Raw genomic sequence first — 57,671 nt, 5'->3', positions numbered from 1 at the left:
CTTGAAAGGCAATTTTCGCTTTCATTTCTTCAGCTTGAGCGCGGGTTCTGAACGACGCGCACTGCATAAGGTAACGTTTGTCTGATTTTTCCTGTTCGGCAACGTCTACTTCCACTTCATACCCTGGCAGAGTACGAATATACTCCCACTCTTCTTTAGGCAATTCGGGCAAAGCTTCTTGGGTAGGCGCTACAGGGCGTACAACTTCGGTATCTACCTCAGAGCTGGCGTTATCTTTAATAGACCATAAGAAAACCGCAAAGCCGATAAGCAATATCACCACAATAACAAGGCGAACAATAGGGAATGAGGCAGTGGGGCCACTCTTCACCTGTGATTTACCGCGCTTTTTATTTTCGGGCTTCTTTTTTTGTGGTGCTTTACCACGAGATACATAATCGCGTTGAGCCATATTCGGCAGTTTTCCTACTACTTATCGTTATTTTAGATGGGTGATGCCATGAGACGAAGACATAGTGCACAACCCTGAAACACTTGTATACATCAGTGTTAAGATTTTACCGTAATAGGAACCTGTGTGCTAACTGAAATCGGTGGGGTCGATATCTACCGACCAACGTACTTTTGCCGCCTGCGGTAACCCTTGTAAATACGGCAGAGCTAGCCGCAATGCGTTATGTAACGGCGCACGTTTTTCATGACTGCACACCAGCATAAAGCGAAAACGCCCTTGTCGTTTTTCAATTAAACAGGGAAATGGTCCACTCATTTGCGGTACTAAGCCCTTAGAATTTGCGTTTGCAGTATTTGAGTTTGAAAGCACGCCCCTAGCCTGCTGCAGGAATGCATAGGCCGATGAGCTCTCGGTTGCCTCTGCCCGAATCACAAATTGACTAATATAGGGTGGCAATGCAGACGCTTTTCGTTCCATTAACGCATGGCGAGCAAAGTGGGCATAGCCGTTGTTCACTAAATCTTGTAATAAAGGGTGGTGAGGATTGTGGGTTTGCAGCCACATTTCTCCGGGTTTACTGGCTCGCCCTGCTCGCCCTGCAAGCTGCGTAACGAGCTGCGCTAGCTTTTCAGGAGCTCGAAAGTCAGCACTAAATAGCGCCCCATCGCAATCTAACACCACCACCAATGTAACGTGAGGAAAATGATGCCCTTTCGATAGAATTTGGGTACCTACCAGTATTTGGTGTTCTTGGCGGTTAATAGCGTCGAGGGTTTGATGTAGCTTGTCTTTTCCTCTTACCGTATCACTGTCTATGCGCACGTGTTTGGCATCGGGGAAGAGCTTCATTAAACCTTCTTCTACCTGCTCGGTGCCCGTCCCCGCCGTTACCATTTCATGGCTGTGGCAAGCTTCACACTCTTTGGGCATTGAACGGGTAGCACCACAGTGGTGGCATTGCAGCCTGTTTTGCCCTTTATGCACGGTATAAGGCCTATCACAACGCTTACACATTGCCGTGGTGCCACAGTGATGACATAAAAGCGCAGGGGCATAACCTCGTCTATTCACAAAAACCAGAATCTGGTTCCCTGCATTTACATGCTGGCGCATAATTGTCAGCAAGCCTTCTGAAATGCCGTAATGAATAGGTTGGTCTCGGGCATCTAGTAAATACTGCTTGGTACTTTGCGCCCCTGCGGCGCGCCGTGTTAGTTGCAAATGCGCAAAGCGGCCGTTTAACGCGTTATTAAGCGTTTCAAGCGCTGGGGTAGCGCTGCCGAGCAACAAAGGAATACTGTGCTCTTTGGCACGCATAGCCGCTAAATCACGGGCGTGATACCTAAGCCCGTCTTGTTGTTTAAATGACTCATCATGCTCTTCATCAACGATGATCATGCCGGGGTTTTTAAGGGGCGTAAAAATCGCTGAGCGAGTACCAATGATAATACCGAGTTCGCCTGCCCTTGCCCGCTGCCATACCGATAATCGCGCGGCGTCTGTTAATTGAGAGTGCAATACGCCTACAGGAATATTGAAGCGCTTTTCAAACCGCGAAACGGTTTGCGGCGTTAAACCAATTTCAGGCACTAAAATAAGCACTTGTTTACCGGCTTTAAGCAAAGGTTCAATAGATTGCAGATACACTTCGGTTTTACCGCTACCTGTCACCCCTTCAAGCAAGCTAATCGCAAAGGTGCCATGTTGCTGGTTTAATGCCGCTATCGCGACCCCTTGCTCTTTATCAGGTACGGGCTTTTCGCCAATTTCGAAGGTATCCAACCACGCTTGTGCAGTAAGTTCAGGCGTAATGTCTACGAGCTCAATAAGTGCTTTATCTAATAACGCTTTCACTACTGCGGGTGAAAAATGCTTACGCGCTTCGCTAGCAATAATTGATGTGGTTTGAACCGCTTTTAAGCAGCTCATTTGCTTTGGAGCTCGGCTTAAACTTTTAACATCGGTATCAGCACCTTCTGGTGTGACTTGAATATATTGCGCGGGGGATGGCGTGGCTGGCTCACCTTTACGAAGTGGTACGGGAAGCATGGCATGTATCACTTCCCCAGGCGCATGGTGGTAATACTGCCATAACCAATGCGCCATTTTTCTTAGCGATTCGTCGATAACAGGTGCGCTATCTACCACCTCAATAATGGCTTTTATCTTACTGGTATCATCTATGTCTACACCGGATTCAACCACAATGCCTACCAGTTGACGTGGCCCGAAAGGCACTTTTACCCGCACACCCGGTTGTAAAGTGTCGGTATGAGAATAGGTAAATAGCTGGCGAAGCGGCACAGGTACAGCCACCTGAATGAATACCATTAAAATTGATGCCCCAAAATTGATGAACGTAAAGTGAGTAAACGTAAATTCAGAACCGCTAATGATCTGGCATTTAAACATAATGTCAAATAAGGGAAGGGAATTTATTTTAGCCCGTGAACTTGATTAACGCCGCCCCTGTTTACTTCGCATACAAAAAGTGCTTGATCACTTTAGTTGCTTCCTTTATTATGCGCCGCTCTTTTGCGGCTGACTGCAATTACTGCGGTTGGTCATTGAATTTAAAGTTGCGTATGGTGTTTGGCTTCGGGCCAAATAGCGATACGGCCTCATATTGAAGGTAATCCAAAATGAAAGATGGTATCCACCCAGAATACGCTGAAATGACAGCAACATGTTCTTGCGGCAACGTAATGAAAATCCGTTCTACTCTAGGTAAAGATATTAACCTAGACGTATGTTCTGCATGTCACCCATTCTACACTGGTAAGCAACGTAACGTTGATACCGGTGGTCGTGTTGACCGCTTCAAGAAACGTTTCGGTGCTTTGGGCGCTAAATAAGCTCAGTACTCAGAAACACGATGTTTCTTTAAAAAAAGCGCCTATCGGCGCTTTTTTTGTGTCTGGAGTTTGTAAGTGGGTTTTGAATTTTTTCGTATCTGCGCTTTTCATTCTCGCTTCATTTGGGTTCAACCAATACCGTGCTCGCCCAGTAAAGAGCAGCGAAGTGGAATGCTCGGCTAATGCAATGCTTTGTTAGTGAAAAGCCCGGCGTTTTAGATGTCGTTCCCAGTTGCCGTTACTTTGCAAAGTGCATGCTTGCTCGCTGTCGTAGCGAACTCCTTTGATGTGCACTTTCAATTCGGGGCATACATTATCAAGTTCATGTTCGAATGCTTGGTTCCAGTTAGTTGAAAGTGCTTCGCTTTTTTGCTTTTCGGTTTTAAACACCGCAATAATTTCTGGCCTGCGCCAGTGACCCTCATGCGTAAGCCATTCAAAGCCAACCGACTCAGATTTTGCCCACTCACACACCGTAGTTAACGCTTCAATCAGTTTCTTTTCAGACATGGTAAGTTACGCCTTCTTCTTCATGTTTATTATTATACCTATTCCGCTCACCAGCGTCTTGAACAGTCGGCTTAGTGCCTGTTTGCAAAGACCTATTTGATAACTTTCTATACACACGGCTATTCACACGTCTATTCACACAGCTATAAAATAGAAATAATGTATTAATTCGCTAGGTGTCATAAATATGATGAATGGCAAATATTCGACGATGTCACTGGTCATACAAGCAAGTCTGCCCTAAATTGACAGATATAAAGGGCAGATCAGATATGTACTCAAATGACCCTGTGATAGAGTCGAAGACATTCTACTGCTAGAACGCAGATTGCCCTTACGGTAACGAAGATTGCCTAACCCCTACATCGAAGGATATGTTTACTAATGTCAGATTTCAGACAACGTGCACTAGATTATCATGCCAAACCCACGCCAGGTAAAATCAGCGTAGAGCTTTCAAAGCCAGCCGATAGTGTGGATGATCTTGCTCTGGCTTACAGTCCAGGGGTAGCTGAGCCGGTACGAGAAATTGCTGAAGATCCTGATAATGCTTATAAATATACTGCCAAAGGCAACATGGTAGCGGTCATCAGTAATGGAACTGCTATTTTAGGTTTGGGTAATTTAGGGCCGTTAGCTTCTAAACCAGTTATGGAAGGTAAAGCACTGCTGTTTAAACGCTTTGCAGGGCTTGATGCTATCGATATTGAAGTAAAGCATCGTACAACAGAAGAATTTATTAATACCGTTGCCAATATTGCAGATACCTTTGGCGGTATTAACCTTGAAGATATTAAAGCCCCTGAATGCTTTGAAATAGAACAAGAATTGATTAAGCGCTGCAGCATTCCAGTATTCCATGACGATCAACATGGTACTGCTATTGTTACCGCCGCAGGCATGTTGAACGCCATTGAAATTCAGGGTAAAAATATTGAGAGCGCTAAAATAGTTTGTATGGGTGCAGGGGCGGCAGCCGTTGCCTGTATGGAATTACTGATTAAATGTGGTGCGCAACGTGAACGCATTTACATGCTAGACAGAAAAGGGGTTATTCACACTCGCCGTGAAGACCTTACCGAGCACAAGCGCTTGTTCGCTAATAACACTGATAAACGTACCTTAGAAGATGTGATGGAAGGTGCGGATATTTTTGTAGGTGTATCTGGGCCTGATGTATTACCGCCAGAAACGCTAGCATTAATGAGCCCTAACCCGATTGTTTTTGCATGCTCAAACCCCGATCCTGAAATTAAGCCTGAATTGGCTCATGAAGTTCGAAATGATTTAATTATGGCTACGGGGCGTTCTGATTATCCTAATCAGGTAAACAATGTGCTGTGTTTCCCGTTCATTTTCCGTGGTGCGCTGGATGTACGCGCAACGGCCATTAACGACGAAATGAAAGTGGCCGCGGTAGAAGCACTTCGTGCTATTACCAAAGAGCCCGTACCAGAATCTGTGTTAGCGGCTAGCAACAGCAAAAGCTTAACCTTTGGCAAAGAATACATTATTCCTAAACCAATGGACCCTCGCCTCTGTGAACGCATAGCCTCTGCAGTGTCAAAAGCGGCGATTGAATCTGGCGTTGCACGACTTCCAGAAGTGCCTAACCGCGCCGAATGAAGGCAATATAAGGCATATACTGGCGTGTAATTCAGTGTAAAGATTATAAAAAAACGGCAATTTTCATTGCCGTTTTTTTAATCTTCTTGTTCGTTCTCAATAGAAACGTCTATACCCATATCTTCCATTATGCGCCTTGCCTCAGCAGGTACACGATTAGGGTTATCTTTTCTCAAATCTTCGTCATCCGGTAACGGCTGACCTGTAAATGCATGAAGAAACGCTTCACATAACAATTCTGAATTCGTCGCATGACGTAAATTGTTTATCTGCCTACGCGTACGTTCATCGGTTAATGCTTTTAGCACATTAATAGGAATAGAAACGGTGACTTTCTTTACCTGTTCACTCTTTTTACCGTGCTCTGCGTAGGGATGAATATACTTACCGTTCCACTCTGCCATAATGCTAACTCTGTCTGATCTTATTTATGTTATGAAGAGAAATTCTAAACAAGTTGACGAAAAGGTCAATTGAGCAGTGTAAACCTCTTGACGTCTAGACGTAAATTCTTTAATTTAGACGTCTAAACGTCTATAAAAGAGTAATTTTACCATGGTTTCTTACGCACAAGGTGTCGATGCACTCAATCAGTCCCTTTCGGAACTGCGTGACATCGATGTGTCATTTGAGTTTTTTCCGCCTAAATCAGAGAAAATGGAACAAACCTTGTGGAAGTCAGTTGAGCGCTTAGCACCGCTAAAACCGAGCTATATGTCGGTAACTTATGGCGCGAATAGTGGTGAGCGTGACCGTACTCATGACGTGGTAAAACGCATTCAGCAGCAAACTGGCGTTGCAGCCGTGCCTCACCTTACTTGTGTTGATGCGAGCAGAGACGAGCTTAGACAGATTGCCCAAGACTACTGGGATTCTGGCATTCGTCGTATTGTTGCTCTTCGTGGTGATTTACCGCCAGGCGTGAAAGATACCGAAATGTACGCCTCTGATTTAGTGGCGCTACTAAAAGATGTAGCCGATTTCGATATCTCAGTGGCCGCTTACCCTGAAAAACACCCTGAAGCGCCTAATGCCCAATTCGACTTACTAAACCTTAAACGCAAAGCAGAAGCCGGTGCGAGCGAAGCAATTTCACAGTTTTTCTTTGACACCAGTGTATTTTTACGTTTTCGTGACCGAGCAGCAGCTGCAGGTATCGACCTAGACTTGGTGCCAGGCATACTGCCGGTAACCAATTATCAGACCTTGGTAAAGTTCGCCGGTTTCACCAACGTACATGTACCTGGGTTCTTACACAAAATGTTCGATGGACTTGACGATGACGATCAAGCTACTCGGAACCTCATTGGTGCTAACATCGCGATGGATCAGGTTAAGGTACTTGCCAAAGAAGGCGTGAAGCATTTTCATTTTTACACCCTTAACCGTAGTGAGTTGAGCTACGCTATTTGCCACATGCTAGGTGTGCGAGCAGGTTAATTTCGATTAAACCTTTGCTCCTATATGGCAGACCAGTATACCATTTGCCTATTATCAGGTATTTGAACGACTCGTTTGCCTTGCTGTCACTTTCCTTCGCTGTAAAAAGGTCAAGGTAAGCGGCGAATGGCCAAGGCGAGTAATAACTAGGAGTAAAGTGTGAATTGGGATCGGGTAAAAGCCATCTATCATAAGCTCGCACCACAAGTTGTCGATCTTTTCACTATCTTCATCAAGCGTTGCCGTGAAGACAATATTACCATTTCCGCAGGCCACCTAGCCTACGTTACGCTACTTTCTCTTGTTCCTTTCATCATGGTGACTTTCACCATCATGTCGGCGTTTCCTGCGTTTGCTTCCGTAAGAGGTAAATTAGAATACTTTATCTTTAATAATTTTGTACCTACCGCTAGCGATACAGTTCATGAGTATATGTCTGACTTTGTTGGCAACGCTTCAGAAATGGGCGCTATTGGTATTCTATCGCTACTTGTTGTGGCGCTAATGCTGATATCCAACGTTGATAAAACCCTTAACCGTATTTGGCGTACACAAAGCGATCGTCCTATCGTGTATACCTTTGCCATTTACTGGATGGTGATTACCTTAGGGCCCTTGCTTATCGGCTCTAGCGTGATAATTAGTTCTTATTTAGCAGGTCTAGCTGCTTTCGCCGAAGAATATACCCCTGGGTTAGGCACGTTTTTACTTACTCTTGTACCTAGCTTTGCTGCCATGCTGGCTTTCTTTATTTTGTACATGATAGTTCCGAACCGACGTGTTTTTGCCCGTCACGCTATTTCAGGTGCCATATTGGCGACGGTTGCGTTCGAATTAACGAAGTCTGGCTTTGCCCTTTATATTACTAATTTCCCCTCCTATGAGTTGATATACGGTGCGCTAGCCGTAGTACCTATCTTATTTTTGTGGGTCTATATCTCATGGATTTTAGTGCTATTAGGCGCTGAGTTTACGTGTAGCCTGGGCCAAGCGTTTGAAAATAGAAAAGCGGAAGCCGAGCCAAGGCAAATTCCAGAGGAATAAAAAAAGGCGTTGTAGGAAACGAAACTACAACGCCTTTTTAGTATCGTATTAGCTTGTTAATAGTAGAAACAAGCTAACGACTGATAAGCGACACACTTATTAGTTGGGCACTCATTAATTAGACATGGCAGCAATGAAGGCATCAGATTCAGCTATAGCTGAATTCATTTGCTCAATGAGTTGATCAACATCATTTTGAATAGTTGAAAGCTCACCTTGCAACGCGCCAATCGCGCTAGCATTCAAGTTATGCTTTAAGTATAAAACATTGTCTTGAAACGCACTTAATACCGGTGCCATTCTGCTTTCTGCTTTACGCATGGTTTTAATAAGCGCGCTGTATCTGCGCTCTGTATCACGCAATTTCTCAGTGCTTTCGCGTTTTAACGACGCGTTTTGATACTTTTCTAGCTCATCTTCCCATTCGTCAAAAAGTGCTTCTGCAACACTTTCAACTTTATCGATACGATCAGTGACATCATTGGCAGCAGAAAGGCTGTTTTCATACTCGCTGTTAAGCTTGTTATAAACATCTTCTAACTCGCCACCTTCAAAGGCAACCACGGCACTAAAAGCTTCCAGCGCAGAACTAAACTCTTCCTGTGCGTCTTCTTGCGACTCTTTTGCGTTTTCAACACGGTCCACAAGGATATCCCGTTTCTCAACGCCTACTTTCTCCCACGCCGCGTAATACGCAGATTGGCAGCCAGTTAGTACCAACATAGCAATAATAGCGGTTGCTATTAGCCTCATAACATCTCTCTCCCTCGATAGCGGGCCGCGCTAATAATACAAATAATGTGCAAAATAACGCCAAGCGGCCAAAATACAATTGCTAATACTACGGTTGCGGCAAGCGCATAGCTCACTCCAACCACAATAAAATAAAAAAGTGCGCCAAGTATTCGCCCTTGTACTAAATGCCCTAACCCTGGAATAAAAAAGTTACAAATTGCAGCAATCACATTGCCGCCAGATCCTTGCCCTGACATATAAACTTCCTCGCAATTGTTATCAGAATATGATTATGTAGTATTTCATAAGAATAAACTAAACTAAAACAGGCACCCGCACAACGCGCGGAAATAAAATGAAACGACTTTACCCAGATGTTACCTGCTATCAGAATGGATTTATCGAGGTGGGATGTGGGCACTCTCTCTATTACGAGCAGAGCGGCAACCCTAAGGGTATTCCAGTACTCTTTATTCATGGTGGTCCAGGTGCTGGTTTACCGCCAAATTATAAATGTTTCTTCGACAGTAACCGATACCGCATTATCGGATTTGAACAAAGGGGATGTGGGCGTTCAACACCGCTAGCCAGTACAAAAGACAACGATACATGGCTAAATGTAGAAGATATTGAAATATTAAGGCGCCAGCTCAACGTATCGAGTTGGTTAGTGTTTGGGGGCTCATGGGGCTCAACCTTAGCGCTTCTTTATGCTTTTAGGTATGCTGCTCATGTCAGCGGCCTTATTCTTCGCGGCGTATTTTTAGCACGCCAGCAAGACCGAGACTGGTTTTTGTCGCCACAAGGGGGTGCCGCTCAGCTTTTTCCAGAATATTATCGCCAGTTCGTTAAAGGGATAGACGGTTCGCTAAGTACCGCTGCTATTTGTACGCATTATCTCAATACATTGAAAGCCGATAACGAGGTACAACGCCATGCGGCGTTAAAGCGCTGGTATCAATGGGAGGAGCGACTTTCTCGCGTATCCTTACCTCCAGGCACGGGCGATTCCACCAGTCAATATCCCCTATCGCTTGTCACCAGCTTAGCCACTCTCGAATGCCATTTCTTAACGAATAAATGCTTTATTGATGAAGACTACATTCTTGATAATATAGACAAAATACGCGATATTCCTGGCACTATTATTCATGGTCGCTATGACATGATATGTAAAACTGAAGCGGCGGAATCATTACATAAGTCGTGGCCAGGAAGCCAACTTCAAATCATTCCTGATGCTGGCCATAGCACGTCTGAGCCAGGCATTGCTTATGCGTTGTGCCGCGCCACCAGAGATATGGCAAGATTTTTAAAGGAGCAAAAGTAATGATTGGGTTGGTTCAACGAGTATCTGAAGCTAGCGTGTCAGTGAACAATGAAATTATCGGTGAAATTGAGCAAGGTATGCTAGTGCTACTTGGCGTTGAAAAAGACGATGGCCCGAAAGAAATTGAAAAGCTTGCTAACAAATTATGCCGCTACCGTATTTTTTCCGACAGTGAGGGAAAAATGAATTTAAACGTTGAGCAAATTGGGGGCAAAATTCTTGTCGTATCGCAATTTACGTTAGTTGCCGACACACAAAAAGGCAATCGCCCAGGTTTTTCTAGGGGGGCGACACCTGAACATGGCAACGCTATTTACCTGCAATTTATAGAATCCCTTAAACAAAAGGGCATTCCCGTGGAAACTGGGCAATTTGGTGCTGAAATGAAAGTTGCCTTAGTGAATGACGGACCCGCCACCTTCCAGTTTCAGGTATAATGAACATACCAGAATTAATCTTGTGCGGTTTACATGCGTAAGGTTAAATAGATTTTCACTCTTTCATACAAGGCCTCTCTATTGTGTATAAGGTTGTAACTCCTAAAAGCGATACTGAATTCGAAGCCTATTTTCATTTTCGCTGGGCTCACCTTCGCCAGCCATGGAACTTTCCTCCTGGTTCAGAGAAAGATGAATATGAACAAGTGGCAGAGCACCGCACCATAGTGAACGGTAAAGGCGACATTGTTGCCTGTGGCCGTGTGCATTTAAATACCGCTGAAGAAGCACAAATTCGTCATATCGCCGTACACCCTGATCATCTGCGTAAGGGGCTTGGGCAGATGATAATGGACGCCTTAGAGAACGTGGCGAAAGAATTGGGTGCTATACGCGCGGTGACAAACAGCCGAGAAGTTTCTATCGACTTTTTCAGCGCATGTGGGTTTGTGGTTGAACGTGAAGCGCCTAACGAATTAGGCATGCTAAGACGCCAGCAGATGGTGAAAAAGCTAACTGAAAATAACACCTTAGTGCTGCATCCCAAGTGGTGTAAATCATTACAGCAAACCTGGACTGATACCATTCCCATTACAGAACATATGGGCATTAAACTATATCAATACACAGGCAGGACATTAGAAACCCGCGCGTCACTTAATAAGAATATTAATGTTCACGGCACTATGTTTGCCGGCAGTATTTTTTCGTTAGCCACTTTAACTGGCTGGGGAATGATTTACTTACAACTGAAAGAGCGTGGGCTAACAGGCGATATTGTATTGGGTGACGGCGATATTCACTATCATAAGCCCATTACTATGAAGCCTCGTGCAATCTGTAATATAGAAACCTTATCGGGCAAATTTAAGCCTTTAGAAAAAGGTGAGAAAGCACGATTTGCTTTGAACGTAGATATCTTGGATGGCGATAATGCCGTGGCAGAGTTTGAAGGGGTGTTTTGGGTGCTTCCAGAGCAAACCGAGGCCTAACGAGCAAAGGTATATTATTCGCTGTTTTTTACTTTCGTAAATGACACATACAAAAAAAGCGCCAGTAGGCGCTTTTTTCAATTATATTTGTTTAGCTTAGACGCTTGGGCGGCGCTTGCTTACGCAACCATGGCAGCTTGAAGCTTTTTCATCGCGTTCTTTTCAATTTGACGAACACGTTCAGCAGATACTTCGTACTTATCAGCAAGATCTTGAAGTGTAATTTTGCTGTCAGCCAACCAACGAGTCTCGATAATATCTTGGCTTCTGTCATCTAGCGTCTTAATGGCTGAGTACAAACGCTTGCTCGCATTAGTATCCCAATCGTTATTAATAACGTCCATCTCAACATCAGTTGATTTATCTTCAAGAAATTGAACCGGTGCAAAGTTGCCCGTTTCGTCCTCGTCAGCAGAAAGATCGAATGCTTGATCTTGGCTGCTCATTCGCGCTTCCATTTGAAGCACTTCTTTCGTACTCACACCCAGCTCGCTGGCTACCGTTTGCACTTCTTCGTGGGTAAACCAACCAAGACGTTTTTTCGCTTTGCGTAAGTTGAAGAACAATTTACGTTGCGCTTTTGTGGTAGCAACTTTAACAATACGCCAGTTCTTGAGTACGAACTCATGAATTTCAGCTTTGATCCAATGTACGGCAAAAGAAACCAAACGAACGCCCACTGTTGGGTCGAAACGCTTAACTGCCTTCATTAGACCAATATTACCTTCTTGGATAAGGTCAGCTTGTGGCAAACCATATCCTGAATAAGATTTTGCAATATGCACAACAAAGCGTAGATGAGACATAACCAGCTTGCGTGCTGCTTCTAAATCTTCATCTTCACGAAGACGCACCGCTAATGCGCGCTCTTCTTCTGCAGTTAGCATATCAATACGACTTACAGCTTGTACGTAGCCTTCAATGCTACCGCTGTGAGGAACTGATAGTGCTAGGGATTGCAATTTATTGCTCATTATTCACCTCATTCTTTGCAACTTGATATTAGCAAAGTAACATCAGCCGCGCGAGACTTAATTGCGATGAGAAACCAAACCAGTTATTGGTATGTAGTACCCATCTTCTAAAGATCAAGACCACAATTGCAAAAAACAGTTCAATTAGTGTCTATCTCTTTCCAAATTTCTCAAACATTGCAAAACGAATTTATCATTACGCTACAACGCTCAATAAATATCACCGGAAGCTTCAAAGAAACATAAGTGCGAACCCAGAGGAAACAGCTTATCGAAGCAGATATTCACGGTATATGCCCATTATACATTCAAAATGTATATAAAACATGCCATTCATCTTTCAAAAAGTTATATCAAACTTAAATTCGGTCGTATTTTTGTTATATATCAACAAAACTACTTTACCCGCTCTCGAATACGCAGACTATTACAATTTTTCGATTGCTAGCATCGCTTTTTTACTTACAATGAGATATAAAATTTATGCCTTAAAAGCGCTCGGCGCTATAATAAATAACAAAATAAAATAAATAACAAAATAATAATAAAAACTTTCATTTTTTTACCGACTTCAATCGCGTTTTTACGCGGCGAGAGCAAAGAGGCACTCGATGTTCGCATACGTAGCAAGACAACCCATATTCGACGTAAATAGGAACGTTTACGCTTACGAATTACTTTTCCGAATAGGGGAAGACAATTGCTTTCCAGATATTCCGCCCGATGAGGCGACCTCAAAAATTTTAACGTCTACGCATTTAAGCTTAGGTATTGAAGAAATAACAGGTGATAAAAAAGCATTTATTAATTTTCACCGCGATACCTTGATGTACCGATTTCCTACCTCATTAGACGCAAGTAAAGTGGTTATTGAGATTGTTGAAACCGTTGAGGTAGATGACGCGCTTATTGCCGCATGCAAGCACATACGAGGGTTAGGTTACCCCATTGCACTTGATGACTATGATATGGAAGATAAGTGGGACGCTTTCGTTCCTTTTACCAGTATTGTTAAAATAGACATTACTGAAATTGCTCACGAAACTATTCCCTCATTAGTTAAACGCTTCAAATCGCACAATATCGAACTTGTGGCCGAAAAAATCGAAACCTACGAAGAATTTCACAAGTTTAAGGAAATGGGTTTCGACTATTTTCAAGGTTACTTCCTAGCTAAACCAGAAATTGTACGTCATCGCAAATTAGGCCCTAGCGCGCTTACCATGATGGAACTACTCACGTTAAGTAGCCAACCCAAGCTAAATTTTGATGAAGTAAATCGAATTATTGAGCGCGATCCATCCCTCACCTATTTGCTATTACGCTTCATCAATAATCCCCTTATTAATAAGCGAAATAAAATTACATCCCTCAAGCATGCGCTTAACTTTATGGGCGAAGTTGAAGTTAAGAAGTTTATCGCGTTACTTGCATTGGCTAATTTAAATGACGGTCAGCCTCAAGAATTGATGCAGATGGCCCTTGTACGGGCAAAATTTTGTGAGCTTGTGTTTATCTCTTTTAAAGAAAGCGAAAATCAACTTACCGGCTTTTTAACCGGTCTTTTATCTATGCTTGATGCCATGATGGAACAACACATCGACGAATTGGTTAGTAAGGTACCTATTAGCGATAATGTAAAAGACGCGCTTTGTGGTGAGCCTGGCGTATTGAAAGACTGTCTTACTTTAGCTAAGTATTTTGAAAGAGCGAACTGGGCAGGTATTAAAAAGTTTTCCGGCAAGTACAACATTCAGCAAACTTTGCTTCACGGTTATTATAATGAAGCGATGAAATGGGCACACCACGTACATGTTTCAGCGCAGGTAGAGAAAAAGTAATTCAGGAATGTACGTTCACTAATATGACTTGCATAATGTAATGCGCAAATTAACGCGATTTTCGTAAATGCATGTTATGGTGGTGCAAATTACAGTAATATTCGTTGATAATTGTTCAACGTGCCAGTAGGGAACTTGTATGTTCGCATTTATCGCTCGCCAACCGATTTTGGATAAAACAAAGGATGTATTTGCTTACGAACTTTTGTTTCGAGATGGCAAGGCTGGCGCGTACCCCGAGCACTCTCCTGAAAAAGCGCAATATATTTCTGAACACTTTCATCCATTAGGGCTAGATGACATTAGCGGTGAAAAGACCTCTTTTATTAACTTTTCCTCTGAAACCATTATTTCTCGCTTCCCTACCACACTGAACCCAGAATCGGTTGTGGTTGAATTGGCTGACAACCCTTTTGCTCAAACGGGCTTGTTAGAAGCTTGTCAGCACATAAAGCGCCTTGGCTTTCGTATTGCTATTGACGACCCTATGATGCTTAGTGCTAAGCATGAAATTCTACCCCTTGTTGATATCGTAAAAGTAGATCTCTCGCAAATTCGTTTCGAAAACATAGAGAAAAATATTCCAAGATTCCTAGATGCCAACGTTGAACTCATAGCTGAACAAGTTGATACGCAAGACCAATTTGCGACCAGCATGGATCTTGGGTTTGATTTCTTCCAAGGCTATTTCTTTGCCCAGCCAGAAGCACGCATACTTCGCCAATTGCCGGCTTCTAAAATGAACATCGTCGACCTTATCGGCGAGTGCTCAAACGATAATTTTGATATTGATAAAGTGAGCCAAATTGTTGAGCGTGATGCTGCACTAAGCTACCTATTGCTTAAGTTTATCAATAACCCACTGATTAATAAGCGCCATAAAATAACCTCACTTAAACACGCCCTTAATTATATGGGTGAAGTGGAGGTGAAGAAGTTTATCGCGCTACTCAGCCTCACCAACTTAGGTGATGATAAGCCGTTAGAGATTATTCATATGTCTTTGGTTAGGGCCAAGTTTTTCGATTTATTGTCGGCAAAGCGTGGCTTAAAAGCGAACCCGCCTATCGGCTTTTTAGTGGGGTTATTTTCATTGTTGGATGCGTTATTAGATCAGTCTATAGATGATGTGCTTAAACAACTCCCGCTATCAGAAGAAATAAATGACGCCATCTTAGGAAAGACAGCAGAATTCAACAGCTACATGGGCCTAGTACGCGCTTTTGAAGGAGCGCTGTGGATGAATGTGATTAAACAAGCAAAAGTACTGGATATCGATCAAAAGCAACTTCATATCCTTTACAATCAAGCCATTGTGTGGGGTAACGGTGTGAGAAGCGCTATTTCTACGCACTTCCCTCGCGCCCCTGTTCAAAGCTAAGCCTATCAAAGCTAAACAGTAAGATAACGCTTATTTGGGTTCTATTTGTCGTACATGACGCTGTACTGAAATAAGCGACCCAAGCAACCCTAATGTAATAGATAGCCCCAACATCGTTAATAACGCCGTTCCCGTTAGGCCCGTAATATTAAAGTCTTTTTGATACATAGCAGCAAAGGTTTGAATACTGCTATCCATCCACCATAGAATTATTATAACGGCAAACCAAGCCATAAGCCCACCTAGTAAGCCGTACCAAAAACCGGTATATAGAAATGGACGATGAATAAAGGCATCGGTTGCCCCTACTAGCTTCATCACTACTATTTCATCATGCTTATTAAGAATGTTCAGTCGAATAGTGTTACCTATAATCAGCACCACAGCGAAGAACAATAAAATGCCAATAAAGGTGACAAGGTCGCTGGCAATATCAATAACCGCATACAAGCGCTCCAACCATTCTATATCTAACTTACCTATATCAACCTCACGCTGCTGCTTTAGCTTATCGAGCAGTGTTTTAGCGGCATTCGGTGTGGCATGCTTATCAATGGGGGTCACTAACACAACATCGGGTAGCGGGTTACTTTGCAAATACGCAATAGCATCTCCTAACCCTGATAAATGCTGAAACTCTTTTAACGCATCATCTGCAGGTATAAACACCACAGAATCAATTTCTTCCCAAGTATTTAACCTAGCAACCAATTGCTGTGAACTGGCGGCTGATATATCGGGTTTCAAAAATAAAGAAATCTCTGAGGCTTGTTCCCACCCGGCGGTAATTTTCTCGGTATTTTTAACCATAATGTAAAGCGTGCTAGGAAGGGTAATACTTAAGCCCAACACACCAATAGTCATCAGTGAAGCCGCGGGCTGACGCCATAATTCGCCTAAGCTTGAAAGGGCTTGCCTTATATGGCTTACGAAGAACATCACAATAGATTGTACAAACCCTATTTTCCTAGACGACGCGCCTTGGCTTCTACCTTTAAATAGAATACTCATTGCCAGTTCCCATTTAAGTCATCAGTTAGCCCGTCGGTAATCATTTGGCCGTCTTTTAAAGTGAGTGTGCGATATTTCATTCGGGCAATTAGCCCTAAATCATGGGTAGCGATGAACACAGATACACCGGCTTGGTTGAAATCTTCAAACAAGCGAATAATTTCCATAGAAAGTTTCGGGTCAAGGTTTCCGGTAGGCTCGTCGGCAAGAAGTAAGGGAGGCTTGTTAACAACAGCGCGTGCTATACCAACCCGTTGTTGTTCGCCGCCTGATAACATAATGGGTAAGTTGCGGCTTTTATCTCGTAACCCTACCATTTCTAGTGCGGCATCGACACGCTTGCCAATTTCTTTGTGGGTGTACCCTTCTATCACAAGTGGAAGCGCCACATTGTCGAAAACCGACTTGTCCATCAACAATTGATGGCTCTGGAAAATCATGCCTATATCGCGACGAATGTAGGCAATATCTCTTCGGCTAATAGCATTGAGGTCATGACCGTTTATCAGTACACGACCTACTGTAGGGCGTTCCATAATACTGATAAGTTTAAGCAGCGTGCTTTTCCCTGCGCCAGAGTGGCCGGTAAGAAAAGCCATTTCTCCAGGGGCGATGTGAAAATCGACTTTACTCAACGCCCGTTGTCCACCGGGGTAGGTTTTGCTTACTTGCTCAAACTTTATCATGCATGTTCCCTACTACCCTATTCCCGTAATTAGCTATTAATGCTGTCTACTCGCCGCTATCAATTTCGCTAAATAGCGCATCAATAAATTCTTGACCGTCGAACTGGCGTAAGTCATCAATACCTTCACCAACCCCTATATATCTGATAGGTATACCAAATTTATCCGCAATTGAGAAGATAACACCACCTTTTGCGGTACCGTCTAGTTTGGTAAGGGTAATACCAGTTAAGCCAACCGCTTGATTGAATAACTTCGCTTGGCTAATAGCATTTTGCCCTGTACCCGCATCAAGGGTAAGCATGACTTCGTGAGGGGCATTAGGGTTCAGCTTTTTCATTACGCGAACCACTTTCTTAAGCTCTTCCATCAAGTTGTCTTTGTTCTGCAAGCGACCTGCGGTATCGGCGATAAGAATATCTGTTTTGCGGGATTTTGCAGCTTCTAGCGCATCGTAAAGTACTGACGCACTATCTGCGCCCGTATGCTGTGCAATAACTGGAATACTGTTTCGCTCACCCCATACCTGCAATTGCTCTACAGCAGCAGCCCTAAAGGTATCACCCGCTGCCAGCATTACTTTTTTGCCCTGCTGCTGGAACTGCTTAGCTAATTTACCGATGGTGGTAGTTTTACCTACCCCATTTACACCAACCATGAGAATAACGAAGGGGCCTTCATCGCTATTGTGGGCGTTAATGGCATCGCTCAGCGGTTCGTTAACCTTCGAGAGCATGCCCGCCATTTGCTGTTTCAGGATATCAAGCAAGGCTTCTGCGTCTTTAAGATCTTTACGGCTTGCACTATCCGTTAAGTGGGTAATGATTTTTTGCGTGGTATCCATTCCCACATCAGCAACCAATAATTGGGTTTCTAAATCTTCGTATAATTCATCATCAATTGCCTTGCCTTTGAAAAGGCTAACTAGGCCGCTACCTAAGTTTGCTTTAGTGCGAGACAAGCTTTCTTTAAGGCGCGAGAATAGTGATTTTTTCTCTTTTGGAGCTGGTGCTGCCTCAACTACAGGTGCAGTTTCCACAACGGGCTCGTTAGCAATGTCGGCTGCTTCTGCTTCTGCTTCTGCTTCTGCTTCTGCTTCTGCTTCTGCTTCTAAAACGCTAGCTGTTTGAATTGGAAATTCAACAGCAGGCGCTTCACTTTCTTGCTTTGATTCAAGTTCTTGAAATGGCGTTTCAAGCGATTTCTCGGCATTTTCACCATCATTTACTGACGCTGGCGAACTAGCTTCATCGGCTATTTCAACTGCATCTAACTTGTCAGGAACCACGCCCACTGGCGCAGCGTCTTCTTTCTCGACAGGTACTGACACCGGCTCATTTGCTACTGGTGCTGCGCTTTCAGCTAAATCGCTCTGGGCAGGGTCTATTGAAGCGCTATTGGCATCTTCCGATAGGTCACTACCGGCAGTGTCTTTGACCACTGGCGCGGCAGTGTCTTTGACCACTGGCGCGGCAGTGCTAGGTGGCTGCTCGGCGTCTGAAGTTTGTGATTCATCAGGTAAAACTGCGTTTTGATCAACTGACTTTTGATCTTGGTTTTCCTGTGCTTTTTGCTTATTTGCTTTTTTGTTCTTACCGAACCAGCCAAAAAGTTTCGACATTGTTAAGACAAATCCTTATAAATACTGGGCAATTTCGGCTACACTTGCCGAATATTGAATAACCCCATGATACCATTGTCAGCGACTATGAAGCGAGTTTCTCGCCCACTCAGGGCATCTTCAACTGCAAAAAAATCCTATTCTACCCACGCAAAAGCGAAAGGCGGACATATTCGCATTATCAGCGGTCAATGGCGGGGAAGAAAGCTACCGGTTCTCGACGCAGAAGGTTTACGCCCCACCACCGACCGAAATAAAGAAACCTTATTCAATTGGCTTATGCCTTATTTGAATGAAGCAAAGTGCTTAGATGTATTTGCAGGCTCGGGGGGCTTGGGATTAGAAGCGCTGTCACGCTATGCCCTTTCTTGTGATTTTATTGAATTAGATAAATCGGCAAGTGCACAGTTAAAAAAGAATTTGGCGTTATTGACGGCTAATAATGCACAAACTGCTAGCGTCCATCAGGGCGATGCCTTAGCAATACTCCCTACCTTTTCAGGTAAAAGCTTCGATATAATGTTTGTCGATCCGCCTTTTCACAAAGGGTTGGTAGCACCAACGTTATCGGCTATTGCCACTAATAACTTATTGTCAAACGACGGTGTGTTATACGTAGAGCACGAAGCGAACCTCGCGCCTATTTCCCTGCCGGACCACTGGCAAATTATAAAAGAAAAGCGCACATCGGCGCTTTGCTATTATTTGATAAAGGCTGTGTGATAAAACTGCATTGTCTCACGATAAACGCGTTAAGCCCTTACTACGAGAACATTAAGCCAAATCGAGACCGATATTCGAAATACCTTCTTCTAACGCAATCGCTTTTAGCGCATCAGCCGTGCTAGCAGGAGACTTCCCTGCTTCAACACAGTCAAGCAATGCTTCTTGCACTTCTACTTCAAACACCATAAGTGGGTGCTCTTTTACGGTTTCATCATCGGCTTCGCCGCTTTCTAACAAGTAAGCTTCTACGCTACCTTGAGAAAGCTTACTAACAACTACCGCACCTTGTGGGTCGTCGCCGGCAATAAGATTAAGCACAGCGGCCAACCCAATTGCGGCATCAATCGCGGGATACACGCCATAGGTATCAAAATCGCTAGTATCGGGCGTCGCCACTTCCACTTTTTCAAGTTGTACTGCAAGATTGAACTTACTTTTAGGTGCTTTAACCGACTCCCATACAAGATTGAGACAATTACGAATACCTTCTTTATCACCAAATTCGGTAACGTCACAGAACAGCTCGTAATTAGGGATCATTCGTTCAAGCAAGGCTGCGCTAAACGCAACTGCTTTGTATCCTTCAAGCATGCGCACACGCCCAAATGTATTAAGTTTTTGCTTTGCCATTAATTAGCTCCGGTGGCATGCATAAAGTATTGAGTAGCACCATCAAGAAGCATTTGAATGGCTATCATGACGAGGATCATCCCCATTAATCGTTCCATAGCAATAAGACCACGTTCGCCTAATAGCTTATGAAACACATTTGAAAACATCAAAATTACTGCACTTATTAACCATGCGGCGCCAAGCGCAAGTGCCCAGTCAGACATACGATCTGGGTTTTGGTTTGCCAGAAGAATGAGAGCCGCTAATGTTGAGGGCCCTGCAATCATTGGAATAGCCAGCGGCACCAAGAACGGCTCTTCGCCAACGGCGAGCCCGCTAGGGTTACCCGCTGACGGAAAAATCATTTTAAGCGCAATCAAAAATAAGATAATACCACCAGCAATGCTAACCGTTTCTTGTTCAACATTGAGGAAATTTAATACCGACTGGCCACTAAATAGGAATAAAAATAAAATTCCTAAAGCAAACAGTAACTCTCTGATAAGAATCATTTGCCGTCTTCGGGGCTCTATTAACTTTAAAACCGACATGAACACAGGCAAATTGCCAAGAGGATCCATGATCAAGAATAACATGACGGCTGCTGACCAAGTATCCATTTTTTCTTATTCTCCAATAACTTGCTGGGTATCACCGACTGCAAGAATACTTTTTATATCTATCATTTTCTGCATTGTACAAAAAAGCATTCGTAATTTGTCAATTTTAGGCTTAAATATTAACTATAACGCTTTGAAAACGTTACGGACAAAAATACATCTAGTGCAAAGCTTTAAAATTGAGCTATTCTCATAATTCTGTATTGAGTCATTTTATTATTACTATGTACATCAATAATTGAGCGCACCGAGGTATCGCAGCGGTAGCGGCGCTTACAACGAGAGTAAATTTAAAAAATAACGTTGGGAACCAGCAGAATGAGTTTGATGACTGTAAAAGAAGTAGCGGCCTATTTAGGTGTTCAGGAAGTAAGAGTAGAACGCTTAGAAAGAGAAAGCCTATTGGTGGCAAAAGAAAAAGACACTGACGGTAATGCCTTGTTTGATAGCGCAGATGTAGAGCGCTACAAAGTGCTTGCTGAGCGCTTAGGCGGTATTTAACTGCCCGCAAATATTTATCTGAACAGATAAACTGAATTAAGTGATGTCGCCACCTTAGGGTGGCGACATCCGTTTACGACTTATTTAAAGTCTTGAAGCATTCTTGCAATGCTTCGAATTCCTTTGGCTGTTGCACCTACTGGCATTTCTGCTGTTGCGCCGCCATGATAAGCCGCCGCTAAATCTAAGTGCACCCAACCTTTTCCTTCGGGGTTTACAAACCGTGATAAAAAGCCTGCCGCATTAGAGGCACCGCCGCCACCGCCGCCTTTCATTGGTCGGCTGTTTGCGGTATCTGCAAAGGCAGATGGGCAACGATCGGCATGAAACGATTCAATCGGTAGAGGCCAAAAACGTTCGTTTTCAGCAGTCGCCGCCGCTAGCATTTGCGAACGGGCATGGTCATCCATTGAAAATACTGCGTGGTAATCAGAACCTAGCGCCACCACTGCTGCCCCGGTTAATGTGGCTGCATCAATAATTAATGGCGCGCCCGTTTCGGTTGCTGCCATTAACCCATCAGCCAATACCAAACGTCCTTCCGCATCGGTATTAACGACTTCAACAGTCACACCATTTTTATAGGTAAGTACATCACCCAATTTATAAGCATGCCCACTAATTAGGTTTTCTGCACAGCATAAAATGAGCTTTAAACGCTTACTAATGCCTTGGCTAATGGCCAAGCCTAGTGCACCGGTTACGGTAGCGGCGCCGCCCATATCGCATTTCATATCAAGCATACCTTCACTTGATTTAATGCTGTAACCACCACTGTCGAAGGTTATACCTTTTCCAACCAGAACCGCTTCAACAGGGGCATCAGGATCACCCGTTGGGTTGTAGTCTAGCTCTAACATCACAGGCGGGCGTTCACTGCCTCTGCCCACGTTATAAATACCTGTCCAACCAGCATCTTTTAATTCTTCACCCACTGTCATGGTATAAGACACATGCTCTTTACCTAATTCAGACAACCAAACTGCTGCACGCTGGGCTAACGTTTCAGGGCTTAAATCTTCAGGCGTATCGTTCACTAACTGACGGGTAAATAGTAAAGCAGCGTAGTTTTGTTCTAGCCACTGCTTGTCGTCGTTGTCAGCCCATTTGATAGTTGAAGGATTGCGAGCACGGGTAAAACTTAACGCGAAAGCCCATTGCTGTTCTTTGGTCCACTCGCCTGTTAAGGCCACTTCGGGAATATTTAACCCATCAAGCTTACGCGCCACTTGCTGAATGGTACGTTCATTCTTTCCACCCTGGCTGCTATCACCATTAGATAGATGGATCACTGCGCCATTTTCAGCAAAAGAGAGCTTAGTATTTTCTCCCCACGAACTATTGGCTTTATCTGAGGATAAGCTTACGGTAAATTCTGCCATTACGTTTTAATCCTTATATATTTTTGCGTTTCATTGCTGGGGTAGATGTTTAGTTCTAGCAACGCAATGCATGTAAATTCATGTCGTTATAGGCCAATTGTTATGTTTTTTTCGCCATCACTACTACGTGGCACCTTAATTAAACGCTATAAACGGTTTCTTGCCGACGTAGAACTTGAAGACGGCTCAATAGTGACTGCACATTGCCCCAATACGGGAGCGATGACAGGATGCGCCGAACCCGGCTACACCGTCTATTTGAGCGAGTCTGACAATCCTAAGCGAAAGTTAAAATATACCTGGGAGCTTGCCCAAACCTTCGAAGGCGACTTCATTGGCATTAATACTCACAATGCTAATAAATTGGTGGCAGAGGCACTAAATAACAAGGTCTTGTCTGTATTTTCTGATATTAATCATTGGAAAGCTGAAGTAACACCGCCTGGCGGTAATAGTCGTTTCGACTTTGCCTGCGGTCAAGATGACACCCTTGAGTATGTCGAAGTGAAATCTGTCACTCTGGCGCGGGGAAACCAAGGATATTTTCCTGATGCGGTAACCGCCAGAGGTGCAAAACATTGTTTAGAACTTGCAGAACTCTCTCAACAAGGTATAAGTACCTGCTTATTATTTTGTGTTCAGCATACGGGCGTGCATTCTGTACAAGTAGCGCGAGATATTGATCCTGTTTACGCCGACGCCGTAAATACCGCGGTCGCATCAGGAGTGAAGTTCCTCGCAGCAAGCTGTTCAATTGATGAACAAAAAATAGTTATAAATCAAACACTACCAGTAATCGTGTGAAAAATAGGTTGATTTTTTTCATTTCGCCTTCATATTTGCGCCTTGTTTTACTGGAAGAACGTGAAATACGTAAACTAGTAACAGTGCTGACTTATAATCAATATCATCAGCATAATAATTACATAGACACGAGCAATTGCTTGTAATGAACGGCTTTGATTTAGTTAATCGATTCATTCAGGACAAGATGGATGTCGTAGTGTAGGAGATGTGGCAGATGCCAACAGGAAAAGAGACAAAATCCCTAGGGCTATTAGCACTAGCAGGATTACAGCCGTACCAGGCTACCGCTGACGAAGAGTACATGGGCGAGCCGCAAATGGAACACTTCCGTTTACTGCTTAAAGCATGGCGCAACCAACTTCGTGAAGAAGTTGACCGCACCGTTACGCACATGAAAGATGAAGCAGCAAACTTTCCAGACCCGGTAGACCGCGCTGCGCAAGAAGAAGAGTTCAGCCTTGAATTACGTACTCGCGACCGCGAACGTAAATTGATCAAGAAGATTGAGAAGACGCTTAAGCGTATTGAAGAAGATGACTTTGGTTTTTGTGACCAATGTGGCATTGAAATCGGTATTCGTCGCTTAGAGGCTCGTCCTACCGCCGATTTATGTATCGACTGTAAGACCATGGCCGAAATCAAAGAAAAGCAACTACAGGGTTAATAAACCTTCGTAGTAAGTTACACGCCTCATAGTATTTACTATAGAGGTGTGTAACAGTATTTCTATTAATGCCTTCTAAAATCGACTCCTCACCTCTGTATGTCGGCCGCTTCGCGCCTTCGCCGTCAGGGCAACTTCATTTCGGCTCTTTAGTTACCGCGCTCGCTAGCTACCTCGATGCACGTCATTTAAACGGGCAATGGTTAGTTCGAATGGAAGACATTGACGCACCGCGATGTTTACCTGGTGTCGATAGCGATATTTTGCATACCCTTGAATGCCATGGCCTCCACTGGGATGGTCCCGTTTTATATCAACAACAGCAGCATGCAAGGTATCAGGCAAAACTTGATAGCCTGCTAGCAGACAACTCAGCCTACTTTTGTGCCTGTACTCGCAAGCAAATAAAAGCAAATGGCGGGCACGACAATCACTATTGTCGAGAACTAGGCCTAACCGCTCAGGCAGTGTCCGAATCAGCGCCAAATACCCGTGGCTTAGCAGTTCGATTAAAACTTGATTGCCACTTAGATGCCTTTAATGACGGCATTATGGGCAGGGTCGATAAAACAGGGGCAATATCTAAAGCCCATTCAACATCCGCTGATTTAACTTCATCTAGCTTTGCCGAAGCGGAACAAGACAGAGACAAAAGCAGTAGCAGAAGCGACGATGGCTCAATAAGCGCTAGCGAAGTAACACCATTAAGTACAGTACCAGAAGATGTTGTAATTAAGCGCAGCGATGGCCTTTTCGCCTATAACTTTGTAGTAGCATTAGACGATGAATATCAGGGTGTAACAGACATTATCAGAGGCAGCGACCTTTTAAATGTCACCCCGCTTCAACGCGCTATTTATCGTTCATTAGGCTGCAATGTGCCACAATATGGGCATATTCCGGTTGCTGCTGTGACGCCAGGGCGAAAGTTGAGTAAACAAAATCATGCTGCCCCCATTAACAACAAGAATGTGCTGGAAAATATCGTTAATGGCCTGTCTTTTTTAGGCCAAGGTGACTATCACGCGAACGAATTTGAAAATGCCACACAACTGCTTACTATGGCAATATCGCGCTGGGATAGGAAATTAGTACCTAAAATAGCCGAAATTATTGTGGGCGAGCACGAATCCACTTATTATAGCCATCCTTTATAGCCTTCGGAGACTTCACCATCATTCATCGTGTTTTCAATTCTGTTAAGCGAGCCTTTACTAAGGAACATACCGCTGACAATGTACTAGAGCCTCGTGTTATGACTCGTGGGGAGCACGGCATCTCTCGCGAAGACGTGAGCCCTAATGCGTTGAAAGTCATGTATCGCCTTAACGGAGCAGGCTTCGAGTCCTATTTGGTCGGAGGTTGTGTTCGCGATATTTTGATGGGACATGAGCCCAAGGACTTTGATGTGGCCACCAATGCCACACCGGAACAAATTAAGGGGCTATTTAGGAATTGCCGTTTAATTGGCCGTCGTTTCAGACTCGCTCACATTGTATTTGGCCGTGAAGTAATAGAAGTAGCCACTTTTCGTGGCCATCACAGCGAAGAACCTGAGGCTAAAGAAGTACCAAAGAACAAAGCAGTGTCGAAACGAGATGCCCATGGGCAACTGGTCAGAGATAATGTTTTTGGCAGTATTGAAGAAGATGCCGAGCGCCGCGATTTCACATTTAATGCCATGTACTACAGTGTGGCTGATTTCACGGTAAAAGACTTTGCGAATGGTCTAGAGGCAATTGAAAAGCGTGAAGTACGTTTAATTGGCGACCCTGAAGTTCGTTATCGTGAAGATCCAGTTCGAATGCTTCGCGCCGTGCGTTTCGCGACTAAGCTTTCAATGCGTATAAGCGACGACACTGCGGCACCAATCAAGCAGCTAGCGAGCTTGCTAAACAATATTCCGGCCGCGCGACTATTCGAAGAAACCTTAAAGCTGTTCTTATCTGGTCAAGGTGAGAAAACCTTTATGATGCTGCGAGAATACGGCTTAATTGCGCCTTTATTCCCGCAACTTGCGCCGTTTATCGAAGATGAAAACAGCCGTGAAATGCAGTTTGTACGAAAAGTACTGCAAAACACCGATGAAAGAATTAATAACGATCAACGGGTAACACCCGCATTTTTGTATGCCGCATTACTCTGGTACCCGTTAGAAGAACGCGCGCAAATTATGCAGGCAGAATCTGGCTTAAATGCGCATGATGCTTTCAACCTTGCATCAACTGAAGTGATTGCAAAGCAAACCCAGCGCATTATGATCCCTAAGCGTTTCTCCACAGTCATTCGAGACATTTGGATTTTACAGCAACGCCTTCCCAAGCGTTTCGGCCGTCGTGCCTTTCAGCTGTTAACCCATCCTAAATTTCGTGCCGGTTACGATTTTCTATTAGTTCGCGGGCAAGTTGAAGGCGGAGCCCTATTGGAGCTAGCCCAGTGGTGGACACATTTTCAGCACGGCGAACCTGGTAAGCAAAAGAAAATGTTAAACGACTTACGTCGCCAAGAAGGTGATGGCCCCAAACCAAGAAAGCGTAAACGCCGTCCAGCATCGAGAAATACTGATGCATAAAGAGCACGTTTATATTGGTATAGGCAGCAACCTAGGCGACCCTGTTCAACACGTTGAAGACGCCTTTATTGCGCTGGGTTTACTTGAAGGTACTCGCGTGCTTGCGTGCTCATCGCTGTATTCTAGTAAGCCTATGGGTCCGCAAGACCAACCGGATTACATTAACGCGGTATCGCTAATTGAAACTACGCTAGCGCCAGATAAATTGCTAAGTGCATTACAGCGCACCGAACACGATTTTGGCCGAGAGCGCAAAGGGCAACGATGGGGCGCAAGAACGCTCGATCTGGACATTTTACTTTACGGCAGCCAAACAATTTCTACGCCTGATCTTACCGTGCCACATAGTGGCATGTCTGAACGTGAGTTTGTGCTAGTTCCTCTCTTTGAAATAGCTCAAACTATGGTCATGCCTGACGGAAAACCCATCTCTCACTGGGTTGCAAAATGCTCTCTTGATGGCCTTAAACGCCTGCGCGCTTCCATTTAGCTTCAAAATCCGTATAGTTCGCCCCATTATTCTTTCCCTGGAAGGTTGCTATGAAGAAAATTACTGTTTCTGGTTTGCTTAAGAAGAAGCAAGCCGGCGAAAAAATTACCTCACTAACAGCTTACGATGCCAGCTTTGCTAAAATGTTTGATGAGCAAGGTATTGATGCCTTACTAATTGGCGATTCGCTAGGTATGGTGCTTCAGGGAGAAAGCGACACCTTACCGGTGACCATTGAAGATATTGAATACCATACGCGCAGCGTAAGGAAAGGTACTGAACGTGCCTTCGTCTTAGCAGACATGCCGTTTATGTCCTACGCGACACCAGAACAAACTTATGCGAATGCAGCTAAGCTCATGGCAGCAGGTGCAAGCATGATTAAAATGGAAGGCGGTAGCTGGTTATGCGAAACCATTCAGGGTTTGAATTTGCGTGGCGTGCCTGTATGTGGTCATTTAGGGCTCACGCCACAGTCGGTTCACGTTTTTGGTGGATTTAAAATACAGGGCCGTGAAGCCGACAAAGCAGAAAAACTGCTAGCAGAAGCGAAAGCACTTGAAGCTGCAGGTATTCAGCTACTCGTGCTAGAGTGCGTACCGTCTTCATTAGGCAAAGCCGTAAGCGAAGCATTGACTATACCGGTAATTGGTATTGGCGCTGGAAATGATACAGATGGCCAGATACTGGTAATGCATGACATGTTTGGTATTAGTGCCAACTACATGCCTAAGTTTTCAAAAAACTACCTTGCCGAGACGGGCGATATGCGCAAGGCGGTTCAGCAGTATATTGCAGAAGTACAAAGTGGTGCCTTCCCGTCCCCTGAGCACAGCTTTGAGTAACGAGGTTTAAATATGAAGGTTGTTGACGACATTGCGTCATTACGAAAACTAACTACTGAATGGAAATTCAGTGGTAGCACTGTTGGGTTTGTTCCCACCATGGGAAACCTGCACAACGGGCACTTAAAACTCGTTAAACGCGCCAAGGCACATAATTCCCGAGTGGTAGTGAGTATTTTTGTTAACCCTATGCAATTTGGTGCTAATGAAGATTTAGATGCATACCCACGTACCATTGAAGAAGACAAAGCCAAGCTTATTGAAGCGGGTGTTGATGCCGTATTTTTACCCAGCGTTAGCGATATGTATCCAGGCGGGGTTGAACACCAAACGGTAGTAGAAGTACCCGACATTTCGGATATTCTATGTGGTGCAAGTCGTCCCGGGCATTTTCGCGGTGTAGCCACGGTAGTGAGCAAATTATTTAATATGGTTCACCCACATGATGCTTTTTTCGGGGAAAAAGACTTTCAGCAATTGCAGGTTATTCGCACCATGGTGCGCGACCTTTCTATGGGCGTAACCATTCATGGCATTCCCACCGAACGTGATGTATCTGGCCTAGCCTTAAGCTCGCGCAACGGTTATTTAACTGATGAGCAACGTCATACTGCGGCTACTATTTACAGTGAAATGACATCCCTGAAAGCCCGTATAGAAGCGGGTGAAAGAAATTACGTCGCATTGGCGGCAGACCTTGCAGACATCCTAACCGACTCAGGCTTTAAAAATGACTATGTGCATATTGTTAATGCTCAAAGTCTAAAGCCTGCGAAAGAAACCGATGCACACTTAGTTATTTTAGTGGCGGCGTTTCTGGGTAACACCCGTCTTATCGATAACCTCCAAATCCAGTTGTAGGCTTAGATAAAGGCGCGGGTATTGATAACACGCTTTAAACCATACATTATCAATTACCACCACAAAAAAGCCCCCGTATTCACATGCGGGGGCTTTTTTTGTATCTTTTTTTATCTGCTAGTAATGCGTCTTTCGAATAACCTAAATAGTCAGCCCGATTTATCAGGCAACAGGTATCGTCACTATTATCTTCACCAACTCTTTATACAGTTTAGTGCCGGTAGCAATGACGTGCTGCTCGTTAAGTATATTACGTAAATCCTGTGTGCTGGTAAGTGGGTTCGCTAGCACCACCCTAAATACAGTAATACAGTTAGTGGGGTATTCTGGCGCTTCTAAGCGCGTACGAGAGACAAAAGACTTCCCTGCCTCCCGTTGCTGCTTCTGTACAATTACAGTTAGCCTATCAAGCTTCTCGTTAATCTTATCTTTAGTGGCTTCATCCGCATGTTTAAGCTTTTCTTGCAGGCCAGCGGGACAAACTCGATACGTTAGCAATGAGAGTGTAGGTGACGTAGTCAGTTCAAAGTCAGGGTGCTTTGCAATCATATCGGCAAAGGTGCCTGCTTTTTCGATGCTTCTGTCGATTAATAGCTCATAGCCCCTGCGCCCAAAGATATGCATGGCAGAATATACCATCATGGCCATGCCGTTACGCGAACCTTCAAGCGTAGTCGCACCTAAATCTTTAGAGCCTGCACGCAGAATGTATTGTGCATGATGGCGCACTGCATTGGCATCTTCAGGATTTTTGAACAGCGCCATACCTGCGCCCATTGGCACATACATTTGTTTATGGGCATCAATTGTGACCGAGTCAGCACGTTCAATGCCTTTCAAGCGGTGTTTATATTGCGATGAAAACAAGGTTGCCCCACCCCACGCGGCATCCACATGGAACCAGCATCCTAATTCTTTGGCTACGTCAGCCAATTCGTTAAGCGGGTCGACATGCCCTGTTTCCGTAGTACCACCAACGCCAACAATGGCCAGTAACTTATTGCCTTCTTCCTGATAACGTTTACCCGCGGCGAGTGCTTTTTCAGGGTCGAGAGTTTGATTCGGCGCAGGTAATGATAATAATTGATCGCGACCTAACCCTAACGCATCCACCGCTTTTGATAAGGAGTAGTGCCCACGCTTACTACACATAACGCCAAGATGATTAATATCGTGGAAACGATAAGCCGCAGCAAGTCCTGCTTTTGCTACACCGGCAAACCCCTCTTGCGGGCCCAAAATCTTATTTCTAGCGACCCACAAAGCGGTAATATTGGCAATAGTTCCACCAGAACAAAAGGCGCCTAAAGAGCGTTTGGCGCTGTGTAAGTGACTATCGTAGAAGTCTTTCGATTCGTCATAAACGAGATTATGCATCATGCCTAGCACTTGACGCTCAAGTGGCGTGAATGCCTTTGAGGTTTCTATTTTCACTAGGTTCTGATTAAGCCCCACCATCAACTTAGACAGGGGCAAATGAAAATAGGGAAGCGCTGAGGTCATATGACCAATAAACGTAGGCGAATAGGTATTTACCGAATGGGCAACCAATTTATCGAGTAAGCTTTCAGCATGGGTTGAAACAAACTCTGGCGATTCAGGTACTTTTGAATCTGAGAAGTCTTTCTCAATTTCTTCTAGCGAGGTTTTTTTGGTAACAACGTGCTGCGACAAAAAATCTAAGATATTGTCAGATAAATGCTGTTCAATTTGAGCCATCTTTGAGTCTTTGTGTTCAGGCTTGGTAAAGACCCTAAACAAGTGCTCTAGACTAACTTGCGCTTCACCCACTCAACCGACCTCACTTTGAAATGACTCTTTTTCAAGAAAATACAACCCAACTTCGTTGCTTACGCTGAAAGCAATCATAATACTTTCAGGGTCACGAACTTTACCTCAGATTGCCCACTTCGCCAAGCGTATCCCGATGATTTGACCGTGTATCAGTACAAGATATTTTGTGGTGATAATTCACTATCAATACAGTGAAGTAACCTAAACTTCTCAAATTATGACGGGTAGTGCTATATTTTGCCTATACATACGAATAAAAATAAAGGCTGTAATGTGCCAATAAGAGCCGTAAGTAAAACCGTGTCTATTAATGATATCGTACCCTACTTTCAACCTATCATGGATTTAAGGTCGAAGCGTGTGTGGCGTTACGAGTGCTTAGCGCGTTTAATTACTGCCGAAGACAAAACCTTTTTGCCTAGCGAATTTCTCTACCTAATTGAACGGGAGCAACACGTTAAGGCACTTACCGAAGCCATGTTCTGCCAAAGTGCCCGTTACTTTCGCCATGTACAAGTACCTTGGAGTATTAATATAAGCGCGCGAGATTTACTAAACGACAACCTGGCTGACACGCTACTTTCCCATTTAACAAATTACCCAAACCCAGAAAGAGTCAGCATTGAGATAAGTGCTGCCAGTGCATTAACCCACCCAGCGTTAATGCAAGCGTTTGTTGAGAGAAGCGCTGAGGCAGGGCTTGGCGTTTTCTTAGATAATGTGGGTGAAAACCCCGGCAACATTAATGCAATATTAAATATGCCGATTAAAGGCATTAAGTTAGCCGGTGGCTTGATAAGCCACTATGAACAAGACGAAGCGGTGCAGGATTACGTCGATAATTTGCTCGAACTGTGCCAAGCGCGCGCTATTAGCGTGGTAGCAGAACATATTGAAACAGATTTACTGCTTGAAAGTGTAAACAAACTGCCCATTCAGTACGCGCAAGGTTATGTCTTTAGCCCTCCGCAACCGAATACCCCCCATCACTAGCCGCGGGTAGCTGTTCTCAACTATTCTACGCCCCGCCATCGGCCTCTTCTGAATAGCAATTAAGCGACCAGCAGTGTTGGCCGCTAGCGCGATATTTGCGTTCAAATGGGGTCATGGCATTATCAGACGTAATTTCAGTTAAATTCGACACCAAGCCGTAATGCGTAGCAGCTTGAGCAAACTCCATTAAGTAAACCAACCAATTACTACGCACTTCAATATTCGGAGTGATCGCCATTAAATCGGCCATGGCAGCACTACCATGCCAGCGCTTTTGCACCTGGGTTTTCTTCGGATAAGGGTTTGGATAGAACAAGCAATGCTGGCTTACCTTCCAATTTGCCCTATTAACCAAACGCCAAAAGTCATTCACATCGGCGCGAATAACCCGATAATTATCTTGCCCCGCTGAATAATGCTGATGTTTGTCCACCCGCTGCGCCGATTTATCTAAGCCAATAACACGGCAATCAGGGTTCGCTTTAGCAATATTTGCTGTGCTTTCACCCACGCCACAGCAAGAGTCTAAAATAATATCGCCGGTAAACCCGTCAAGCCATTCGGTTGCTTCATTGAAGGCGAGCTGCGTATGCTCGCCAATGGGGCGCTGATTTTCAGACGACTTATAACGCTTTACTAAATCATCGAGCTTTTCGTGCACACCTTCTTGATTCGTTGTGATGCTTCGGGAGTTGCCGCTAGCCATTAGCTACGTATTCCTTTGCCTGTTTTCAGTAGGTAATAAGCAACAGCGAACAGCACAATATTAAAGCCCACTAGTAGTGCTAACGATAAGGTAACGTCAACATCTGAAACACCTAAGAACCCGTAGCGGAAACCATTCACCATATACACAACAGGGTTGGCCTTGCTCACCCACTGCCAAAACTCTGGTAATAAGCTAAGTGAATAGAATACGCCGCCAAGGTAGGTTAACGGCGTTAATACGAAGGTGGGTACAACACTAATATCATCGAAAGTTTTTGCAAAAATGGCGTTAATTAGCCCTGCCGTTGAAAACAATGATGAGGTCAGTAGTACGGTAAGAATAATGATACCGATATGATGTATTTGCACATCAACAAAGAACAGCGATACCAAAGTAACAATAATGCCAATTAGCACAGCCCTTGCTACACCGCCCCCAACAAAGCCTAGAATGATCACTGACGTGGGCACGGGAGAAACCAATAACTCTTCAATATTTCGCTGAAATTTCGCACTGAAAAAAGACGACGAGACATTTGCGTATGAGTTGGTGATAACCGACATCATGATCAAACCTGGAACAATAAACTCCATGTAAGAAAAGCCGCCCATTTCGCCTATTCGGTTACCGATGAGGCTGCCGAAAATCACGAAATACAAACTCATGGTAATAGCGGGCGGCACTAAGGTTTGGATCCAAATGCGTAAAAAGCGAGTGCACTCTTTTATCCAAATAGTGGTTAGCGCCACATAGTTTTGCTTGAACCAGCCAATCTTTTCTTCCGACTGTGTGTTTGCTTGTGAATTCATGTTCAACCCTCTGCCTTTGCCGTTTCAACCAAACGCACAAACAACTCTTCTAATCGGTTTGATTTATTACGCATACTCAGTACTTGTACCCCCTGCTCGGTTAATTGAGCAAAAACAGGGTTTAACCCTTCTGCCTTTTCCACATCGACTTCCAAAGTATGGTCGTCAAGTAAACGGCTTTCGTAACCTGTCAAAAGCGGCTTTTGCTGACCAAGGTTAATGTCCAGTACGAAGGTTTCTGTGTTCAACTTCGACAATAAAGCCTTCATGCTGGTGTTTTCCACAATGGTGCCTTTGTTAATAATGGCAATGTTGCGGCACAGCATTTCTGCTTCTTCTAGGTAGTGTGTCGTTAAGATAATGGTAATACCTTGGCGGTTAATCTCTTCTAAGAAGCCCCACATTGAACGACGGATTTCTATATCTACGCCAGCGGTTGGTTCATCAAGTATTAATAAACGAGGCTCGTGCATAAGAGCGCGGGCAATCATTAGCCTGCGTTTCATGCCACCTGATAATTCGCGAGCTCTGGCATCGCGTTTTTCCCATAAATCGAGCTGAGCTAAATACTTCTGAGCCCGCTCTTTCGCAATATTTCGGGGCACGCCATAATAACCCGCTTGGTTGAGCACAATTTGCATCACGGTTTCAAACTGATTGAAGTTGAATTCCTGTGGCACTAGGCCAATACATGCTTTGGCTTGCTCTTTTTGGGTATGAAGGTCGTAACCAAAAATCGATACCTTGCCATCGGTTTGATTAACCAAAGAACTGATAATACCGATAGTGGTAGATTTACCCGCGCCATTCGGCCCAAGTAAAGCGAAAAAGTCCCCTTTATCAACAGTGAGATCTACGCCTTTAAGTGCCTGTACGCCACCTTTATACGTTTTGGTTAAGCCTGATATATCCAACGCTTTCATGTGCTACCCGTAAGTTGCTCGTAATTTGATGCCTCCGTAAATGGAGTGCTTTGTAAATCGAGTGCTTTGTAAATCGAGCGCCCTGTAATTCGAGGGCCCTGTAAATCAAATAATCTATTAAATCAGTTTGCCGCCAGTTGACGTGACTACCCATCTGCCATAATACACCGGCAACGGTAATACTATGACGGTATACCTACCGTAAGCGTGTTTTAAGCATAGTGCTGGCATATGCTAGTAATTCAACCCTTGCCGTAATAGGGGTATTCAACACCCATTTCACTCATGCTATCACTAATTCAAAGACGAAATATAAAAGGGGGTAATTATGTCACACTTATTATCCCATCTGCCTGCCACTCTCCTTATCTTGCCGATTATTTTACTGTTTTTGTCGATTTTTTTATTGAAGCCTCAATGCATTCTTTTATCGATATTGAACATTTCTGCCCTGTCTTTTACCGACTGTTTCACAGACGATTCAGGGTGCTAAGGACTTTCGCGGCCAAGCAAAAATAAGAAGAGAACGAGATAAAGAAGACGGAACCGACGGTGGGAGGTATAAAAAAGCACTGCACCTAGTTGGGGGTTAGGCACAGTGCAAGGGGTTGGCGTACCAAAGTGAGTCATACTTGAGTCAATCTGTCTTCCCAAGCACAGGTATAGTTAACCAAGCAGACAAGGCAATATCAGGGCACAATAATGGAAAAGCTATTTTGTTTAATGGCAAATATGGCGAAAAGCGGGCGACTTTATGGAATTTGCGTCGAACTCAGGCACGCGCGCTTTTGCCAAGGTATAGTAGTGCCAAGAATGATTGAGAGTAGATCCCATGCCTAAAACAATTGCGCTAGTAGAAGATGATGCCGCTATAAGAGAAAACTACCTTGTTGCCCTAAGAGCGCAAGGCTACAAGGTTAATGCGTTTGAAGACCGACCCTCGGCAACTCAGGCGTTTAACGAAGCATTGCCAGATTTAGCCATCATTGATATTGGTCTAAAAGAAGAAATGGAGGGCGGTTTTTTGCTATGTCAGCAGTTGCGAGGTTTGTCGCCCACCTTGCCTATAATCTTTTTTACCGCCAGAGACAACGACGTAGATACCATTAGCGGGCTTCGCATGGGTGCTGACGACTACTTAACTAAAGATATCAGCATGGCTCACCTACTTGCCCGTATCGCCGCGCTTTTCAGACGAAGCGATTTAATGTCAGCCCCTGTCAAGCAAAAAGACGAGCTTCGTATAGGCGAGTTAAAAGTGGATGCCTCTCGTATGACAGTAAGTTGGAGCGGCGAACCTGTCGCCCTGACAGTGACAGAATTTTGGATGCTACACGCGCTGATTAAACACCCAGGCCACGTTAAAAGCAGACAACAATTAATGGATGAGTCGCGCATGGTAGTAGACGACACCACCATTACTTCTCATATAAAACGTATGCGTAAAAAATTCATTCAATTAGACCCACAATTCGACCACATAGATACCGTTTACGGTATGGGATATCGATGGCAGTTGTAGGGTATTGCTAATATGCGGTTAAGGTTCTCCATACGCTTACAGCTGCTTGTGTTGTCGCTGTTCTTTTTTGCCATTCCCTACCTTGGCTATAATTACGTATGGGAGCTAGAGCAATACCTTCGCACAGGTCAAGAGCAAACCATGATAGGTACGGCGAGGGCGGTAGCAACAGCGCTGCATGAACGCCCTGCGTTATTCGACAGCGAGTCTGCCTATTTAAAAGACGTACGCCCGGGCACTGATTTATACGCCCCGCCCATTCCTTATCCTATTCAGCTTGACGGTGAACTAAACGATTGGCAACAAGTTGACGACTTGCTTACCCACTATGGCGCTAATGAAATTGTTGAGCGCTTTACTAACCTTCATACTAACGACGAAAACCAGGGCGCAGCTAGCGTGAACAAAGGCACAGATAAAGCGATTAGCCTCTCATTCGAGCATATGGTAGGCCGATACGATCAGTTCCTCTATGCCATGTTCAACGTTAGTGACGACGCCTTGTTATGGCGACAGGCAAATAGTTTAAGTGTGGAGCGGGGTGACCATTTACTTATTGGTATGCAAACCCCAGCAGGTCAATTAGCACGATACGTAGTAGCCCCTTACGAAAGTGGCTGGGTAAATGCGTTTAAATTAGCAGAATCGGGCACAACAAATCGCGCGGTGGAAAATGCGTTAAGTATTCAAGGTCGCTGGCAAGAAACCGCTACTGGCTACAATATTGAACTTCGCTTTCCCCTTTCCATGACCTCTGGCGCTCTCGCCTTTGCCATTGTCGATGTGGACGACCCTGTAACTAGGCAAAAACGCTACGCCATTGGCACCGCTAACACCAACAACATTGATGAACTAGGTACGGTGGTAACCCCGTCACCTGAAATTGAGCGCATATTAGCAGGGCTAAAATATGCCGACTCACGCGTATGGGTGATAGATAATCACAAGCGGGTATTGGCACGAGCAGGCGATATACAAACGGCCTCAGGGCTAAATACTGCCAAAAGAGAAGCAAGCGAAAACCCGGTATGGCGCTGGGTAGAAACCCATTGGCTACTGCCCTTATATTACCATATTCTCACTAAGCCACCGGCTGATTTTGTGGATGAACTAGAGGATGCTTATGCGTTGGCTGGCCGAGATATAGGCTTAGCCCTTAATGGTCAACCGGATTCATTATGGCGCTTAACGCCAGATAACAAAGCCGTGGTAGTGTCTGCTGCTTACCCTATCTTTATTGAGGGCGCGGTAATGGGCGCAGTGGTGGTGGAGCAAACCACTAACGGTATACGCACATTAAGAAACCGGGCTTTAGAGCAGCTATTCCACGTTATTTTGGCAGTAATGTTACTGGGCACGCTAGGTTTATTGCTTTTCGCTAGCAGAATATCAAATCGTATTAGGCGGCTTCGAGACAACACCGAGGCAATTATTGATGCTAACGGTAAAATTGTAGGCAAACTACCTATTGCCAAAGAGGGTGATGAAATTGGCGATCTTTCACGAGCGTTTTCTGATGTTTTATTGCGACTACAGCAATATAACTCCTATTTAGAGAACATGGCTTCTCGGCTTTCCCATGAACTTAGAACCCCAATAGCCGTAGTGAAGTCATCTCTTGATGCGTTATCTCAAGTTAGCGCTCAGGCGAATACGCAACAAGATGTTTTCGTTCAACGTGCCCAATCCGGTATAAGCCGGTTAAGTTCTATTTTAAATGCCATGAGTGAAGCCACACGATTAGAACAAGCCATTGCGCAGGAAGAGGTGACCACGTTCAATATGATTGACGTAATTAAAGGCTGCGTGGGTGGGTATCAACATGCTTATACAGACAGGCAGTTTTCACTATCTTGTTCACAAGACACAGCGATGCTAAAGGGCGCCCCCGACCTTATCGCGCAAATGTTTGATAAAATTATTTCTAACGCGGTCGATTTTAGTCAACCCGACGACATCATAGATGTAGCCGTTTATACCAAAGACAAAAGAATTGTCCTCACTGTGAGCAACCCTGGGCCCCTATTGCCCGAAGGCATGAAAAAACAACTCGTACAATCAATGGTATCGGTTCGCCCTGAGTCTGAGGCGGCGCAATCAGCAGGTTCACCACATCTAGGTTTGGGGCTTTATATCGCTGACATTATTGTCGCTTTTCATCAAGGTACGCTCGCCCTGGCCAACCGAGATGACAAACGCGGAGTGATTGTTTCCGTTAACTTCCCAAAGATCTGATGCGCTACGCTATTTGAGGTGGTTTGAAAACCACCGTCCCTTTGCTGTTATATCCCCTTTTAACGCAGTCCTTTAAGTTTTTCTAAAAAACCTCTAAAATAAATTACGGGTGAGAATTGTTCTCATTAGTATTTACATTCATTTACTACTTGAATACACTTCGATTCCTAAACACACACAGGGAATACACACACAATGAAAAATAAAACGTTAACGATGGGTGCACAAACCATTGCTGCGGCCTTAGCTTTCGGACACGGCGCTGCAATTGCACAAACTCAAGAAACTGAAATCTGTAAAGATAAAACCGAAGCGGAGTGTAAAGCGCAACAAGACGAAATTGAGCTAATTCGCATCCATGGTGTTCAGCAGTCTATCTATCGCTATGACAAGTCTGGCGACCCGCGTCGTTTAGCCGACCTTGTTGATACACCACAAACCATTAGTGTTCTTACACAAGACCAAATTCAAGAAAGTGGTAAAACTGACCTTAAAGATATTCTTGCTGCGCAAGCCGGTGTAACTCTTGGTACAGGTGAGAATGGTAATGCTTTTGGTGATCGCTATGTAATACGTGGCCACGAAGCACGCAGCGATGTTTTTGTTGATGGTTTGCGTGACCCAGGTATGACTACCCGTGAAAGTTTCGCCACCGAACGTGTTGAAATTACTAAAGGCCCAAGTTCAACATTTGCTGGCCGCGGTTCATCAGGCGGTGCGGTAAACAGCATTACGAAAAAAGCCTCTACTAGCTATAACTTTGGTCGTGTTGATGCCGCCATTGGTACCGATGAGCACACGCGCTTAACGGTAGATTTGAATAAGACCTTAACGGAAAACAGTGCAATTCGTGTTAATGCACTTACGTCTCAAGAAGACAAGCCGGGTCGCGAAGGCATTGAACGTGGACGTGATGGTGTTCAGCTTTCTTATGTACTAAACCCTAACGACAGACTGTCTTTCATTGGTGATGTTTATTACCTTAATGCAGAAGATAAGCCTGACTTAGGGAGCTACTACGATCGTGACGCGGGTTATCCGTTAGAAGATATTCCTGTTTATGCACAAGATGACGACTTCCAAAACTCAGAAGTCACCACTTTTACCTTCCGTACCGAATACGAAATTAGCGACAATGTTCGTTTTTATAACGCGACTCGTGCAGGTAACACTGAAAACGAATACGTAACGACCGGTATGAGTGCAACAACCCGTGATGATTCTGATGAAACAGCACCAGGTGTAGATACACTTCGACTTAGCACGCACCAAGGCTGGCAAGAAGTAGATTACTTCACGACTCAATTTAACCTTTTCTGGGACACGTCATTTGCAGGCTTAGATCACCGTTTAGTATTTGGTTTTGAGTACAGCGATGAATCGGTTGATAACGGTGTTTTTGATATTGAAAACCTAAATACTAACTGTGCAATTGGTGGTCGTCGTGGCGTATCACAAAGCTATTGTATCCTTGATGGTGATGGAAACCTTATCGATAACATCGGGTCATTAATGGACAGAACCATTGAACGTGGTGATGAAGATGCCCTTTTCGATATTGAAACCTATGCCATTTACGCCATGGATACCTTTGCGTTAACCGATAAGTTAGACGTGTTCTTTGGCCTACGTATGGATAGCTACGACTATAGCAACCAAACTAGTAGCGACCTTTATGAGTTTTCTGATGAGTTGTTTAACGGGCACTTAGGTTTAGTATATGACATTACTGAACACGGTAATGTTTACGCCTCTTACAGCACAGCAACGAACATTAATGGCGGCGAGTCTGACCTAGGCGCAAACTGTGGTTACGGTGGACTATGTGGTACGCCTGAGCAAGCTGCGCAAGCTGATCCAGAGCATGTTGAAAACATCGAAATTGGCACAAAATGGATGCTATTTGATGAAAAATTGATGGCAAATGCATCAATCTTCCGTATTACAAAAAGCGATGTACATGAAAGTATCGGTGAAGATGACTACTCAACCATTGGTACATTAAACACGGGTGAAAACCGCGTTGAAGGTGTTGAGTTTGGTGTTAGCGGTGATATTACTGAGAAGTTTAGTGTTCAAGCCTCAGCCGCCTTCATGGACTCAGAAGTACTAGATTCATTCACAGAATCTAACATTGGTCTTACATTAAGTAACTTTGCTGACGAAAGCTTCTACTTACAACTGCGTTATCAACCCAATGAAAAGTTCGCTTTTGGTGGTGACTATACGTACAAGTCTGAAATGTTTGGTGGCCAACCTGACACTGCGGCAGGTTACGATGCTGATACGGGTGAATACTCAATTGTCGTTCCTGACTATCAAGTATTTAACTTGTTTGCGAACTACTACGCGTCTGAAAAACTAACGTTCCGTGTTAATATCGGTAACTTGTTCGATGAAGAATACTGGACTGCCGCTTATCGCTCTGGTGCCTTCATGTACATTGGTGACGGCCGTAACGTAACCGGTACGGTAAACTACGAGTTCTAAGTTAGTTTAAAGAGAAACGCAAAAAATGATCATTATTGATAACCTACTAGACGCTGACCAAGTAGAGCAATATCGGGCTGCTTTAGCCGATGTACCATTTAACGATGGAAAAGCGACCGCAATGGGCATGGCAGCAGGGGTTAAAAATAATGGTCAAGCTGATGCGCAGCACGCTACGGTTCAAGCCCTTGCCAACAACTTGTTGGCAAGCCTCGGCAACCACCCGCAAGTAGTCTCTGCTGCGCTACCTCAGCGCATTTTCCCTCCTTGTTTCAACCGTTACAGTGAATCACAAACCTACGGCTATCATGTAGATGCCGCAATCATGCGCATTCCCAATACCCCCGATGTTTTGCGTAGCGATATGTCGATGACGGTGTTTTTATCTAGCCCAAGCGATTGCGAAGGCGGAGAGTTAGTTATTCAGACTGGGTTCGGCGAGCAGAAAGTCAAAGGTAACCTAGGTAGCGCTGTACTCTACCCTTCCTCAAGTTTACATAAGGTTACTCCGGTAACTCGCGGCGAGAGAATTGCCGCTATTACGTGGATGCAAAGCATGATTAGCGACCAAACTATTCGTGAAAGCTTGTATGAGCTAGACCAAAGCATTCAGTCTTTGGTGCAAGGCGGTAAAGCCAACAGAGAAGAACTCGATAAACTTCATCACGTATACCACAACCTCATTAGAAAATTCTCCATCGTGTAAACTGGACAAAACCTTACCCGTTGCGCAAGGTTATTCTTGTAGGTATGTTTTGACTGTGTCGATCTTGCCAATAGTATTTTATTGAGCGTTTTCCTAACTCATTAACATGTGACGCTTAGAATACTGTGAAATAAACCAGCTTTACCTCCGGTCTCTATATGACTGAAAAAAAAGCTTTTAGCAAAAGATAGGGTTACTCTTAGATGAATGAAATAATGTGTGGAACGTGCTTTTTTACACCTAACACTTGCTGGATTAAGCGCGTGGCGAAAAACGTGAATAAGCTTGCTGTGCTAGCCGCTCTTGCCTCTGTAGCTTTTATTGCAATGCTGGCGCCATTTAATGCGCTAGCAAATAATGTAACCGCATCAATAACGCTATTAGACGCCGAGCAGTCCCCGGTTAAAGACGGCGTTGTTATCTTCACCCCCTTATTTGATTTACCCAGCACAGAAACTAACCACTCAGAAGCAGAATCAACACCTAAAACTGCGATTATGAATCAAATCAATAAGCAGTTTGCCCCTCATGTACTTGTAGTACAAAAGAACACAGAAGTTACCTTCCCTAACGCCGATAACGTGTTCCATCATGTTTATTCTTTTTCACCCACCAAGCAGTTTGAGCTAAAGCTCTACAAAGAATTTACTGCCGAACCATTGTTCTTTGAGCAAGCTGGAATTGTGGATATTGGCTGCAACATTCACGATTGGATGCTAGGTTACATCGTTATTGCTGATAGCCCTTATTTTTTAAAAACCGCAGATGACGGAAATGCTGACATCTCACTTCCCACTGGCAAATACAGTGTTGAGTTTTGGCACCCTAACGCGCCAAACGAAACGCCCTTTATTGAAACTGAAATTGAGTTGAACAGCGATAAAAACTTCACGCTAACGTTATCGAAAGTGATAGCAAGCGATGATGATTTTGATGATGGTTTCGGTGATTATTAATGCTGAGCCGTTGTATTTTCGTTGTTTTTTGCTTCATCAATTTTCACGCTTTTTCAGATACAAGGTTGTTGCTTAGAGGTAGTATTCTTTCAGCAGATAATGCTGACACATTTCAAACAAATGGCGCCTCCCACCAGCGCTTTGAAAATAACGCAGTTGCGTTATCTCAAGCGGTGCTAGCGTATAATAAAGTGTTAAGCGATAATTGGCAGTTTCATGCTGTGGCCAATGGATATAGCGATGGAGAACAAAAACTCGGGGTTAGCCAACTCTATACTCAATACCGACCACTCACTGCATCCACCATTAAACCAGAAGTTAAGCTCGGCTTTTTCTACCCTGCAATTTCTGCTGAAAACACCGACATGGGGTGGCTGTCACCACACTTTTTATCTAATTCAGCCATTAACAGCTGGATAGGCGAAGAGCTTAGAACGTTTGGTGTAGAGGCAAGCTTAAGACAAAACGGAAGGCAAGTTAGACGTGACTGGTCATGGAAAGTAATAGGGAGCCTATTTAAGGGTAACGACACCACAGGCACCTTGTTATCATGGCGCGGCTTTGCGCTGCACGACAGGCAATCGCTGAACAATGATAGAGTAAAATTCACTCCTATTCCTGGCGTGGTATCGGAAGCGGGGATCGGTGCTCCAGCATGGACAGACCCCTTTCGTGAAATTGATACGAAAACAGGTTATTACGTGGGGGCGCATTTAGCCCATAAGCGCCGTTCAGAGTTACGTTATTATTATTACGACAACCGCGCCAATCCACTCATTTTCGACCCTGACAAAATATACGCATGGCGCACGCGATTTCACGCATTAACCCTTCGTCATATGCGTAACCGCAATGTCACCTTTTTCGGGCAAGGGCTGATAGGTGACACTTTGATGGGGGAAGACATTGTTAATAACGACTTTTACGCGGCCTACATTGCTGCAACGTATACCCATGAAGCACATCAACTTTCTACACGTTTAGATTGGTATCAAGTGATAGATAACGACAGCACCATAGATGACCCCAACAACAGTAGAGGGGAAGCCATTACCGTTAATTACACTTATGCTATGAGCTCGAAAATAGCAATATCAGCCGAGTGGCAAGTGAATCGAGGCCGCCAAGAAAATCTACGATTTTTAAACGCTACATCGGTATCTAGTGAAACCTTCCACGAAAACCTGCTTCAGCTCGCAGTTACCTACCGCATCGACTGAACAGAACTAATCATCGTTACCATTAGATTTAGACTTATCGAGCGACTTATCGAGCGACTCATCGGGTACGTTTTTGACCATCATTCGTTCTTTGCGGCGCGTCATCATTTTCGCCAATCTGCGCATACTTACCGTTGTGTCTTTTTCATCAATAATATCTACGCCCAGCAAGCGCTCTAGCAAATCTTCAAGAGTAATCACCCCTTCCAACCCGCCATACTCATCTACCACTAAAAGCATATGAACATGTTTATCGATAAAATGGTCGAAGGTTATCGACAAAGGCATAGAGCCTAATATGGTCACCATGTCTTTAGCATATTCTGACAATGGTTTATCGGTATTCCCGCGCGCTTGCGCCACAAGCAAATCTGAACGCATGACATAACCGGTGATGTTTTCCGAATCTTTGTCTTCATAAACAGGAATTCGTGAATACTCAATATGCGCGTGTTTATGGAAAAACACTTCTACCGTCATCGACTCTGCCACTGAAAACAACACTGTACGATGTGTTATGGCATCTTTTACTTTTAATTCGTGCAAGCTTAACAAGCTTTGTAAAAATACCGCCTCGTGGTTGGCCAACTGCCCTTCTTGACCTGATAGCTCGGCCATGGCGTGAAGTTCTCCGCGACTTAACCCTCGAAGTGGGCTGTCATCTTTAAAACCACGGGTAAGCAATTCAGACATCACCACAAAAGGTTTAAGAATTATAATTAGATACTTGAGGAAATAGGCTGTCACTGGCGCTAATCCACGCCAATAGGTTGCACCGACGGTTTTAGGAATTATTTCAGAAAAAACCAAGATAAGCAGCGTTAATACCGCTGAAATCACACCTAAATATGCTTCGCCAAACACACTAGCAGCCTGTGCACCCGCACCAGCAGCACCCATGGTATGCGCAATGGTATTCAACGTTAGAATTGCCGATAGCGGCGTATTGATATTATCGGTTTGCTTTCGTAGCAATATGCCGCTAGGCCGATTCTCTTTTTCTAAAACAGAGATATAGGCTGAGGACACACTTAATATGACTGCCTCAGCAATTGAGCATAAAAAAGAGAAGCCCAAGGCAATCAATACATAAACGATGAGTAAAAACATGAGTCCTTTCCGATAATCGGAGTATGAAGCAAACGACCATTATGCAAGCCTTAACCGGACTTACAAGAGCGCAGGTGAATTAAATACGAATACCGAGTAATTTACTCATAAATACAGGTATCCATATACTAAATTACCTAACCATTATTACCTTTGTGTTAACCACAACAGTCTTGATGGTTTTCTTCACGCTGTGCCAACCTAGCATTGACTTTTTTAACGCCCAATCGAGCCATTAGTGCAGCAAGAAGAATAGCGCACGCTGCATAGAGCGCTTGAATGTTAGCACCATGACTGTGTAGTTGGCTTTCCATATGAATTAAGCCTTCTAATGACAATGCTGACACCGCGTAATTAAGCAAATAGCCAAACCCAATACTGGCTGTGATTACACTAAACAAATACAAACACAGGGTTCTAAAACCCATTTCTTGTTTGATCATGCCCATGGTAGAAACATTAGTAGCCGGCCCTGCCATGAGAAATACCAGCACCGCGCCAGGAGATAACCCAGCAGCTAAAAAACCCACTGCAAGCGGCGTAGATGCCGTGGCGCAAATATACATAGGAATGCCAATGATGGCCATGACCAACATAGCGATAACCCCATCACCCCATTGAGTGAGAAAGTCTGTTGGTACCCAAGTTTTGATGGCTGCGGCTAAGGCTAGGCCAATAAGTAGCCATACCACAATATCTTCCAGCAATTTACCCGAGGCATAACGAAGCACTTGGGTAAGTTTGTTTGCTTGTTTTACTGATTCACCCTGAGTAGTGGCCGTGCCATCGCAACAACGTGTGGTTGGCTTTTCACTAGCACAACAACTCGTTTGCGCTTTATCCAACGATGCGGCTTCTTCTTGCTCTGGAGCTACAGAGGATTCACTTGAACAGCAAGATACACTGCCCGCGTGTTTATGTGGGTGCTGATGAGAGCCTTTATGAGAGTGAGTATGTGAATGTGCCGGTTTCTGAGACTTAGCGCCATCAAACCATCTCACCATAAGACCAGCATAGATTGCGCTAGCAATAGCGGCTATTGGCCTAACGATGGCGTACAGGGGGCCTAGTAATGCGTAAGAAACAGAAACACTGTCAACCCCTGTTTCAGGCGTAGAAACTAGAAATGAAATTGTCGATGGTTTAGAGGCGCCACTTCTACGCAGCCCTATCGCAGCGGGAATAACGCCACAAGAACATAAAGGTAATGGAGCACCTATTACCGCGGCTTTCGTGATAGAGGCGGTTGAGCTGCTTCCCATGTGGCGCTCTAAAAAGCTGACCGGCACTAATTCGTGCATAATACCCGCCACCAGCAGGCCAAGTAACAGCCACGGAGCAGACTCCATAAATAGGCTGATGAAATTTTGCACTAATAGCATTAGGTCAGTCATACCACTCCAAACGAACCGCGTTGAACATTTATATTTTTCACATGCTGATTTGCTTTGCCGACTTGCTATCCGACTTCCGACTTCCGACTTCCAGCTTAATGTGCCAATTTACTTGGCGGTAAATCTACCAAATCAGGCGAATGCGTATGATAGCAAATTTACGCGCCTACCGTGAATGAACGAGAAGTAATCCACCTCATCGAATAACCCGATTGCCTACAAAAAAGCCGACGCAGAGAATAACGCTCTACGTCGGCTTTGTATAAAGCTAGCGCTCAACAATGTTGTGATAGCGGCTAGCTACTATTTTTACCGCTGTTGCTATTCCTTCTCGCCCACTTCGTCTTGATGTCCGCTACGAAGTTTAGCCACAACAGACCATGCTTCGAGCATCACCAACACAGACACCACTAGCACCACAGCATCTAGGAAAACTAATAGGTAATTTTCAGCAAGATAATATTCTTTAAGTTTAATTAGCCCAGCAAAGAAAGCCATGACCAAAACGAATACCATGGGTATTAATGTGTAACGGGCTGGTCTTCCCATCTTAATCAGCATGACTGAAATAACCAACAAGGTAAGACTAGCCAGTATTTGGTTTGTAGAGCCAAACAGCGGCCAAATGATCATACCGCCACCGCCTGAAGAACCACCTGCGCCGAACGCTAGCAGTAAGCAACAAGCAACCGCTAAGAAAGTGGCGACCACACCATTTTTAAGTGCTGACAATTTATAAATATCGCCCCACTCTTGAATAATGTAGCGCTGAAGACGAACACCAGAATCCATAGTTGTGCCCGCGAACAACACGACCATTACCGCCAGTATGGTTGATGAGAAAGCTTCCTGCAGCCCCCACCCTTGATGAATAAGCGCCGCGCCGCCGCTAATAAACGCACCTACGCTACCTGCACCTAAGTGACTGTAGACTTCATGCCACTCTTCTGGAGAGGCCGCAAACGCCACACCACTAACCGCAACAATGGTAATTAACGCCAAAGAACCTTCACCGATCGCCCCTAAATAACCCACGAAGCGTACATCAGTTTCCTTGTCTAACTGCTTTGAGCTGGTGCCTGAAGCCACAATACCATGAAAGCCTGACACTGCACCGCAGGCTATAGTGACGAACAATAAGGGAATTAAGCTAGGAGAGTCCATGGCCGTCTGTGTATTGAAAGCTGGCGCTGTAATGTCTGGCATAGCAAAGAAGACCGCGCCATAAAGTAAAAATAGGCCAACCAACAGCTGCATACCGTTAATAAAGTCACGGGGTTGAAGCAACATCCACACGGGTAATAAAGACGCAATGGCAGCGTAGATAAACAGGATAACGATCCAGTTCGCTTTGTCAGCTAAACCGAACATGGTTTCAGGCAAGCTAATCGGGATATAGCTACCAGCATAAACCGAGGCGTAAAGCACCACGATACCCACAAGGCAAAGAGGAATTAAACCAAAGTTACGTTTTAATAGCTGGCCAATAACAAGCGCTACGGCAATGGCTGTCCAGGCTGGGAAAACCGCATTAGGCTGAGAGACAAACGAGTTTGCTATCACCACGCCAAACACGGCATTAACCATTAACAGTACTAAAAAGACAACAATCATAAACAATGAACGAGAACGCTTGCCGATAACACTTTCAGACAAAGCTCCCATCGATTTACCCTTGTGACGCGCACTCGCCCACAAGGCCCCCATATCATGCACACCTGCAAACAATATGGTACCGAAAATAACCCAAAGTACGGCAGGCACCCAGCCCCAGTACACAGCGATAGCTGGCCCTACAATTGGCGCAGCCCCAGCAACTGACGTAAAGTGATGCCCCCAGAGCACCACTTTATTAGTAGGTACAAAATCTTTACCATCCTGCAGCTCGTGAGCAGGCGTAGTGAAGTTATCGTCTAGTTTAAATATTTTCGTGGCAATAAATTTCGAGTAAACGAACCACCCGAGGAGCATGCCCACGATCCCGAGTAATACTATGGCTATTGACTGCATATTATTGTCCTGTGTCGATGTTGCACCGCATTATTCAATTTCTTTTTTGAACGCATATACAACGCTTTTCTGTCGTTAAAAAACGCTTATTTAAACATTAAAACATTATTTACTTTTTCACGTCGCCATATTAGACCAAAGTCTATTGTGGTAGCAGCTTTTTTACACTGCTCGTACCATGCTAGTTTTGTGGCTTTTACCAATCATTTACAACAAAAATAGCAGGCTTAAAGAAAATAGCTGCTAAATATAGCGTTAATCTTACCTACACCCTTCAAATACCGCTCAGTCTCGTTTATAAAGGCTCATCAATAAATAATTCTATTAATAAGCAGTTATGGCATCACCAAAATTTCATATGGCCGTCCGTAAATATCACCGATGGTTAGGCTTTTTCTTAGCAGGCATAATGGCAATCTATGCTATCAGTGGCGTGTTACTCATTTTTCGCCCCACCGATTTCCTGAAATTCGATAAAACTGAAGTCCGTCAGTTGTCTCTAGACTTGAACGGAAAACAGGTAGCTTCGAAGATTAAGGTAAAAGGTTTAAAGGTAGTTGAAGAGAATGACAGCCAAGTTGTGTTAAATATGGGCAGCTACAACAAAACAGACGGTGTCGCTACTATTACTCGTAAAGACTATCCTCTTGTTTTGGCAAAAATGGTTAAGCTTCACAAGGCGACGAATAACAGCCCATTATTCTGGTTGAACATTAGCTTTGGCGTTGCGCTTTTGTTTTTCGTCATCTCTGCATTTTTGATGTTTATGCCTAAGCTGCCTATGTATAAAAATGGGCTTAAAATAGCGGGATTAGGTGCAGTAGTGGCTGTACTTGTGGTGATGTTCGGCTCATAACTTCACGTGTTCGAACCGCTGTGGTGTGGTTCGAACACTTTTTAGCACATGCTTGAACCCTGTGGTAACGTATCTGAATAGTAACGATCTCGTACGCTCACTATCAGGGAAGATTTATGCCGCGCCACTATAACCATCTTTTCGCTGTAAGCACGCTTGTATTAGGTGCTCTCACTTCGGCTTTACTCGAGTTACAACGCACTTCAAAGGTAGCAGCGCATCTGCACGGTGAGCGTGTATGAACTTTGTCGATTTCACAGTAGTGGCTATCTACCTCGTGGGTTTGTTAATCATGGGGTTTGTGTTTCGAAAACAGGTGAGTAAAAAAGATTACTTTCTTGCTAATCGGCAGCTGGGCTGGAAGCCTCTCTCCCTTTCCATTATGGCCACGCAGCTATCTGCAGTTAGCTTTATTTCGGCCCCTGCTTTTGTGGGGCTAAGAGAAAATGGTGGCCTTATTTGGTTGTCATACGAGCTTGCCCTTCCCCTTGCCATGCTAGCCCTACTCTATTTTATCTTGCCTACCTTGTATCGCTCAGGCGTAGTCAGCGTCTATGACTTTTTAGAGCAACGCTTTGGCCGCTCTTCTCGGGTGCTCATTAGCGTGGTGTTTCAAATAAGCCGTTCTTTTGCCACCGCCGTCATGATTTATGCGATTTCTATCATACTGCAAAGCACCATGGGCTTAGCGTTCTGGCAAAGCGTGCTGTTAATTGGGGTTATAACCCTCATTTACTCCTTACAAGGTGGCATGAAAGCCGTTGTGTATGGTGACGCCGTGCAAATGGTATTGATAGTCGCAGGGGCGTTGGTGTGTTTGGGCTTTGGGCTATATCACATAGGCGGTTGGACAAGCTTTCTTGAGCAAGTTCAGCCAGAACGACTCTCTACATTAAACACCGCATCTTATGGGTTTGATGGTGAAGGTTTCGGCCTGCTGCCCATGATTTTTGGTGGCATCGTGTTATACGCTTCGTATTACGGCTGCGACCAATCAGAAGCCCAGCGTTCGCTGTCGGCCAAGAGCCTAGCTGATTTGAAGAAAATTATCATGGCTGCCAGCTTCTTACGTTTCCCTATCACGTTAATTTACTGCTTTGCAGGGTTAATCATTGGCACATTAGCGCTGACCACCCCAGAATTTCTTGCTCAAATTCCTGACGACCAACCCGATTGGCTGATGCCTATCTTTATAGTTAACTACCTTCCAAACGGAATTTTAGGTTTGTTGTTAGTAGCCATTTTAGCCGCGGCCATGTCCTCTTTAAGTTCAGCAATTAATAGCTTAGCGGCGGTATCTGTTGAAGATTATTGTCGAGTTGCGGGCAAAACACTGTCACCAGAGAGTACCCTTCAGGTTGCTAAGTATGTTGGCATGTTTTGGGGTTTGCTTACGTTGGGTTTGTCCTTTGTGGTAGATGATATTGCCCCTACTATTATTGAGGCCATCAATAAGATTGGCTCTGTATGTTACGGGCCTATTCTTGCGACATTCTTTCTAGGCGTGTGCACAAAACACCTTTCGGCAAAGCAGGTGAATACTGGGCTTATTGCTGGCGTGCTTTTAAACATCTATCTGTGGCTAGCCCAACCAGATGTATTTTGGTTTTGGTGGAACGTGATTGGTTTTTCAACCGCGCTTGGTGTTTCACTGGGAGTGTATTGGCTTAGTCACAAAAAGGTTAAACAGCCCTTTATTAACACCCGCCAGGATGTACTCACTAAAACCAATATAGCGGCACTCATTACTTGGTGTGTTGTGCTGATTGGTATTTGTATCGCATTACCTGTGATGCTTAGTCAATAACGACACGACCTATGTCGGGCTGTTTATGTTGCTATCTGTCATTATCGGCGGTTAGTCGCTACTTTTAGTACACACGCTTAGTAGAAATTGCTTAAGCTCTTGGTATACAGAGTGAGATTCTGGGGTTTCATAAGCAACAACGTAATCGGCATGGGATAACCCTTCGAAAACCTCTAACTGGGTGCGTACTTGTGCATCACGTAGCTTACGATTCACCCGCACCGTATCGCTTAGAAACATATCTCGCGTGCCAGATATTAAAAACGTAGGCGGGAAGCCAGCAAAATTGCCATAAAGAGGGGAAATAGAGGAGTGGGTTAAGCTTTCGCTTCCAGCATATAGATTAGCCGCTGCTTCCAAAAACCCTTGGTATGTCACCAAAATACGATCAACACCTTCATTGGTATAAAGGGTATCGCCGGTTTTCGTCAAATCAGCCCAAGGGGTGCCCGCATACACTGCTGCTGGCAACGGTTGCTTGTCAGCAATAAGCGTTTGCACGGCAGCAAGCACTAAACCTGCTCCTGCAGATGTGCCACCTATAAAAAGATTCTGTGCGCCATGTTCTGCAGCCACGCTGCTATAAACCGACACTACATCGTTAAGTGCTGCTGGAAATGGCGCATGAGGTGGCATGCTATAATCGATACTAATCACTGTAATACCCACTCTATGGGCAATTAACAAGCTTTCTTCTATGCTGGGCAGCCCGGAAAAAAACACGTAAGCGCCACCGTGTACGTCAATAAATACCTTGTTTTTAAATTCAGGGGCAATGGTCTTTGGCGTAAGTCGCCTGACCGGTACGCCATTAATTTTTTCCAAAGACACATCAACATCAAACTGCTTGCGCATTTTTTTGATTTTCTTTTTCTGATCTGCATTTCTTATTTGAATCAATTCACGCCACTGCTCTATAGATTGAGGCGTGTTGTTAATGACTTCATCAACTGACGGCATGGGGTATTGAGAAATCGCGCTTTTAAGTTCATCGCTTGAAGCACTTGGCAGCGGTAACGTTTTAGCTGGCACGGTTAACGGAGATTCATTAGAGATTTTGACTGTATCGGCCTTTTGTTTACTCGCACTGGCCGTATCAGTGTTGTGGGTAGAAGCCCCAGATGTAGAAGCCGAAAAGGTCATTGATACCACCAAAATGAAAAAGGCGAAGGAAAAGGTAAGTAGGTTCATGCGTAAAACGCTTTTATATTATCAAGATTGTTATAACCGATAGACTCACCCGTATATTGTTACTTTTCAACAATAATCACTATTATTAATAGTTACGCGAGTGGCTTGCACGAAAAAAGCTATGGGCGATTGCGACCATATTCATCATGACTGGATACCCACTCATCTGCCACTACCGCCGCACCTAACGATAGCTCGCCGCATAATACAGTAGCAGCAATGATCTCAGCCAACTTATTCACGCCACCTTTGCCATAACACCCTAGCGTTTCTAAGCACTCTCGCTGCGTAGCTAACCCTGTACCGCCGCCATAAGATGCTACGACGAGTGAAGGGATAGTAATAGAAAAATAATAATCGCCATTCGGCGTAATTTCACTGTAGGTATACCCTGCTGATGATTCGGCTACATTTGCGACATCTTGGCCGCAGGCTATAAACAGTGCGGTAATCCCATTGGCAAAGTGGGCTCCATTGCTCACGCTGCCTGCCACAAATGCCCCCATGTTAGACAACTGGCGTTGCTTGAATAGCGCTTCAGGCGAGCAATGCATTAATGATTTCATTAAATCAGCAGGAATAGTGGCCTCGGCCACCACGCGCTTACCTCGGGTATGTAGCGAATTCACAAAAGAGTGTTTTTTGTCGGTATCTAAATTACCCGATAGGGCAAAGTGTTCAAGCCCAGCTATGTGTTGCGCTTGCATCCATTGGCAAGCATGTCGCGTGGCCTTGCTAACCATGTTCTGCCCTGCCGCATCGCCACAGGTAAAGTTAAAACGTAACCAACGCATTTTTGATACGGCATACTGCTCGATATCACGCAGCTTACCTACCGAAGTCGTTTCTTCTGCTTTGGCTTTAATTAGTTCGAAGTTGTCAGTTACCCACTTCCCGAAAGCTAGTGCAGCGCGCGCATCTTCAAATACAAATACGGGAGCCCGCTGCATGGCATCATCAATAACGGTAGTTTTAACGCCCCCCGATTCAGCAGTTAACCGCATCCCCCTGTTATAACTGGCAACTAGCGTCCCTTCGGTAGTTGCCATTGGAACATAAAACTCCCCGTGAGCATCTACACCCTCGATGATCAATGGACCTGCTAACCCAATAGGCACTTGGGCGACACCGGTGAAGTGCTCTATATTGCCCGGCAAAGTATCTGGCTCGATTGAAAATGTACCGACATGATTCATTTCAGCGCCAGTTTTTTCTTTCACGAATTGACGCCGAGTTGCCGCCATCTCTGTGCTGTACTCACTGGAGTTCTGGTCATTGGATTTGCTTCGTGGGATCTTAGCCATAACACTTGCTTGTTAATTTAATGTTAACTCATTATGTTATGCCTTATGCTTCTATACCAATCAACCCTGTGTATTTTTACTCATAGCTATCCGCAATAGTATTATCTACACTTTCGTAACGCGTTTATTAAAGACGCAATTGGCTGGCATATTTTGGAGGTATATTTTGGAGGTAAACTTTTAATAGTTATAAACGCATAGGAGATGTTGACGGTGATAAGCGGATTTTTAGTTTTAATAAAGATCTCTGTGATAACGACCTTTATCGACAAGCATACTGTAGTACTGTTTACCAAGTACATCCTGTAAGGCAGCATCAACCCCCTTACCCATTCCTTCAAAATGACCGCACACATAAATTTGCGCGTTGCGACGAGCCTCAAAATTCACACCGCTACTATCATTAACACCTAGGAATACTTTCAAAGCATCAGCTTGTTCTACTATCAAGTGTTGTACATATTGATTTGGTGCAATATTTGGCTCTAAAGAAGGCTTTGAAAAAATCACAGAGCGTTTATGAATACACGATGCATTGTGAAAAGGAGATAGTGCTTTGGGCAAAATGTCATCTTTTTCTGGGCTTCGTTCACCGTAAAAAATCCACACTGGGCCGCCATCTTTAAGCATGGCTCGTTTAGCAAGTTGCGCTCTAACGCCTGCAATACCGCTTCCGGCCGCTATAAGCACTAATGGACACTGCGTATCGGTGATAACCGCATTCGTGTTTTTACGTATTTGCGCATAAACAGGCTGGTTCATCGGCAATTTGCTCGTTAAAAAACCAGAGCCATAGCCTAGTTCACCATGCTCTTTTCGTACTTCTCTTACTATCAGCTTCAAGTCATTTTCTTGCGGTGCCGACGCAATGGTGTACGAACGTCCTATTCGTTTTCTTGGGTGCCCGCTCGAGGGTTCTTTTAAGTGTCCGCTCGAGAGCTCTTTTAAGTTCTCGCTCGAAGGCTCTCTTAAGTTCCGGCTCGAGGGCTCTTTTAAGTTCCGGCTCGAGGGCTCTTGTAAAGAAAGGTACCCTTGCGTCATGTCAGGGTAGATATCAATGATATCCCCCGCTTCCCAAGTTAGTGGCACTTTACCAGCCTCACGGGCTGATGGCGGCTGCTTTAAGGTTATTGCATATAAACCACGGGTATCGTCTTGATTGAGCTGTTTGCGGTGTTCTAATACCCAAGGTTGCATTTGTTCAGATAATTCAGTCGCTAAAGAATCAAGATGGACTAAATGTTCACCTTTTCCACTATCTAATGTGGTGAGTGATGTTAATGGCGTGCCGCCCAGTAAGCTTACGTTCTCATAAAGAGCCACTGCAAAACGGCAAAACTGTTTGTATTCCCGACTTCCCAAACCGATAACTTCGTATGACAAGTTCGATAAAGGTGTGGCCCCACTCTTTTTGGCTCGCTGCAAAGCATGATAAAAGCGAGTGCCTGCATCTGGCGGCTCACCCTCACCATAAGTGCTAACTACAAACAGCGCCTTTGATACATTGCCGAGCATCGAAAGGTTTAACGACGCCATGGAAACCAAAGTAATCGTTTCACGCTCAGCCAATGCTGCGGCTTTAGCCCGCGCAATCTTTTCTGCGGTGCCGGTTTGGCTGGCATAAACAATAAGGGTTTGATTTTTACTATCGCGGCTATTTACATGTGTATTGTATGTTAGAGGATCGGTGACGGAGCGCTTTTTCCTATTCCTATAAAAAATCACCGCTACCCACAACACATAAAGCGTGATGCTAGATAGTGCAATAAGTAAACGGTGAGTTTCAGTCATGGTACTTTTAAAGTATCTCAGTAAATGCTTAAGCTTATAGCGGTAGCACTTCGAAAGTACCTGAGTAACTTCCCGTTCTTACCGTTGCTGGCTTTTCAGCTTTATCATCTTTATAACCAATTTCGATAAAATACATACCTGCTTGTGGCCAAGTAACTTCAAACTGCCCTTCGTCATTAGATGTTACCGAAATCGTTTCTTGGTCATTTCTGTAACGCATACCACCACGAACAACTTCAACTTCTGCACCTACTGCTGGTTCGCCGTCGATAAGCAAAGTAAAGGTAGCGGCTTCAGTAGCAAACAAATCATTCGGGTGAGTTACTGGAATAAGTTCTAAGCCTTCGTTAGTTGGTGTAAATACCTTTTCTGAAGGTTCACCAAGGGTTACAAAGGTTTCCACTCGACGAGAGCCTTGGGTAATACGTAAATCTGTTGCCTCTTTCGGTACTGATGTAGCAAACTCTTCAGCTACATAAGCTTCACCACTACCAGGCCACATTTTGCGCTTACCCTCGTCATCTTTCCAAAAGGCACGTATACCAGAACTGAAAGACGTGATCTTATAAGTGCCTTCCTGTTCGAGCTTTACATCGAAAGTGGTGCGATATTTCCCACGGGCACTATTTTCAGTCTCTTTTGTTTCGCCGTTTGGTGCAGTCACGACTAAGTCGTCAGTATTCATTGCGAAATGATCTGGGTGAAAGATAGTATTTGAGATAGCGGCATCAAATGTTACGTACGCTTCCTCACCCGATAGTACAGTTGAACTTGGTAATACCCATGCGCGGTGAGCGCTGGCAGAAAATGACACTGCTAATGTTGCGGCTATTGCAACGAATGATGTAGTAATTGATAATTTTTTCATAATGTTCTCTGAGAGTTTATTCATCTTCCAGACGCAATGAAACGCGCCCAATTTCTGATTTGCCTTCCACCGTAACGGGGAGTATTTTCGCTGATAAAGGGAGACTAAATGGAATAGACAATACTTCTCTGCCGCCCACTTCACGTGATGCTTCTACTCGAAGGGTATAATCTCCGTCACTCAACTTCGCTAAGGCGCTATTAAGTTGAGTATCGATGAGGTGCGTACCAGGACCTTTCGTCGCGCTGGTTAAACCGTCGAAAGGTAAATCTAAACTTCTACCACCACGACGCCACCATTGTCTAAGATCTTTAAGCCACTCTTTACCTTCGTGCTCACGCATATCGACGTCATACCACACCGCCACTTGAGTCGATTTACGCTTATTGTTTTCAATCCATACAGCCACGTACGGTTTATGATACTCAGCCACATCTAGCTGAGGTAAGGCTATATCAAGCGTTACTGACTGCGCAGCCATAGAGACTGACGAGGCTAACATAAGCCCTAGCGCACCAGACGCTATCGCAAGACCATTTCGCACTTTCATTTTTTCACTCCTTTTCAAGTTCACGCCCCAAAACCGCTAATGTACAAATAACAGCAAAATGACAAATGGGATTAATACGCCCAGAACAGTTACAGGCCAAGTTGAAGCTCTACTGGGTGCATGTCGCATAAGTAACTGCAAACCCGTGACACTAAAAATAATGCAGGCAACAGCAAAAATATCGATAAACCAAGGCCACACTACTCCCGTATTTCTACCTTTGTGCAGATCGTTGAAATACGAAATCCATCCTCTATCCACGCTTTCAAAAGTGACCATTTTAAGTTCACTATCTACAGCCACCCAACTATCTGTACCCGGACCAGGCCACGACGCATAATATTCAATACCGTCCCATTCACCCACCACCGAAATAGGGATAGCAACACCATACTTATCAGATACGAAATCCACCAAGACATCAGGAACAACAGCGTCACCCTCTGGCAACGCCACAAAGTCATCTATTATAGATGCAGGCAACGTAGCTTCTATTTCAGTCACTTTTTTATTGGCAGGAATATCTGCAGCGTGATTAAGGGTTATACCCGTTAAGGAAAACAGTAATATGCCGACAAGACACCACGCCCCACTTATCCAATGCCATTGTCTAATACTGCCTAATGAGAAGCGCATAAATGTTTTGCTATTCCTTATTCATGGCTATTTAATCTTTCGAGGCGATAGATAATACAGATTTTACGCAGCGACTCAATGCAAATGAGATTTATTCTCGTATTTGTCAGATACATGGGCCTGCCGTTATGACCTTCTTGACAGTATAAGTGCTTTGGCTGAGGCCTCATGGATGGGTTATCCCCTACTATACCAATAGTAGATGCTGGCATTTACAAGAGAGGGAGTATCCCCCATCTACAACCTCCCACAGCATAGATGCAGCTGCACAGGCTCCATTGATCGATTCACGCCGCGTTTCTGATGGGATTAATCACTATCTGAGTACGATGGCACGTTTAGAAGGAAGGACTTCGTGCGCCTCGGAGACTCTCTACAGCATAGATGCCGTAGCGAAGGCCCCATGGATGGGTTTACGCCGTGACCTTTACCCTACCAACAACAGTCTACTGTGTTGACAGAAGCGCCAGTAGAAGCCCATGTGAAACCCTCCGCAGCATGGAAGCTGCTGCGGAGGCTCCATGGATGGATTCACGCCGTGTTTCTGGTGGGGGCGAGTCCCTCTCACCTTGGTGGCTCCTTACGATGGTACGCTTTGGAAGGAAGGGCTTTGTGGGCCTCGGAAACTCTCTACAGCATGGATGCTGTAGCGAAGGCCCCATGGATGGGTTTACGCCGGGTTTACGAGGCGCACAAAGCCCTTCCCTACCATGTCCACTAAATTCCACGCACAAAAAAGGCGCTCAAATGAGCGCCTTCTTTTAATGCTTTGGTTTGCTTAGATTAAAGAATCTTAGCTACAACACCAGCACCTACAGT

General features: G+C 44.5%; 53 protein-coding genes (1 of these 53 running past the window's edge). 27 read left to right on the top strand and 26 right to left on the bottom strand.

What is annotated here, in order from left to right:
• Both AAC006_RS11715 and priA read right to left on the bottom strand, forming a co-directional pair.
• Positions 1-412: the 5' portion of an SPOR domain-containing protein gene (locus AAC006_RS11715; RefSeq protein WP_013786272.1), read on the bottom strand. 158 nt of this gene lie to the left of the window's left edge; the window shows 412 of its 570 coding nt (coding positions 1-412); its start codon is at positions 410-412; its stop codon lies off the left edge, out of view.
• Positions 413-541: 129 nt separating this feature from the next.
• A complete protein-coding gene (priA, locus tag AAC006_RS11710; protein WP_013786273.1) occupies positions 542-2,746 on the bottom strand; it encodes a primosomal protein N' in 2,205 nt (734 codons plus the stop codon).
• Positions 2,747-3,057: 311 nt separating this feature from the next.
• Here priA and rpmE point away from each other — a divergent pair, with 311 nt between their 5' ends.
• Positions 3,058-3,270, top strand: a complete 213-nt coding sequence (gene rpmE / locus AAC006_RS11705) for a 50S ribosomal protein L31 (protein ID WP_013786275.1) — start codon at positions 3,058-3,060, stop codon at positions 3,268-3,270.
• A 195-nt stretch (positions 3,271-3,465) separates the two neighbouring features.
• On the opposite strand, the gene AAC006_RS11700 is transcribed toward rpmE, so the two are convergent.
• Positions 3,466-3,780 carry a hypothetical protein gene (locus AAC006_RS11700; protein WP_126871737.1) on the bottom strand — a complete coding sequence of 105 codons (315 nt, stop codon included), beginning with the start codon at positions 3,778-3,780 and terminating at the stop codon, positions 3,466-3,468.
• A gap of 384 nt (positions 3,781-4,164) precedes the next feature.
• Here AAC006_RS11700 and AAC006_RS11695 point away from each other — a divergent pair, with 384 nt between their 5' ends.
• Positions 4,165-5,406, top strand: a complete 1,242-nt coding sequence (locus AAC006_RS11695) for a malic enzyme-like NAD(P)-binding protein (RefSeq protein ID WP_013786277.1) — start codon at positions 4,165-4,167, stop codon at positions 5,404-5,406.
• 77 nt (positions 5,407-5,483) lie between these two features.
• Here AAC006_RS11695 and metJ read toward each other — a convergent pair whose 3' ends face one another.
• The gene (metJ, locus tag AAC006_RS11690; RefSeq protein ID WP_013786278.1) at positions 5,484-5,810 is read right to left on the bottom strand and encodes a met regulon transcriptional regulator MetJ; all 327 of its coding nucleotides are present in this window, start codon (positions 5,808-5,810) and stop codon (positions 5,484-5,486) included.
• Positions 5,811-5,961: 151 nt separating this feature from the next.
• Between metJ and metF the strand changes: the two genes are divergently transcribed.
• Positions 5,962-6,846, top strand: coding sequence for a methylenetetrahydrofolate reductase (gene metF, locus AAC006_RS11685; RefSeq protein WP_013786279.1), 885 nt, complete (start codon positions 5,962-5,964; stop codon positions 6,844-6,846).
• Between the two features lie 159 nt (positions 6,847-7,005).
• Positions 7,006-7,890 (top strand): virulence factor BrkB family protein, encoded by an 885-nt coding sequence (locus AAC006_RS11680; RefSeq protein ID WP_013786280.1) that lies wholly within the window; start codon positions 7,006-7,008, stop codon positions 7,888-7,890.
• Between the two features lie 114 nt (positions 7,891-8,004).
• Here AAC006_RS11680 and AAC006_RS11675 read toward each other — a convergent pair whose 3' ends face one another.
• Together AAC006_RS11675 and AAC006_RS11670 are read right to left on the bottom strand one after the other, a co-directional pair.
• Positions 8,005-8,643: a DUF2959 domain-containing protein gene (locus AAC006_RS11675; RefSeq protein WP_126871736.1), complete on the bottom strand. Its 639-nt coding sequence runs from the start codon at positions 8,641-8,643 to the stop codon at positions 8,005-8,007.
• Positions 8,640-8,882, bottom strand: coding sequence for a hypothetical protein (locus AAC006_RS11670; protein WP_013786282.1), 243 nt, complete (start codon positions 8,880-8,882; stop codon positions 8,640-8,642). The genes AAC006_RS11675 and AAC006_RS11670 overlap by 4 nt, the downstream gene beginning before the upstream one ends.
• Before the next feature lie 98 nt (positions 8,883-8,980).
• Between AAC006_RS11670 and pip the strand changes: the two genes are divergently transcribed.
• The 3 genes from pip (at position 8,981) to AAC006_RS11655 (ending at position 11,384) form a co-directional block, all read left to right on the top strand.
• Entirely contained in the window at positions 8,981-9,955 is a 975-nt protein-coding gene (pip, locus tag AAC006_RS11665) for a prolyl aminopeptidase (RefSeq protein ID WP_339891370.1), read from the top strand.
• Entirely contained in the window at positions 9,955-10,392 is a 438-nt protein-coding gene (gene dtd / locus AAC006_RS11660) for a D-aminoacyl-tRNA deacylase (RefSeq protein WP_339891368.1), read from the top strand. The genes pip and dtd overlap by 1 nt, the downstream gene beginning before the upstream one ends.
• A gap of 83 nt (positions 10,393-10,475) precedes the next feature.
• On the top strand, positions 10,476-11,384 hold the full coding sequence (locus tag AAC006_RS11655; protein WP_129740236.1) for a bifunctional GNAT family N-acetyltransferase/hotdog fold thioesterase: 909 nt from the start codon (positions 10,476-10,478) through the stop codon (positions 11,382-11,384).
• A gap of 119 nt (positions 11,385-11,503) precedes the next feature.
• Here AAC006_RS11655 and rpoH read toward each other — a convergent pair whose 3' ends face one another.
• Complete coding sequence (rpoH, locus tag AAC006_RS11650; protein ID WP_013786286.1) at positions 11,504-12,358, bottom strand: RNA polymerase sigma factor RpoH; 855 nt, start codon at positions 12,356-12,358, stop codon at positions 11,504-11,506.
• 611 nt (positions 12,359-12,969) lie between these two features.
• On the opposite strand from rpoH, the gene AAC006_RS11645 reads away from it, so the two are divergent.
• Together AAC006_RS11645 and AAC006_RS11640 are read left to right on the top strand one after the other, a co-directional pair.
• Complete coding sequence (locus tag AAC006_RS11645) at positions 12,970-14,199, top strand: EAL domain-containing protein (protein ID WP_208806211.1); 1,230 nt, start codon at positions 12,970-12,972, stop codon at positions 14,197-14,199.
• Between the two features lie 139 nt (positions 14,200-14,338).
• The gene (locus AAC006_RS11640) at positions 14,339-15,580 is read left to right on the top strand and encodes an EAL domain-containing protein (RefSeq protein WP_126871732.1); all 1,242 of its coding nucleotides are present in this window, start codon (positions 14,339-14,341) and stop codon (positions 15,578-15,580) included.
• 30 nt (positions 15,581-15,610) lie between these two features.
• Here AAC006_RS11640 and ftsX read toward each other — a convergent pair whose 3' ends face one another.
• From ftsX to ftsY, 3 genes are read right to left on the bottom strand one after another with little or no spacing between them, the layout of a single operon-like run.
• Positions 15,611-16,591 (bottom strand): permease-like cell division protein FtsX, encoded by a 981-nt coding sequence (gene ftsX / locus AAC006_RS11635; RefSeq protein WP_013786289.1) that lies wholly within the window; start codon positions 16,589-16,591, stop codon positions 15,611-15,613.
• The gene (gene ftsE / locus AAC006_RS11630) at positions 16,588-17,277 is read right to left on the bottom strand and encodes a cell division ATP-binding protein FtsE (RefSeq protein ID WP_013786290.1); all 690 of its coding nucleotides are present in this window, start codon (positions 17,275-17,277) and stop codon (positions 16,588-16,590) included. The genes ftsX and ftsE overlap by 4 nt, the downstream gene beginning before the upstream one ends.
• Positions 17,278-17,323: 46 nt before the next feature.
• Positions 17,324-18,898, bottom strand: coding sequence for a signal recognition particle-docking protein FtsY (ftsY, locus tag AAC006_RS11625; RefSeq protein WP_339891366.1), 1,575 nt, complete (start codon positions 18,896-18,898; stop codon positions 17,324-17,326).
• A 66-nt stretch (positions 18,899-18,964) separates the two neighbouring features.
• Between ftsY and rsmD the strand changes: the two genes are divergently transcribed.
• Complete coding sequence (gene rsmD / locus AAC006_RS11620; protein ID WP_013786292.1) at positions 18,965-19,621, top strand: 16S rRNA (guanine(966)-N(2))-methyltransferase RsmD; 657 nt, start codon at positions 18,965-18,967, stop codon at positions 19,619-19,621.
• Between the two features lie 51 nt (positions 19,622-19,672).
• Here the strand turns inward: rsmD and AAC006_RS11615 are convergent, their stop codons facing one another.
• Positions 19,673-20,254, bottom strand: coding sequence for a YjaG family protein (locus AAC006_RS11615; RefSeq protein ID WP_013786293.1), 582 nt, complete (start codon positions 20,252-20,254; stop codon positions 19,673-19,675).
• A complete protein-coding gene (locus tag AAC006_RS11610) occupies positions 20,254-20,856 on the bottom strand; it encodes a YhgN family NAAT transporter (RefSeq protein WP_126871730.1) in 603 nt (200 codons plus the stop codon). The genes AAC006_RS11615 and AAC006_RS11610 overlap by 1 nt, the downstream gene beginning before the upstream one ends.
• A 318-nt stretch (positions 20,857-21,174) precedes the next feature.
• On the opposite strand from AAC006_RS11610, the gene AAC006_RS11605 reads away from it, so the two are divergent.
• A complete protein-coding gene (locus AAC006_RS11605) occupies positions 21,175-21,357 on the top strand; it encodes a MerR family transcriptional regulator (RefSeq protein ID WP_013786295.1) in 183 nt (60 codons plus the stop codon).
• Positions 21,358-21,437: 80 nt separating this feature from the next.
• Here AAC006_RS11605 and pepB read toward each other — a convergent pair whose 3' ends face one another.
• Positions 21,438-22,739 (bottom strand): aminopeptidase PepB, encoded by a 1,302-nt coding sequence (gene pepB, locus AAC006_RS11600; protein WP_339349500.1) that lies wholly within the window; start codon positions 22,737-22,739, stop codon positions 21,438-21,440.
• Between the two features lie 102 nt (positions 22,740-22,841).
• On the opposite strand from pepB, the gene sfsA reads away from it, so the two are divergent.
• The 7 genes from sfsA to panC all read left to right on the top strand — a co-directional run bounded on the left by sfsA (position 22,842) and on the right by panC (position 28,978).
• Entirely contained in the window at positions 22,842-23,543 is a 702-nt protein-coding gene (sfsA, locus tag AAC006_RS11595) for a DNA/RNA nuclease SfsA (protein ID WP_339891364.1), read from the top strand.
• 217 nt (positions 23,544-23,760) lie between these two features.
• A complete protein-coding gene (dksA, locus tag AAC006_RS11590; protein WP_013786299.1) occupies positions 23,761-24,210 on the top strand; it encodes an RNA polymerase-binding protein DksA in 450 nt (149 codons plus the stop codon).
• Positions 24,211-24,278: 68 nt separating this feature from the next.
• A complete protein-coding gene (gluQRS, locus tag AAC006_RS11585; RefSeq protein WP_208806213.1) occupies positions 24,279-25,367 on the top strand; it encodes a tRNA glutamyl-Q(34) synthetase GluQRS in 1,089 nt (362 codons plus the stop codon).
• 98 nt (positions 25,368-25,465) lie between these two features.
• A complete protein-coding gene (gene pcnB, locus AAC006_RS11580) occupies positions 25,466-26,782 on the top strand; it encodes a polynucleotide adenylyltransferase PcnB (protein ID WP_208806214.1) in 1,317 nt (438 codons plus the stop codon).
• Positions 26,775-27,272: a 2-amino-4-hydroxy-6-hydroxymethyldihydropteridine diphosphokinase gene (gene folK / locus AAC006_RS11575; protein WP_208806215.1), complete on the top strand. Its 498-nt coding sequence runs from the start codon at positions 26,775-26,777 to the stop codon at positions 27,270-27,272. Before pcnB ends, folK begins: the two co-directional genes overlap by 8 nt.
• Positions 27,273-27,322: 50 nt before the next feature.
• Positions 27,323-28,117 carry a 3-methyl-2-oxobutanoate hydroxymethyltransferase gene (panB, locus tag AAC006_RS11570; protein WP_013786303.1) on the top strand — a complete coding sequence of 265 codons (795 nt, stop codon included), beginning with the start codon at positions 27,323-27,325 and terminating at the stop codon, positions 28,115-28,117.
• Between the two features lie 12 nt (positions 28,118-28,129).
• Positions 28,130-28,978 (top strand): pantoate--beta-alanine ligase, encoded by an 849-nt coding sequence (gene panC, locus AAC006_RS11565; RefSeq protein WP_208806216.1) that lies wholly within the window; start codon positions 28,130-28,132, stop codon positions 28,976-28,978.
• Between the two features lie 162 nt (positions 28,979-29,140).
• Here panC and panP read toward each other — a convergent pair whose 3' ends face one another.
• Positions 29,141-30,769 carry a pyridoxal-dependent aspartate 1-decarboxylase PanP gene (panP, locus tag AAC006_RS11560; protein WP_339891360.1) on the bottom strand — a complete coding sequence of 543 codons (1,629 nt, stop codon included), beginning with the start codon at positions 30,767-30,769 and terminating at the stop codon, positions 29,141-29,143.
• 276 nt (positions 30,770-31,045) lie between these two features.
• Here panP and AAC006_RS11555 point away from each other — a divergent pair, with 276 nt between their 5' ends.
• On the top strand, positions 31,046-31,765 hold the full coding sequence (locus tag AAC006_RS11555; RefSeq protein WP_126871725.1) for an EAL domain-containing protein: 720 nt from the start codon (positions 31,046-31,048) through the stop codon (positions 31,763-31,765).
• 25 nt (positions 31,766-31,790) lie between these two features.
• Here AAC006_RS11555 and AAC006_RS11550 read toward each other — a convergent pair whose 3' ends face one another.
• From AAC006_RS11550 to AAC006_RS11540, 3 genes are read right to left on the bottom strand one after another with little or no spacing between them, the layout of a single operon-like run.
• Complete coding sequence (locus AAC006_RS11550; protein ID WP_126871724.1) at positions 31,791-32,471, bottom strand: methyltransferase domain-containing protein; 681 nt, start codon at positions 32,469-32,471, stop codon at positions 31,791-31,793.
• Complete coding sequence (locus AAC006_RS11545; RefSeq protein ID WP_126871723.1) at positions 32,471-33,283, bottom strand: ABC transporter permease; 813 nt, start codon at positions 33,281-33,283, stop codon at positions 32,471-32,473. Before AAC006_RS11545 ends, AAC006_RS11550 begins: the two co-directional genes overlap by 1 nt.
• Positions 33,284-33,285: 2 nt before the next feature.
• Positions 33,286-34,206 (bottom strand): ABC transporter ATP-binding protein, encoded by a 921-nt coding sequence (locus AAC006_RS11540; RefSeq protein ID WP_126871722.1) that lies wholly within the window; start codon positions 34,204-34,206, stop codon positions 33,286-33,288.
• Between the two features lie 832 nt (positions 34,207-35,038).
• On the opposite strand from AAC006_RS11540, the gene pdsR reads away from it, so the two are divergent.
• From pdsR to AAC006_RS11510, 6 genes are all read left to right on the top strand, one after another.
• Positions 35,039-35,728: a proteobacterial dedicated sortase system response regulator gene (pdsR, locus tag AAC006_RS11535; RefSeq protein WP_013786310.1), complete on the top strand. Its 690-nt coding sequence runs from the start codon at positions 35,039-35,041 to the stop codon at positions 35,726-35,728.
• Positions 35,729-35,740: 12 nt separating this feature from the next.
• On the top strand, positions 35,741-37,963 hold the full coding sequence (gene pdsS / locus AAC006_RS11530; protein ID WP_013786311.1) for a proteobacterial dedicated sortase system histidine kinase: 2,223 nt from the start codon (positions 35,741-35,743) through the stop codon (positions 37,961-37,963).
• A gap of 195 nt (positions 37,964-38,158) precedes the next feature.
• Positions 38,159-40,453 carry a TonB-dependent receptor gene (locus AAC006_RS11525; protein WP_013786312.1) on the top strand — a complete coding sequence of 765 codons (2,295 nt, stop codon included), beginning with the start codon at positions 38,159-38,161 and terminating at the stop codon, positions 40,451-40,453.
• A gap of 25 nt (positions 40,454-40,478) precedes the next feature.
• The gene (locus tag AAC006_RS11520) at positions 40,479-41,159 is read left to right on the top strand and encodes a Fe2+-dependent dioxygenase (RefSeq protein ID WP_339891359.1); all 681 of its coding nucleotides are present in this window, start codon (positions 40,479-40,481) and stop codon (positions 41,157-41,159) included.
• 275 nt (positions 41,160-41,434) lie between these two features.
• On the top strand, positions 41,435-42,115 hold the full coding sequence (locus AAC006_RS11515) for a methylamine utilization protein (RefSeq protein ID WP_260563413.1): 681 nt from the start codon (positions 41,435-41,437) through the stop codon (positions 42,113-42,115).
• Positions 42,115-43,335, top strand: a complete 1,221-nt coding sequence (locus AAC006_RS11510) for a hypothetical protein (protein WP_013786315.1) — start codon at positions 42,115-42,117, stop codon at positions 43,333-43,335. The genes AAC006_RS11515 and AAC006_RS11510 overlap by 1 nt, the downstream gene beginning before the upstream one ends.
• A gap of 6 nt (positions 43,336-43,341) precedes the next feature.
• Here the strand turns inward: AAC006_RS11510 and AAC006_RS11505 are convergent, their stop codons facing one another.
• The 3 genes from AAC006_RS11505 to AAC006_RS11495 form a co-directional block, all read right to left on the bottom strand.
• On the bottom strand, positions 43,342-44,445 hold the full coding sequence (locus tag AAC006_RS11505) for a CNNM domain-containing protein (protein WP_126871720.1): 1,104 nt from the start codon (positions 44,443-44,445) through the stop codon (positions 43,342-43,344).
• Positions 44,446-44,603: 158 nt separating this feature from the next.
• Entirely contained in the window at positions 44,604-45,839 is a 1,236-nt protein-coding gene (locus tag AAC006_RS11500; protein WP_013786317.1) for an SO_0444 family Cu/Zn efflux transporter, read from the bottom strand.
• A gap of 321 nt (positions 45,840-46,160) precedes the next feature.
• Positions 46,161-47,849 carry a carbon starvation protein A gene (locus tag AAC006_RS11495; protein WP_208806221.1) on the bottom strand — a complete coding sequence of 563 codons (1,689 nt, stop codon included), beginning with the start codon at positions 47,847-47,849 and terminating at the stop codon, positions 46,161-46,163.
• Between the two features lie 337 nt (positions 47,850-48,186).
• Here AAC006_RS11495 and AAC006_RS11490 point away from each other — a divergent pair, with 337 nt between their 5' ends.
• Together AAC006_RS11490 and AAC006_RS11485 are read left to right on the top strand one after the other, a co-directional pair.
• Complete coding sequence (locus AAC006_RS11490; RefSeq protein ID WP_126871719.1) at positions 48,187-48,705, top strand: hypothetical protein; 519 nt, start codon at positions 48,187-48,189, stop codon at positions 48,703-48,705.
• A gap of 238 nt (positions 48,706-48,943) precedes the next feature.
• Positions 48,944-50,512, top strand: coding sequence for a sodium:solute symporter (locus AAC006_RS11485; RefSeq protein ID WP_126871718.1), 1,569 nt, complete (start codon positions 48,944-48,946; stop codon positions 50,510-50,512).
• A gap of 51 nt (positions 50,513-50,563) precedes the next feature.
• On the opposite strand, the gene AAC006_RS11480 is transcribed toward AAC006_RS11485, so the two are convergent.
• The 6 genes from AAC006_RS11480 to AAC006_RS11455 form a co-directional block, all read right to left on the bottom strand.
• Positions 50,564-51,703 carry an alpha/beta hydrolase gene (locus tag AAC006_RS11480; RefSeq protein WP_208806222.1) on the bottom strand — a complete coding sequence of 380 codons (1,140 nt, stop codon included), beginning with the start codon at positions 51,701-51,703 and terminating at the stop codon, positions 50,564-50,566.
• 119 nt (positions 51,704-51,822) lie between these two features.
• Positions 51,823-53,007, bottom strand: coding sequence for a hydroxymethylglutaryl-CoA reductase (locus tag AAC006_RS11475; RefSeq protein ID WP_126871716.1), 1,185 nt, complete (start codon positions 53,005-53,007; stop codon positions 51,823-51,825).
• 234 nt (positions 53,008-53,241) lie between these two features.
• A complete protein-coding gene (locus tag AAC006_RS11470) occupies positions 53,242-54,798 on the bottom strand; it encodes a flavodoxin domain-containing protein (protein WP_339891358.1) in 1,557 nt (518 codons plus the stop codon).
• 34 nt (positions 54,799-54,832) lie between these two features.
• On the bottom strand, positions 54,833-55,666 hold the full coding sequence (locus AAC006_RS11465) for a DUF4198 domain-containing protein (protein ID WP_339891356.1): 834 nt from the start codon (positions 55,664-55,666) through the stop codon (positions 54,833-54,835).
• Positions 55,667-55,682: 16 nt separating this feature from the next.
• The gene (locus AAC006_RS11460; RefSeq protein ID WP_126871713.1) at positions 55,683-56,216 is read right to left on the bottom strand and encodes a DUF2271 domain-containing protein; all 534 of its coding nucleotides are present in this window, start codon (positions 56,214-56,216) and stop codon (positions 55,683-55,685) included.
• A gap of 36 nt (positions 56,217-56,252) precedes the next feature.
• Entirely contained in the window at positions 56,253-56,852 is a 600-nt protein-coding gene (locus tag AAC006_RS11455; protein ID WP_339891355.1) for a PepSY-associated TM helix domain-containing protein, read from the bottom strand.
• Positions 56,853-57,671 lie beyond the last annotated feature (819 nt).

Source organism: uncultured Alteromonas sp., from assembly GCF_963976965.1.
Classification (GTDB): Bacteria; Pseudomonadota; Gammaproteobacteria; order Enterobacterales; family Alteromonadaceae; genus Alteromonas; species Alteromonas naphthalenivorans.
Note: the sequence above shows the minus strand (reverse complement) of the source record. Positions and strands in the feature narration are given on the sequence as shown.

What these genes read in the sequence shown, in the direction of transcription:
- AAC006_RS11480 (WP_208806222.1), bottom strand. Translation starts at nt 51,703, where the DNA reads ATGAACCTACTTACCTTTTCCTTCGCCTTTTTCATTTTGGTGGTATCA.
- gluQRS (WP_208806213.1), top strand. Translation starts at nt 24,279, where the DNA reads ATGCCTTCTAAAATCGACTCCTCACCTCTGTATGTCGGCCGCTTCGCG.
- dtd (WP_339891368.1), top strand. Translation starts at nt 9,955, where the DNA reads ATGATTGGGTTGGTTCAACGAGTATCTGAAGCTAGCGTGTCAGTGAAC.
- AAC006_RS11670 (WP_013786282.1), bottom strand. Translation starts at nt 8,882, where the DNA reads ATGTCAGGGCAAGGATCTGGCGGCAATGTGATTGCTGCAATTTGTAAC.
- AAC006_RS11540 (WP_126871722.1), bottom strand. Translation starts at nt 34,206, where the DNA reads ATGAAAGCGTTGGATATATCAGGCTTAACCAAAACGTATAAAGGTGGC.
- ftsY (WP_339891366.1), bottom strand. Translation starts at nt 18,898, where the DNA reads ATGTCGAAACTTTTTGGCTGGTTCGGTAAGAACAAAAAAGCAAATAAG.
- pepB (WP_339349500.1), bottom strand. Translation starts at nt 22,739, where the DNA reads ATGGCAGAATTTACCGTAAGCTTATCCTCAGATAAAGCCAATAGTTCG.
- AAC006_RS11465 (WP_339891356.1), bottom strand. Translation starts at nt 55,666, where the DNA reads ATGAAAAAATTATCAATTACTACATCATTCGTTGCAATAGCCGCAACA.
- AAC006_RS11505 (WP_126871720.1), bottom strand. Translation starts at nt 44,445, where the DNA reads ATGTTTTTACTCATCGTTTATGTATTGATTGCCTTGGGCTTCTCTTTT.
- pdsS (WP_013786311.1), top strand. Translation starts at nt 35,741, where the DNA reads ATGCGGTTAAGGTTCTCCATACGCTTACAGCTGCTTGTGTTGTCGCTG.
- AAC006_RS11675 (WP_126871736.1), bottom strand. Translation starts at nt 8,643, where the DNA reads ATGAGGCTAATAGCAACCGCTATTATTGCTATGTTGGTACTAACTGGC.
- AAC006_RS11510 (WP_013786315.1), top strand. Translation starts at nt 42,115, where the DNA reads ATGCTGAGCCGTTGTATTTTCGTTGTTTTTTGCTTCATCAATTTTCAC.
- AAC006_RS11475 (WP_126871716.1), bottom strand. Translation starts at nt 53,007, where the DNA reads ATGGCTAAGATCCCACGAAGCAAATCCAATGACCAGAACTCCAGTGAG.
- AAC006_RS11605 (WP_013786295.1), top strand. Translation starts at nt 21,175, where the DNA reads ATGAGTTTGATGACTGTAAAAGAAGTAGCGGCCTATTTAGGTGTTCAG.
- folK (WP_208806215.1), top strand. Translation starts at nt 26,775, where the DNA reads ATGCATAAAGAGCACGTTTATATTGGTATAGGCAGCAACCTAGGCGAC.
- metF (WP_013786279.1), top strand. Translation starts at nt 5,962, where the DNA reads ATGGTTTCTTACGCACAAGGTGTCGATGCACTCAATCAGTCCCTTTCG.
- dksA (WP_013786299.1), top strand. Translation starts at nt 23,761, where the DNA reads ATGCCAACAGGAAAAGAGACAAAATCCCTAGGGCTATTAGCACTAGCA.
- rpmE (WP_013786275.1), top strand. Translation starts at nt 3,058, where the DNA reads ATGAAAGATGGTATCCACCCAGAATACGCTGAAATGACAGCAACATGT.
- pip (WP_339891370.1), top strand. Translation starts at nt 8,981, where the DNA reads ATGAAACGACTTTACCCAGATGTTACCTGCTATCAGAATGGATTTATC.
- AAC006_RS11695 (WP_013786277.1), top strand. Translation starts at nt 4,165, where the DNA reads ATGTCAGATTTCAGACAACGTGCACTAGATTATCATGCCAAACCCACG.
- AAC006_RS11520 (WP_339891359.1), top strand. Translation starts at nt 40,479, where the DNA reads ATGATCATTATTGATAACCTACTAGACGCTGACCAAGTAGAGCAATAT.
- AAC006_RS11485 (WP_126871718.1), top strand. Translation starts at nt 48,944, where the DNA reads ATGAACTTTGTCGATTTCACAGTAGTGGCTATCTACCTCGTGGGTTTG.
- AAC006_RS11610 (WP_126871730.1), bottom strand. Translation starts at nt 20,856, where the DNA reads ATGGATACTTGGTCAGCAGCCGTCATGTTATTCTTGATCATGGATCCT.
- AAC006_RS11615 (WP_013786293.1), bottom strand. Translation starts at nt 20,254, where the DNA reads ATGGCAAAGCAAAAACTTAATACATTTGGGCGTGTGCGCATGCTTGAA.
- rsmD (WP_013786292.1), top strand. Translation starts at nt 18,965, where the DNA reads ATGATACCATTGTCAGCGACTATGAAGCGAGTTTCTCGCCCACTCAGG.
- AAC006_RS11525 (WP_013786312.1), top strand. Translation starts at nt 38,159, where the DNA reads ATGAAAAATAAAACGTTAACGATGGGTGCACAAACCATTGCTGCGGCC.
- ftsX (WP_013786289.1), bottom strand. Translation starts at nt 16,591, where the DNA reads ATGAGTATTCTATTTAAAGGTAGAAGCCAAGGCGCGTCGTCTAGGAAA.
- pcnB (WP_208806214.1), top strand. Translation starts at nt 25,466, where the DNA reads ATGACTCGTGGGGAGCACGGCATCTCTCGCGAAGACGTGAGCCCTAAT.
- AAC006_RS11470 (WP_339891358.1), bottom strand. Translation starts at nt 54,798, where the DNA reads ATGACTGAAACTCACCGTTTACTTATTGCACTATCTAGCATCACGCTT.
- AAC006_RS11490 (WP_126871719.1), top strand. Translation starts at nt 48,187, where the DNA reads ATGGCATCACCAAAATTTCATATGGCCGTCCGTAAATATCACCGATGG.
- AAC006_RS11495 (WP_208806221.1), bottom strand. Translation starts at nt 47,849, where the DNA reads ATGCAGTCAATAGCCATAGTATTACTCGGGATCGTGGGCATGCTCCTC.
- sfsA (WP_339891364.1), top strand. Translation starts at nt 22,842, where the DNA reads ATGTTTTTTTCGCCATCACTACTACGTGGCACCTTAATTAAACGCTAT.
- rpoH (WP_013786286.1), bottom strand. Translation starts at nt 12,358, where the DNA reads ATGAGCAATAAATTGCAATCCCTAGCACTATCAGTTCCTCACAGCGGT.
- AAC006_RS11545 (WP_126871723.1), bottom strand. Translation starts at nt 33,283, where the DNA reads ATGAATTCACAAGCAAACACACAGTCGGAAGAAAAGATTGGCTGGTTC.
- AAC006_RS11645 (WP_208806211.1), top strand. Translation starts at nt 12,970, where the DNA reads ATGTTCGCATACGTAGCAAGACAACCCATATTCGACGTAAATAGGAAC.
- ftsE (WP_013786290.1), bottom strand. Translation starts at nt 17,277, where the DNA reads ATGATAAAGTTTGAGCAAGTAAGCAAAACCTACCCCGGTGGACAACGG.
- AAC006_RS11455 (WP_339891355.1), bottom strand. Translation starts at nt 56,852, where the DNA reads ATGCGCTTCTCATTAGGCAGTATTAGACAATGGCATTGGATAAGTGGG.
- panB (WP_013786303.1), top strand. Translation starts at nt 27,323, where the DNA reads ATGAAGAAAATTACTGTTTCTGGTTTGCTTAAGAAGAAGCAAGCCGGC.
- AAC006_RS11700 (WP_126871737.1), bottom strand. Translation starts at nt 3,780, where the DNA reads ATGTCTGAAAAGAAACTGATTGAAGCGTTAACTACGGTGTGTGAGTGG.
- priA (WP_013786273.1), bottom strand. Translation starts at nt 2,746, where the DNA reads ATGGTATTCATTCAGGTGGCTGTACCTGTGCCGCTTCGCCAGCTATTT.
- pdsR (WP_013786310.1), top strand. Translation starts at nt 35,039, where the DNA reads ATGCCTAAAACAATTGCGCTAGTAGAAGATGATGCCGCTATAAGAGAA.
- AAC006_RS11500 (WP_013786317.1), bottom strand. Translation starts at nt 45,839, where the DNA reads ATGACTGACCTAATGCTATTAGTGCAAAATTTCATCAGCCTATTTATG.
- AAC006_RS11640 (WP_126871732.1), top strand. Translation starts at nt 14,339, where the DNA reads ATGTTCGCATTTATCGCTCGCCAACCGATTTTGGATAAAACAAAGGAT.
- AAC006_RS11550 (WP_126871724.1), bottom strand. Translation starts at nt 32,471, where the DNA reads ATGGCTAGCGGCAACTCCCGAAGCATCACAACGAATCAAGAAGGTGTG.
- AAC006_RS11460 (WP_126871713.1), bottom strand. Translation starts at nt 56,216, where the DNA reads ATGAAAGTGCGAAATGGTCTTGCGATAGCGTCTGGTGCGCTAGGGCTT.
- panC (WP_208806216.1), top strand. Translation starts at nt 28,130, where the DNA reads ATGAAGGTTGTTGACGACATTGCGTCATTACGAAAACTAACTACTGAA.
- metJ (WP_013786278.1), bottom strand. Translation starts at nt 5,810, where the DNA reads ATGGCAGAGTGGAACGGTAAGTATATTCATCCCTACGCAGAGCACGGT.